42 protein-coding genes, 1 rRNA gene and 1 other annotated feature (1 of these 44 only partly in view) are annotated in these 50,907 nt (G+C 42.9%); of the genes, 13 read left to right on the top strand and 30 right to left on the bottom strand.

Annotated elements, in window-relative coordinates; all coding sequences use genetic code 11:
- The 8 genes from LQ216_RS15565 to sppA all read right to left on the bottom strand — a co-directional run.
- Positions 1-111: ribosomal RNA gene (locus LQ216_RS15565) — 16S ribosomal RNA — on the bottom strand; the annotation flags it as partial.
- A gap of 566 nt (positions 112-677) precedes the next feature.
- Positions 678-1,868 carry an acetate kinase gene (locus LQ216_RS15560; RefSeq protein ID WP_230130383.1) on the bottom strand — a complete coding sequence of 397 codons (1,191 nt, stop codon included), beginning with the start codon at positions 1,866-1,868 and terminating at the stop codon, positions 678-680.
- A 228-nt stretch (positions 1,869-2,096) separates the two neighbouring features.
- Positions 2,097-3,086, bottom strand: coding sequence for a class I SAM-dependent methyltransferase (locus LQ216_RS15555; RefSeq protein ID WP_230130382.1), 990 nt, complete (start codon positions 3,084-3,086; stop codon positions 2,097-2,099).
- Positions 3,087-3,255: 169 nt separating this feature from the next.
- Positions 3,256-3,756 (bottom strand): thiol peroxidase, encoded by a 501-nt coding sequence (gene tpx, locus LQ216_RS15550; RefSeq protein ID WP_230130381.1) that lies wholly within the window; start codon positions 3,754-3,756, stop codon positions 3,256-3,258.
- 139 nt (positions 3,757-3,895) lie between these two features.
- Complete coding sequence (ytfJ, locus tag LQ216_RS15545) at positions 3,896-4,366, bottom strand: GerW family sporulation protein (RefSeq protein ID WP_230130380.1); 471 nt, start codon at positions 4,364-4,366, stop codon at positions 3,896-3,898.
- Positions 4,367-4,545: 179 nt separating this feature from the next.
- Complete coding sequence (locus LQ216_RS15540) at positions 4,546-5,205, bottom strand: DUF2953 domain-containing protein (protein WP_230130379.1); 660 nt, start codon at positions 5,203-5,205, stop codon at positions 4,546-4,548.
- A gap of 84 nt (positions 5,206-5,289) precedes the next feature.
- The gene (locus LQ216_RS15535; RefSeq protein WP_230130378.1) at positions 5,290-5,868 is read right to left on the bottom strand and encodes an RDD family protein; all 579 of its coding nucleotides are present in this window, start codon (positions 5,866-5,868) and stop codon (positions 5,290-5,292) included.
- Between the two features lie 12 nt (positions 5,869-5,880).
- Positions 5,881-6,888 (bottom strand): signal peptide peptidase SppA, encoded by a 1,008-nt coding sequence (gene sppA, locus LQ216_RS15530; protein ID WP_230130377.1) that lies wholly within the window; start codon positions 6,886-6,888, stop codon positions 5,881-5,883.
- Positions 6,889-7,238: 350 nt separating this feature from the next.
- Here sppA and LQ216_RS15525 point away from each other — a divergent pair, with 350 nt between their 5' ends.
- Entirely contained in the window at positions 7,239-8,042 is an 804-nt protein-coding gene (locus tag LQ216_RS15525; RefSeq protein WP_230130376.1) for an NAD kinase, read from the top strand.
- 86 nt (positions 8,043-8,128) lie between these two features.
- Here the strand turns inward: LQ216_RS15525 and rarD are convergent, their stop codons facing one another.
- From rarD to LQ216_RS15495, 6 genes are all read right to left on the bottom strand, one after another.
- Positions 8,129-9,058 (bottom strand): EamA family transporter RarD, encoded by a 930-nt coding sequence (rarD, locus tag LQ216_RS15520; protein ID WP_230130375.1) that lies wholly within the window; start codon positions 9,056-9,058, stop codon positions 8,129-8,131.
- Between the two features lie 76 nt (positions 9,059-9,134).
- Positions 9,135-10,739 carry an amidohydrolase gene (locus LQ216_RS15515; RefSeq protein WP_230130374.1) on the bottom strand — a complete coding sequence of 535 codons (1,605 nt, stop codon included), beginning with the start codon at positions 10,737-10,739 and terminating at the stop codon, positions 9,135-9,137.
- 80 nt (positions 10,740-10,819) lie between these two features.
- The gene (locus tag LQ216_RS15510; RefSeq protein ID WP_230130373.1) at positions 10,820-11,638 is read right to left on the bottom strand and encodes an STAS domain-containing protein; all 819 of its coding nucleotides are present in this window, start codon (positions 11,636-11,638) and stop codon (positions 10,820-10,822) included.
- Positions 11,639-11,816: 178 nt separating this feature from the next.
- Positions 11,817-13,397 carry an acyl--CoA ligase gene (locus LQ216_RS15505; protein ID WP_230130372.1) on the bottom strand — a complete coding sequence of 527 codons (1,581 nt, stop codon included), beginning with the start codon at positions 13,395-13,397 and terminating at the stop codon, positions 11,817-11,819.
- Between the two features lie 326 nt (positions 13,398-13,723).
- Positions 13,724-14,932 (bottom strand): tRNA uracil 4-sulfurtransferase ThiI, encoded by a 1,209-nt coding sequence (gene thiI / locus LQ216_RS15500; protein ID WP_230130371.1) that lies wholly within the window; start codon positions 14,930-14,932, stop codon positions 13,724-13,726.
- Between the two features lie 6 nt (positions 14,933-14,938).
- Positions 14,939-16,078, bottom strand: a complete 1,140-nt coding sequence (locus LQ216_RS15495; RefSeq protein ID WP_230130370.1) for a cysteine desulfurase family protein — start codon at positions 16,076-16,078, stop codon at positions 14,939-14,941.
- 319 nt (positions 16,079-16,397) lie between these two features.
- Here LQ216_RS15495 and dhaK point away from each other — a divergent pair, with 319 nt between their 5' ends.
- The 3 genes from dhaK to dhaM are packed head-to-tail and all read left to right on the top strand — an operon-like array spanning position 16,398 to position 18,437.
- Entirely contained in the window at positions 16,398-17,393 is a 996-nt protein-coding gene (dhaK, locus tag LQ216_RS15490; RefSeq protein WP_230130369.1) for a dihydroxyacetone kinase subunit DhaK, read from the top strand.
- 28 nt (positions 17,394-17,421) lie between these two features.
- Complete coding sequence (gene dhaL / locus LQ216_RS15485; protein WP_117304342.1) at positions 17,422-18,051, top strand: dihydroxyacetone kinase subunit DhaL; 630 nt, start codon at positions 17,422-17,424, stop codon at positions 18,049-18,051.
- Positions 18,048-18,437 (top strand): dihydroxyacetone kinase phosphoryl donor subunit DhaM, encoded by a 390-nt coding sequence (dhaM, locus tag LQ216_RS15480; RefSeq protein ID WP_117304340.1) that lies wholly within the window; start codon positions 18,048-18,050, stop codon positions 18,435-18,437. The genes dhaL and dhaM overlap by 4 nt, the downstream gene beginning before the upstream one ends.
- 405 nt (positions 18,438-18,842) lie before the next feature.
- Here the strand turns inward: dhaM and ezrA are convergent, their stop codons facing one another.
- Positions 18,843-20,537, bottom strand: a complete 1,695-nt coding sequence (gene ezrA / locus LQ216_RS15475; RefSeq protein WP_230130368.1) for a septation ring formation regulator EzrA — start codon at positions 20,535-20,537, stop codon at positions 18,843-18,845.
- Positions 20,538-20,764: 227 nt separating this feature from the next.
- Between ezrA and hisJ the strand changes: the two genes are divergently transcribed.
- Positions 20,765-21,586, top strand: a complete 822-nt coding sequence (gene hisJ, locus LQ216_RS15470) for a histidinol-phosphatase HisJ (protein WP_230130367.1) — start codon at positions 20,765-20,767, stop codon at positions 21,584-21,586.
- 1 nt (position 21,587) lies between these two features.
- Here hisJ and refZ read toward each other — a convergent pair whose 3' ends face one another.
- Positions 21,588-22,244, bottom strand: coding sequence for a forespore capture DNA-binding protein RefZ (gene refZ / locus LQ216_RS15465; protein ID WP_230130366.1), 657 nt, complete (start codon positions 22,242-22,244; stop codon positions 21,588-21,590).
- A 152-nt stretch (positions 22,245-22,396) separates the two neighbouring features.
- On the opposite strand from refZ, the gene LQ216_RS15460 reads away from it, so the two are divergent.
- Entirely contained in the window at positions 22,397-22,876 is a 480-nt protein-coding gene (locus LQ216_RS15460) for a GAF domain-containing protein (protein WP_230130365.1), read from the top strand.
- A gap of 72 nt (positions 22,877-22,948) precedes the next feature.
- On the opposite strand, the gene LQ216_RS15455 is transcribed toward LQ216_RS15460, so the two are convergent.
- Positions 22,949-24,817 carry a diguanylate cyclase gene (locus LQ216_RS15455; RefSeq protein ID WP_230130364.1) on the bottom strand — a complete coding sequence of 623 codons (1,869 nt, stop codon included), beginning with the start codon at positions 24,815-24,817 and terminating at the stop codon, positions 22,949-22,951.
- Positions 24,818-25,385: 568 nt separating this feature from the next.
- On the opposite strand from LQ216_RS15455, the gene rpsD reads away from it, so the two are divergent.
- Positions 25,386-25,988: a 30S ribosomal protein S4 gene (gene rpsD, locus LQ216_RS15450; RefSeq protein WP_117304331.1), complete on the top strand. Its 603-nt coding sequence runs from the start codon at positions 25,386-25,388 to the stop codon at positions 25,986-25,988.
- Positions 25,989-26,154: 166 nt separating this feature from the next.
- Here the strand turns inward: rpsD and tyrS are convergent, their stop codons facing one another.
- A complete protein-coding gene (gene tyrS / locus LQ216_RS15445) occupies positions 26,155-27,411 on the bottom strand; it encodes a tyrosine--tRNA ligase (RefSeq protein ID WP_230130363.1) in 1,257 nt (418 codons plus the stop codon).
- A 66-nt stretch (positions 27,412-27,477) separates the two neighbouring features.
- Positions 27,478-27,694, bottom strand: a binding site (T-box leader).
- 146 nt (positions 27,695-27,840) lie between these two features.
- Here tyrS and LQ216_RS15440 point away from each other — a divergent pair.
- A complete protein-coding gene (locus LQ216_RS15440) occupies positions 27,841-30,723 on the top strand; it encodes a transglycosylase domain-containing protein (RefSeq protein ID WP_230130362.1) in 2,883 nt (960 codons plus the stop codon).
- Positions 30,724-30,884: 161 nt separating this feature from the next.
- On the opposite strand, the gene acsA is transcribed toward LQ216_RS15440, so the two are convergent.
- Entirely contained in the window at positions 30,885-32,606 is a 1,722-nt protein-coding gene (gene acsA / locus LQ216_RS15435; protein WP_230130361.1) for an acetate--CoA ligase, read from the bottom strand.
- 204 nt (positions 32,607-32,810) lie between these two features.
- Here acsA and LQ216_RS15430 point away from each other — a divergent pair, with 204 nt between their 5' ends.
- From LQ216_RS15430 to LQ216_RS15420, 3 genes are read left to right on the top strand one after another with little or no spacing between them, the layout of a single operon-like run.
- The gene (locus LQ216_RS15430; protein ID WP_230130360.1) at positions 32,811-33,443 is read left to right on the top strand and encodes a GNAT family N-acetyltransferase; all 633 of its coding nucleotides are present in this window, start codon (positions 32,811-32,813) and stop codon (positions 33,441-33,443) included.
- A 25-nt stretch (positions 33,444-33,468) separates the two neighbouring features.
- Positions 33,469-34,116: an acetoin utilization AcuB family protein gene (locus LQ216_RS15425; RefSeq protein WP_230130359.1), complete on the top strand. Its 648-nt coding sequence runs from the start codon at positions 33,469-33,471 to the stop codon at positions 34,114-34,116.
- Positions 34,113-35,300, top strand: a complete 1,188-nt coding sequence (locus LQ216_RS15420) for an acetoin utilization protein AcuC (RefSeq protein ID WP_230130358.1) — start codon at positions 34,113-34,115, stop codon at positions 35,298-35,300. The genes LQ216_RS15425 and LQ216_RS15420 overlap by 4 nt, the downstream gene beginning before the upstream one ends.
- A gap of 27 nt (positions 35,301-35,327) precedes the next feature.
- Here the strand turns inward: LQ216_RS15420 and ccpA are convergent, their stop codons facing one another.
- On the bottom strand, positions 35,328-36,329 hold the full coding sequence (ccpA, locus tag LQ216_RS15415; RefSeq protein WP_230130357.1) for a catabolite control protein A: 1,002 nt from the start codon (positions 36,327-36,329) through the stop codon (positions 35,328-35,330).
- A gap of 355 nt (positions 36,330-36,684) precedes the next feature.
- Positions 36,685-37,761, bottom strand: a complete 1,077-nt coding sequence (locus tag LQ216_RS15410) for a bifunctional 3-deoxy-7-phosphoheptulonate synthase/chorismate mutase (RefSeq protein WP_230130356.1) — start codon at positions 37,759-37,761, stop codon at positions 36,685-36,687.
- 248 nt (positions 37,762-38,009) lie between these two features.
- Here LQ216_RS15410 and LQ216_RS15405 point away from each other — a divergent pair, with 248 nt between their 5' ends.
- Positions 38,010-40,166, top strand: a complete 2,157-nt coding sequence (locus tag LQ216_RS15405; RefSeq protein ID WP_230130355.1) for a cell division protein FtsA — start codon at positions 38,010-38,012, stop codon at positions 40,164-40,166.
- 70 nt (positions 40,167-40,236) lie between these two features.
- Here LQ216_RS15405 and LQ216_RS15400 read toward each other — a convergent pair whose 3' ends face one another.
- From LQ216_RS15400 to LQ216_RS15375, 6 genes are all read right to left on the bottom strand, one after another.
- The gene (locus LQ216_RS15400) at positions 40,237-41,031 is read right to left on the bottom strand and encodes an ABC transporter ATP-binding protein (protein WP_230130386.1); all 795 of its coding nucleotides are present in this window, start codon (positions 41,029-41,031) and stop codon (positions 40,237-40,239) included.
- Positions 41,015-42,040, bottom strand: a complete 1,026-nt coding sequence (locus LQ216_RS15395) for an ABC transporter permease (RefSeq protein ID WP_230130354.1) — start codon at positions 42,038-42,040, stop codon at positions 41,015-41,017. The genes LQ216_RS15400 and LQ216_RS15395 overlap by 17 nt, the downstream gene beginning before the upstream one ends.
- Before the next feature lie 16 nt (positions 42,041-42,056).
- On the bottom strand, positions 42,057-43,070 hold the full coding sequence (locus LQ216_RS15390) for an ABC transporter substrate-binding protein (protein WP_230130353.1): 1,014 nt from the start codon (positions 43,068-43,070) through the stop codon (positions 42,057-42,059).
- 153 nt (positions 43,071-43,223) lie between these two features.
- Positions 43,224-43,550, bottom strand: coding sequence for a bacillithiol system redox-active protein YtxJ (gene ytxJ, locus LQ216_RS15385; protein WP_230130352.1), 327 nt, complete (start codon positions 43,548-43,550; stop codon positions 43,224-43,226).
- A gap of 110 nt (positions 43,551-43,660) precedes the next feature.
- On the bottom strand, positions 43,661-44,215 hold the full coding sequence (locus LQ216_RS15380) for a YtxH domain-containing protein (protein WP_230130351.1): 555 nt from the start codon (positions 44,213-44,215) through the stop codon (positions 43,661-43,663).
- 22 nt (positions 44,216-44,237) lie between these two features.
- On the bottom strand, positions 44,238-44,744 hold the full coding sequence (locus LQ216_RS15375) for a DUF948 domain-containing protein (RefSeq protein ID WP_230130350.1): 507 nt from the start codon (positions 44,742-44,744) through the stop codon (positions 44,238-44,240).
- 274 nt (positions 44,745-45,018) lie between these two features.
- On the opposite strand from LQ216_RS15375, the gene LQ216_RS15370 reads away from it, so the two are divergent.
- Complete coding sequence (locus tag LQ216_RS15370; RefSeq protein WP_230130349.1) at positions 45,019-46,134, top strand: aminopeptidase; 1,116 nt, start codon at positions 45,019-45,021, stop codon at positions 46,132-46,134.
- A 237-nt stretch (positions 46,135-46,371) separates the two neighbouring features.
- Here the strand turns inward: LQ216_RS15370 and murC are convergent, their stop codons facing one another.
- The 3 genes from murC to LQ216_RS15355 all read right to left on the bottom strand — a co-directional run.
- Positions 46,372-47,679 carry a UDP-N-acetylmuramate--L-alanine ligase gene (gene murC / locus LQ216_RS15365; protein ID WP_230130348.1) on the bottom strand — a complete coding sequence of 436 codons (1,308 nt, stop codon included), beginning with the start codon at positions 47,677-47,679 and terminating at the stop codon, positions 46,372-46,374.
- A 237-nt stretch (positions 47,680-47,916) separates the two neighbouring features.
- Entirely contained in the window at positions 47,917-49,014 is a 1,098-nt protein-coding gene (locus LQ216_RS15360) for a nicotinate phosphoribosyltransferase (protein WP_230130347.1), read from the bottom strand.
- A gap of 94 nt (positions 49,015-49,108) precedes the next feature.
- Positions 49,109-50,907, bottom strand: partial view of a DNA translocase FtsK gene (locus tag LQ216_RS15355; RefSeq protein WP_230130385.1) — the 3' portion only. It continues 451 nt past the right edge of the window; 1,799 of the gene's 2,250 nt are visible here — the last part of the coding sequence; its start codon lies off the right edge, out of view — the gene reads right to left on this strand; the stop codon is at positions 49,109-49,111.

The raw sequence follows: 50,907 nt of genomic DNA, 5'->3' as shown, positions 1-50,907 counted from the left end.
CACCCGTCCGCCGCTAATTTCAGAGAGCAAGCTCCCTGAAATTCGCTCGACTTGCATGTATTAGGCACGCCGCCAGCGTTCGTCCTGAGCCAGGATCAAACTCTCCGAAGAATGTTTGACTTGCTCATTTGCTTTTTGAAAGTGTGTGCTCACTTAAAAAATTAACGTTGGCGCTTTGTTTTGTTCAGTTTTCAAAGAGCAATTTCGTTGTCGTTTCTCTCAGAAGCGACTTTATTATCTTAACATAATTTAAACCGACTGTCAACTGTTGATTTTAAGTCGCTATGAATTTAGCAACTAATCTATCATACTCTCCAAAAGCGTAAAAGCCAATGGCTTAATCAGTCTACTTTCTTACTTACCATTTTTCCCGAAAGCAACTTTATTATATTAGCATAATTTAAATTAGCTGTCAACACTTTCGTGAAGGTTAAATTCACTTTAAATCACTGCGTTTTCAGCAACCTATCTATCATACTCCCAATCAAGGAAACAAGTCAATGATTTTCTACAACCAAATTAAACCAAGTTGTTTTATCACTTGCCGCTTTACAGCGACCTACTTATATTACTATCCATTTCAAATCCGGTCAATCTTTATTTCGTTTTATTCAAGATAAAAAAATCCCTCTTTAAGTGGAATTTTCCAGCCACCTAAAGAGAGAGCATAATCAGGATTATACATTAGCCAAACGCACAACATCCCGCGCAATCATTACTTCCTCGTTTGTCGGGATGACCATGACCTTAACAGGGGAGTGAGGATAGCTGATAAATGTTTCTTCCCCTCTTGTTTTATTACGCGCAGGATCCCAGTATACTCCCATGAACTCCAGGCCGCGCAATACCCTGGCACGAATCATCTCACTGTTTTCTCCGATACCTGCTGTAAAAATAATCGCGTCTACCCCGCTCATGCGCGCGGCATAGGAACCGATGTATTTATGGATTCTGCTTGCGAATACTTCCAGAGCCAATTCTGCACGCTCATTTCCCTTGTCAGCTTCGATTTGGATATCGCGAAGATCACTCGAGAAACCAGAAACGGCAAGCATTCCGCTTTTTTTGTTCAAGACGTCCAGCACTTCATCAGCTGTTTTTCCGGTTTTCTCCATGATAAATGGAATTAACGCGGGATCAATATTGCCTGAACGCGTACCCATCGTTACACCTGCTAGCGGAGTGAATCCCATCGAGGTATCTATCGATTTCCCGCCTTCGATTGCTGCGATACTTGCGCCGTTTCCTAGATGGCAGGAAAGCAGGCGAAGTTGCTCAAGCGGCCGGCCAAGCATTTCTGCGGCTCTTTGTGAGACGTATTTATGGGAAGTACCGTGGAAGCCATACTTTCTAATGCCATACTTTTCGTAGTATTCATAAGGCAGGCTATATAAATAAGAAGAACCTGGCATGGTTTGATGGAATGCCGTGTCAAAAACAGCCACTGCAGGAATATCTCCGAGAGTTTGTTTGAACGCCTTGATCCCTGTTATGTTGGCTGGGTTGTGCAAGGGTGCCAAATCGGACAATTCTTCAATATTGGCAAGAACCTCATCCGTAATGACCGCTGAATCATTGAATATTTCTCCGCCATGAACGACGCGGTGGCCAATCCCGTCAATTTCATCATATGACTTAATGATTTGATGGTTAAGCAGTTTTTCCAATAATAATTTAACGGCTACTTCATGATTGGGAATATCCAGTGTTTCCGTGATTTTTTCCTCATTGACCGTAATCGTAAAAACGGCGTCATTTAGTCCGATTCTTTCAACGAGTCCTTTTGTGATTACATCCTCTTTCGGCATTTCAAATAATTGAAACTTTAAAGAGGAACTGCCTGCATTGATGGCAATGATTTTTGACATAATTCCGCTCCTTTGGTTATCATACGATGTATTATAAATGGTTTCTAGCTGTAATAGTATGGATAAGTCGTGACAATTTTTAATTTAATCATTGAATATTCCAGATTACAAGAACAAGGTTTACTTGATTACGCTTACACGATATATAAAGTTAATTCTTACTTTTTAGAAAACAGTTTAATAAAAGCTAACGCCCCGGAAAGGTCATTAGCTTTTCAACATGGTAAATTAGTACTTTTCCTCTTTGAACCAATCATCGATCTTGCTCATGACCGATTTCGTCGCATTCATATCCGACATCTTAGGAAGCTCAACCAACAATGCGTTTTTCGGCGGTGTTACACCCTCTTGTCTCTTTTGAAGTATTAAGATACTTTTTGCCGCTGCTTCGCTTTTGAACATCGATAGGGGAAGCTGTACCATTCCTTGAATATGAGTTGATTTCTTCAAATACTCGTTAAGCTTTGGCGCTTCTTCTGATAAAAATAACCCGTTTGGGATAATAAAGAATAAATAACCGCCATCCCGCACATGCTTTACGCTCTGCTCGATAAATAAATGATGCGCATAGGAGTGACCACTTTCAGCTGCCAGCTCAAAGTCAGCCGCCCTGACATCGTTTGGGTAATATCCGACAGGCAAATCACTGACCGCAATATCGGATGGATCGATAAACAATGGTTCAAGGCTATCCTGATTGAAGAACTGTACAGAATGCTCCTGCAGGTTGGCACCAGCATATGCAAGTCTTATTAACGTTTCATCAATATCCACACCATTTGAAGAAATCCGTTTGTCAGATAAGTGATTAAGGATGGTGAATAATAGATTCCCCGTTCCTACAGCTGGATCGATGATCGATAACTCTTGTTTATTATTTGTAAATTTCCCGATTAAATAACTTACAAACATTCCCACTGCATCCGGGGTCATTTGATGATTATTTTGGATGTTTTCCTGCATCCCTTTTAATATAGCTAATTGGTATGCTTTGCGGATATCTTCATTTGAATACTTCTTGATGGAAAAGTCCTGGTATTGTTTGGACAATCTTTTTTTAGAGAGCTCGCTTACCTCTTCCTGGATCACATGACCATGGAAAAAATTTTCACCTGTTTCACCGAGTGCGTCCAGGTACGTGCATGCCAGCTCTTCTTGAAGTATTTGTGCTGTTTCGTCAAATTTATGGAATAACTCTTCAACTGGGGTTAAATTCACTCGAAATTCCTCCTGTGTGTTTCTTTAAACCATTTTAAAGGTCAGACGACCAAGAGACAAGTCGAAGGTCTTCGAGGGAGACGATTAAGAAGGATGATAAAATGGCCCGGCTGCCCCTGCAGTTCCCTAAAAAGGAAGCTCAGCGTACGAGACAGCCAGACCGTGATCATCAGTTTGCAGCTTTTGCAGCTTCGATTGCTGCTTCATAGTTTGGGTGGGTCGTGCCTTCGCTAACGTATTCTGCGTAGACTACCTTATCACTACTATCTAAGACGAACACAGCCCGGGCCAATAAACGGAGTTCTTTCATCACGACTCCGTACGCTTCCCCGAAAGACAGGTCCCGGTGATCGGAAAGGACCTGGACATTGTCAAGGCCACTGGCCGCACACCAGCGTTTTTGTGCAAAAGGAAGGTCAACGGAGATCGTTAACACTTGGACATTCCCTGCTTTTGAAGCATCTTCATTGAAACGTCTTGTTTGCGCATCGCATACCCCTGTATCAACGGATGGTACGACACTGATGATTCTCACACTGCCCTTACTGTCGGCTAATGTTACCTCGGTGAGATCGTTAGCCAGAACCGTGAAGTCAGGTGCTTGGTCGCCGACTTTTACTTCACTGCCAACTAACGTTACCGGGTTGTTTTTAAATGTTACGGATGCCATTGATTTGTCCTCCCTTTATCCAATGAATATGTACAGTGTTAATAATAGGGTTAAAGGCATTTTTTTGCAATTATTTTACTTAATGAAAAAAGGGGCCCGGGCCCCTGTGCTCTGCTTTTGAGAAATCACTCGTCTTCCGTCAAAAATCAAAATCCTGATCATTGCTGCTTTTCTCTGAATTCTGCCGATTCGTTGACTGATTCTGATTTCCCTTTTTTGACTGATTCTGGCTCCCTTTCTTGGAGAGCATGCTCTGAATTTTATCAACAAGGGATGGTGCGGTGTCCATCATTTTCTCGAGTAAATGGGTTCCCTGATCCAGGTGGAGCATCTTAACACCTTGTGAACCTACTATCAAGAACGCGATCGGGGTAATTGATACGCCACCGCCGCTTCCTCCACCAAAAGGCTGTTTCGACTGTGCCCCCCCGTTGGCAAGGGTAAATTCACTACCACCGGCCGCAAAACCAAAGCCTACTTTAGAAACGGTTAAAATGACGCTGCCATCAGGAGTTTCGACAGGGTCTCCGATGATCGTATTAACATCGACCATTTCCTTTAGATTTTCCATTGCTGCAGACATTAAGCCTTGAATTGGATGATCTGACATCTGCACTTCCTCCAGTCTAAATCGATTGATTTTTAGAATCACTGTAAGTCTATATGAGTTAATTTATGAATGTAGAGCTGTCTGCCAATATATTTTTGGCCCATTCATGTAACACTTCTGTGTCACATGCCAAGCTGAAAGGTTGCTCCACCCGCATAGGCCTGGGAGAGAGCGAGCTTTCACCCAGGCCTATGCGGGTGGAGCTTTCTAAATTTTGTTTTCTCTTCATTCCAATAGCGAAGTAGTTTAATTGCTGCCAATATAGCTTCTCCGATTCGAATCTGTAATATGCAAGTTAGCGACGTATTAAAAACCATTCGTCCAAAATCGGGGGTTACCGCATAGGAAGGGAGCTTAGTGAAATGCAGATAACTGCTTAACAGCCCGAAGACAGAGCCTTTCAATCCAAGATACCCTCCTGCCAGCATGGCTGTATATACGGCATCTCCAGTTCCAGTAACACTATGCCAATCAATTTTTTTCACTTTTACCCTGCCTAAGAAATCCCTGACAACTCGATAGAAGCCGGTAACATGTTCAATAAGCTCGTTTTGGTTATCAAAGCTGCTTATTAAATCTCTCCACGATACTTGATTTGTCCTTTCTGAATCATCGTCTTCATCGGAATCCACTGCTGTTTCCACAGGGGAATCTTCCTCCGACTTGCTTACCGGAATCGTGATTGTATAATGCAAGATCCCAAACCATGCCCGGAACTTTATATAGAACTCATCTGCATCCTGCTGGTGGCGAAAGTGGATTTTTATTTTTACCTTTGTAAAAAAAACCAGCAACAACAGTGCCAGAATCAATACCAGTATTGCCAATAACCATTCCACCTTCTCACACCCCTTTAACCCGCTATTATCGGCTTTATAAAAAAAAATAAACCTGCCAGCTAAAAATTCTGGCGGGTTTATCCTTTATCTGCGATCCAAAATCACAGTAGTATCCGCGAAAATGTCATGAAGGCCTTGTTTCTTCGGCAAGAAGCCGACAATGATATAGCCCACGAAAGTGGTCTTTGAAATGAATCTCCCGATAAATTCCCTGAATAAGATTGTTCCCCATGACAGCTTGCCTTCCTTTAAGCTTACCACTTTTAGGCCAAAGATCATTTTGCCCAAGGTTTGCCTAAAATACTTTGTCATTAAGGTAAAGTAGAGATAGAAGACAATGGCGGTAAAAATAGCTTCCGGCGAGAACCAGCCACTATCTGAAAGATCCAATGCCTTAAAAATCGGATGCACGACAATGCGGTTGATGCTTCCGATAATGACGATATCTGCTAGATAAGCCCAAAAACGCATCCAAAAACCTGCATATGGCAACTCTGGTTCTTGTACTTTTATTACAGGTTCAGTTTGGACAGGTGTATGATCAGCCTTTACAGCAATTGATGCGGAATCTTTGTTTTCCCCGAATTGATCTCGTACAGCATTTTCCTGTTCTAATGTATCATTGATTTCTAATCGTTCATCTGAATCGTTTCTCTCATTCATTTGCCCATCCTCCTATTCTGCATACAAATACATAAGGCGAGGAGAATTTGGTTGTGAAAGCAATTTAAGCAGACCTGCCGTTTCCATATCTTTTCCGATGAGCTTTTGAGCGCCCATAGTGAACAAGGAGCCTAAGCCGGCTTCATCCGTATAACGGACAACCTGCGCATCCGGTATGTCTAATTCTTTTTTCATGGCGTCCGTAACATCTGCTAAATGTCCGAAATCATCAACAAGGTTCGCTTCCTTTGCCTGGCGTCCATCATATATCCTGCCGTCGGCGAGCTTTCTGACCTCGGCTTCAGGCATACCGCGTCCGTCGGCAATGATTTTTACGAATTGATCATAAGAATTATCGATCATCGATTGGAGAATCTTACGTTCTTCCTCTGTCATTTCGCGGTTAGGGCTCATAATATCCTTATACGGTCCGCTTTTAATCGTGACAAACTCCACACCGTATTTTTCTGCAAGCTTCTCATAGTTGTAACCTTGCATAATGACTCCAAGAGAGCCAGTCAGCGTTTCCGGGCTTGCATAAATTTTATCTGCAGGTGCAGAAATATAATATCCGCCCGATGCGGCCATTGATCCCATCGAAACATAGACCGGTTTTTTCGTATCTTTTTTAATCTCATTGATTTTATCGTAAATTTCCGCGCTTTCCACTACACCGCCGCCCGGAGTATTGACTTGCAAGACGATTCCTTTAATGTCTTCATCTTCCTTAGCCATTTGAAGCTTCTCCATAAATGCGCGGTGATTATAGGTTCCAGTACTCATTAGCGGAGTCGTTTCACCGGTATCCTGGATCACCCCATCTACATTAAACACGGCGATTTGATTAAACTCATCATCACCTTCGACAACCTCTTCGATAAATTCTTGATCCATCGCAAACATCTCATTAAAAATATCTTCCGTGTCAGCGGTAAAAAGCGATACGGCAATACTAATACCAACCGATACAACAAATAGTGCAGCCGCAATCCCAAGCGCGGCCCAACGTTTTCCATTCATAGCAGTTCCCCCTCAATAGTCTAGCTGTAACATACGTTCCTTTTTAAAATGCTCTGTTATAAAGTATTGTTGATAAATATTATTTTTGGTTCATTCGTGTGAAACCAGGGTTTCACACGCCTTTCAGCTTTTGCTGAAAGGTAGCTCCCCATCCATGAATTGATGCGAGAAAGCAGCTTTCCCCAATCGTTTCATGGATGGGGAGCAAAATGAACCAAAAATCAACAGAGATATTTAACATAGCTTTTTTAAAAATGTTCCATATAATGATAAACTAATTACACATTCCTATATTGTAGCAAATTATTTATTTTTGGGAAACACACTAAATGACTGGATGGTGACAGACGATGCCCAATCGGAGGAACATTTACTTTTTCCACACAAATGAGCCAGAGCTAATTGAAAAATCCCAACATTTATACGAGCTGGCCGAACGGTATTCATTTAATATTACGCAGGATTACAGAGACGCAAACATTGTTGTCAGCATTGGTGATGACGGAACATTTCTCCAAGCTATCAGGAATACCGGCTTCAGGGATGATTGTTTATATGCCGGCATTTCAACTACAGGAAATTTAAATATGTATTGCGATTTTCATCTCGATGATACGAGTAAAATGATTGTTTCAGCTACAAAGGAAGAAATTGAAGTACGAAGATACCCAACCATCGAAATCAAACTGGACGGAGAGCAGCCTCCCTTTTATGCATTAAATGAACTTAGCCTGCGATCCTCAATCATTAAGACATTGGTTTTAGACCTATTCATTGATGATTTGCATTTTGAAACATTTCGCGGAGACGGAATTATCATTGCGACACCTACAGGAAGCACAGCCTACAATAAGTCCGTCAACGGGGCGATCGTTGATCCTACCCTGCCTTGTTTCCAGGTAAGCGAACTTGCTTCACTGAACAACAATACATACCGCACCCTCGGCTCATCATTCATTCTCGGCCCGAATCGCAAGCTCACCATCGAATTGGATCAGGACGGGAGTAACCATCCGATAATCGGGATGGATAATGAAGCGTTGAGCATTGCACATGTCCAGAAGATTGAAGTAAAACTTAGCGAAAAATTAATTAAAACCGTCAAACTTAAAGACAATTCATTCTGGGAAAAGGTTAGAAGGACATTTTTATAAGAGGGGCAATGCCTCTCTTATTTTGTTTAATGCGCTTTAGTATTTCAAAAAGAGAAACAGCCCAAGCCATTTCTCAGAATTTGATGCTAGGCACCGATTTTCATTCTACTTTTCATTTTTTGTGCTCCTGAAACGCCCCATTTAGTCATCGATAAAGAATAGATCGTCAAGGCTCCCCAAATAAACAGGAAGGCAAGCAGGTGCATTTTCGTAAAGCTCTCATTATAAACGAAAACACCCAAAATCAAGGACAGGGTAGGAGCAATGTACTGTAGGAATCCAAGCATTGATAACGGGACCTTTTGGGCACCTTTCGCAAAATAAAGAAGCGGAAGTGCGGTTGCTATACCGCCACCCATCAGCAAAAGGGATGTATCGGCAGAAACAAAAAATTGAGATTCGGACGTAACCATTAAGTACCCCCAGTAGCCTATTGCAATGGGTGTAACCATCATCGTTTCAAGCGTTAGTCCGATAGAAGCTTCAGCATTGATCATTTTTTTAGCTAGTCCATATAAACCAAAGGTGATTGCAAGAATCAAAGAAACCCATGGAATTTCCCCGAAATGGATCCCAAGAATTAAAACACCGATCGCGGCTAGTGCAAAGGAAAGGATTTGTGCACCGTTCAGCTTTTCTTTTAAAACAAGCATCCCTAACAGAACGCTGACGAGGGGATTAATATAATAGCCAAGGCTCGTTTGAAGAATATGCCCCGAATTTACCGCCCAGATGAAAATACCCCAATTCGCGCTCACAAGCAGCGAAGCAATCAACAGAGCAAAAAGCTTTTTGGGGTGATGGCTAATCTCTTTCACATAAGAAACAAATAAATTCCACTTTTTTGTCGCAAGCAATAGACCAACCATAAAGACGAAAGACCATAACACCCGGTGGGCCAGAATTTCATCGGCAGCGACATCCTGCAGCAGTTTCCAATAAATCGGAATAATCCCCCAGATTATATATGACAGCGCCGCATAAAAAGCGCCTTCTTTTTCATTTGAAAGCTTCATCCTTCTCCCCCTTTATTTCTATACTCGAAATAAGTTCTATTATAAGGGTGGTCCAGCAGGATTTCTATAGTTTTTTTTAACAACCCTTCTTGTAGACAATTTGATCACCGATGACTGTCATCACCGCATTTGCAGTCAGAAGGGCATCCGTATCTTCCGTAAAGATATCTTTGTCGAGAACAGTAAAATCCGCATCAAAGCTTTTTTTAATCTTGCCTCTTTCGTTCTCACAGCCGATGGCGAGGGCACTTCCTGATGTATATAAAGACACAGCTTCATGCATCGTTAAACACTGCTTCTCCCCATATATAATTCGATTGGGATCATTAGGCTTCCTCCTTGTGACGGCAGCGTGAATGCCCAATAATGGATTTGCCCATTCAATCGGTGCATCTGAGCCGCCGGCACACGGAATGCCCATCTCCAAATACGTTTTCCACGCGAAAGAGAATTCCAGCAGTTCTTTCCCTACTTTGCCTTCAACCCATGGAAAATCAGAAGGGACAAACCCCGGCTGTATATCAAAAATGACCGGAAGAAACCTTGAACGCTCCAATAGATCCTTCCTCATGATTTGGGCATGAATCAACCGGTCTCTCAGCCCCTTTTCAGGAGGGAATTTTTCGATTGCATTCAGCACATATTCAAAAGCCAAGTCGCCAATCGCATGGACGGCTACCGGCATATGATAGCTTCTGGCTTTTTTAACAAGATCGTATAATTCTTCCTCGGTAAATATCGCGACACCCTGCGTTCTCGGATTGTCCGCATACGGCTCGCTTAAGAGCGCGGTGGAGCCTCCCAAGGAACCGTCCGCAAAAATCTTCATTCCGTCGAATGCAATAAAAGGTGTTCCCCGTCCATATGAATAACCCCGTTTTTGCATATCACCCACTACTTCATGATGGACCAGTAAGTTAGCCCGAAATCTTATCCCTTCGTTTTCTATGACGGAAACGAAAGCGTCGTAGGTAGATTGGAAGCCATTATAATAATTCAAGTCCTCTGTGTGGCAGCCTGTTAATCCGAGGCTGTGGAGATCTTTAATCGCGGTACGGAGGGCGGCTTCGACATAAGCCTGGGTGATCCCGGGAAGATTTGCCGTGATCAGATCCATCGCCGGTTCTTCCTTAAACAGACCATTTAACCTTCCATTCTCATAGCGGCCAATCACACCTCCGGCCGGTTCCTCAATTCGTGAAGTAAGGCCAGATTCGAGTAAAGTCCTTGAATTGACCACCATCGCATGACGACAAATCCTTTTCAATATGAGCGGGTGATCTTGCGAGATGGCATCCAGTTCATCAAGCAAAATCGACTCAGGACTGACCCATTCATTTTCATTCCATCCTTCTGCGACAACCCATTCTCCCTTAGGGGTCTCTTTGCATTTTTTCTCAACCGCACTAAGAACTTCCTCCCGGCTTTTCATAGCTGATAGATCAAGTCTCATTAACCGCTCTCCATGGCCAACCAGATGCATATGACTGTCAACAAGCCCAGGTATCATCGTATTGCCGTCCAAGTCCACTTCTTTAGTTATTCCGGAATGGTATGTATCCCTAAGATATTTCGGTGAGCCTGTATCCACGATTTTTCCATTTTCCGTAAAAACGGCCTGTACGGTTTTATTTTCCAGTTCCAATGTATAAATAAGGCCATTATGCCAAATCGTCCCCATTTTTGCACCTCTAATTCACATAATAAAGCAATTAAATATAAACAAAAGGGATAGCCGCTACCATCCCTTTTGTTTACTTACTATTTATCCATACTTCCTATCGCCTGCTTGACATTAGCATATGTATCGATATGGGAAAAATCAATTCCTCTGCTTACAACAGTCTGGGCTAGTTCAGGCCGGAGACCGGTAATAATCACCTGGATTCCAAGTAAACGGAAAACATTATGGATATTGAAAATATGGTTAGCTACTTCTGCGTCAATCGTAGCCAGTCCGGAGAAATCAATGATAATACAATCGATCTTGAGCTGCGCTACCTTCGCAACAGCCTTTTCCACTATATATTCAGCTCTTTCAAGTCCAAATGAGCCAATAAATGGCAAAACCGCGATTCCGGCTTGAATCGGTACGATGGGAGCAGATAATTCATTTACTTCTTCCTGTGCCTGCTTGATGATTTTATCTGTAAATCGCTCAAATGCAAGGATCGTTTCATGGATGCTGATATCAAGCACATAATTAATCCGTTTATTGATTAGAAGGAGTTCCTCTACGGATAGTCCATGCTCCATGCCGATTTCGGCAAATTTATCAATAAAAACCTGCCTTGTTACCGGATAACGGATGATAATACCGGATATTTTCCCCTTCAGCAGAGCTTCACGTTCTCCATTAAGTATACTCCATTCGATAAGGCCATCAGGAACCTCGTTTTCATTGGATAGGATCGAGTTGCCTAGAAAGCCTAAGTATTCAATATAGGCATCCTGGGCTTCATGGATTTCCTCAAGCGAAATTTCAAAATCAGACCTGTCGATAATTTCTTCGACAATATCATTAGCAAGTGACTTTGCATTGTTTCTTAAATATTCAGCTACATTTTCAATCAAGTTCACTGTTTTATGCCTCCGCTTTGTATATATTCTTCATCCTTGACAATCCTCTTCTTCTACTATATCCAAAAAGTCCGTCAGTCACAAATGAACAGAATTTGAGCGGTTCAGCAGGCGGAATGTGTGTTGTACTATAAAGAAAACAGGACCAAAAAAGGCAAGCGCTGTTTCCTGTTTATTGTTATAAAACCCGATCTTCCTTCTTGCGCAGTTCGACCCTGCGGATTTTTCCTGAAGTCGTTTTCGGCAATTCTTCGATAAACTCAATCTTCCTGGGATATTTATAAGCCGCAGTCAATCCTTTCACATGATCCTGCAAATCCTTGGCCAAGGAAGGATTTGCAGCAGGATCCACACCATCTTGTAAGACAATAAATGCCTTGACGATATGTCCCCGGACCTTGTCAGGACTGGCCACTACGGCACATTCTTTCACGGAAGGGTGCTTTACAAGCGCATCCTCGACTTCAAACGGTCCAATTGTATATCCGGAGCTGATGATAATATCATCACCCCGCCCCTCAAACCAGAAGTAACCATCCTCATCTTTTTTCGCTTTATCTCCGGTTATGTAATAATCACCCCTGTATTGCATTGCTGTACGTTCTGGGTCTTTATAATAGTTTTTAAAAAGTGCAGGTGTGTCAGTATGGACCGCGATATCGCCCACCTCTCCTGCGCTGCACAGCTCACCGTATTCATTAATGATTTCCACTCGATTGCCCGGTGTCGGTTTGCCCATAGAGCCCGGCTTAATTTCCATCCCTTTCACGACACCAACAAGCAGCGTATTTTCCGTTTGTCCATATCCGTCGCGGACGTCGATATTAAAATACTTTCTGAACGTATCAATCACTTCTCTGTTTAAAGGTTCGCCCGCTGACACTGCACTATGGAGATGAGGAAGGCTATACTCAGCTAAATTGTCGGTTTTCGACATCAATCTATATTCTGTAGGTGTACAGCATAAAACATTTACCTGATAGCTGCTTAGAAGCTCTAAATATTTCTGTGGTTCAAACCTGCCATGGTATACCAAACCCGTCGCGCCCGAGCCTAAAACGGATAAAAACGGGCTCCATATCCACTTTTGCCATCCAGGACCGGCCGTTGCCCAAACTACATCGCCTTCATTGATGCCGAGCCAGTGTGAGGCAGCGGTCTTCAGGTGGGCGAACGCCCAGCCATGGGTATGAACGACCCCCTTTGGATTTCCGGTCGTTCCTGACGTATAAGATAGAAAGGCCATGTCATCGCTTTTTGTTTCAGCAAGCTCAAGATCCGCTGATGCTTGTTTCATTTCAGCATCAAGAGACAGCCAACCATCGACTTCTTTCCCAACAGAGAATTTTATTAATTCTTCTGCTTCATTTACTTCACTGAATTGGTCAGCGTATAGGTGGTAACTGATAATTCCTTTTACTTCACCATGTATGATTCGGTACTGAATCTCTTTAGCGCGGAGCATTTCAGAACTAGGAATGACAACCATTCCCATCTTTAAGGCGGCGATATACACCTGATAGGCATCAATCAATCGGGGAATGATTACAAGTACCGTATCCCCCTTTCGGAGACCGGCTTTTAACAATGCGTTTCCAATCTTATTTGCGTTTTTCATTAATTCAGCGTATGTAATTTCCTGTGTAGTTCCGGCTTCATTTTCCCATTTGAGGGCAAGCTTTTCCTGATCCCTTGCAAAGCGTTCTATTTCACTTACAAGATTGTAATCTGTTGGAGCCACCAGGTCTTCACGCTTCATAATAAATCCCCCTCTTAATCTTAATGATCAGTTTCCATACGGTTAATTATACAGAATTGTCTCAAAACTTAAATATAAAAGTGTGGTTCTTAAGAGAAAATAAATCATTATAATAGGCTCTGTTAAACGATAATGTTGTTTTTGGGAAGGGAATCTGCGAGACTCCTGCGGAAAAACGGGCTGGCAAGACCCCGCAGCGAGGTACGAGTGAGGAGGCTTGCCAGTTCGTCCGCGGAAAGCGAGTAGATTCCATGACCATCTGAAAATCAACAATGGAATTTAACAGAGCCTTATAATAAAGAAAACTCGTCGATTGACGAGCCTTTTTAAAACAGATTATCAAGCCCTTCACCATTATTCAGGCTTCCGGGTTCGATGGTTAATGTTTCAATTTTATGAACAGCCTCATCAATGAGCGTGTCAAAATCGACAAAGCTTTCGTAAAAGTTTACTTTTTCGCGGCGAGGCTTTGTTTTCGGGCTTGCCGGAGTAAACACCGTACAGCAATCTTCATAGGGACGATTGGATATTTCGAGTGTATCGTACCCCTTTGCCAGCTCTATAATTTCCGTTTTGTCCATCGTAATTAACGGACGCAGAATAGGCGTGTTGGTGACTTCATTGATGGCATACATGCTGGTCAACGTTTGGCTTGCCACCTGGCCAAGGCTTTCTCCCGTAATAATCGCCATCGCCTCTTGTTTTTCCCGAATTTTATCGGTGATTCGTAACATCATTCGTCGGGTAGTCGTCATTGTGTAATTCTCCGGAATTTGTTTTTGAATCAGCAATTGCACATCGGTAAACGGAACAATATGCAGTTTCACGCTCCCGCTCACCTCAGCAAGCTTTTCTGCCAGGTCTACCGCTTTTTGCCTGGAACGTTCACTCGTGAATGGCGGGCTGTAGAAATGAACGCACTCAATTTCAAGGCCGCGCTTCATCGACAGAAACCCCGCTACGGGGCTGTCGATGCCACCGGATAGCATTAACATCGCTTTTCCGCTCGAACCAAGAGGCAAACCACCTGCCCCGGGAATGACTTCTCCCGTTAAGTACACGGCTTCCCTTCTTACTTCTACCCGAAGATTGAAATCAGGATTTTTCACGTCCACTGTTAATCCGTTTGTATTTCTCAACAGATGTCCGCCAAGCATATGGTTTAGCTCATCCGTATTATAAGGAAAATCCTTATCCGACCTCTTCGTCGAAATCTTAAACGTGGAAACATTCTCTGAAAGCTGTTCAAAGTAGTAAAGCGCCGCCTTTTTTATTTCTTCGACGTCTTTATCGACTTTTAAGGCGGGACTTAAAGATTGAATTCCATAAATGCCTTTCAATCGTTTGATAATTTCCTGATGATCTTCCCCGTTCAACAAAATATACATTCTTTCCCGGCTCGATGACAGCTTAGCATCGCTAAACTCCTTTAGTGCCCATATGATATTTGCTTTCATTTTGTCTATAAAACCTTTGCGATTCCGTTTTTTAGTGGAAATCTCACCATAACGGATGATAATATGATCGAATTTCATCTGATGCTACCTCATTATCATTCTTAATTTATTTACAGTTTCACGAATTAGTTCAAGCGCTTTTTTCGCTTCTTCTTGATTGTTTTGATACGACAAGCTGATTCGAATCGTACTTTTTGCCCTCGCAAGGTTTGCGAACATCGCCATTACCGTCTTGCTGGGTGTATTTTTCTTGGAGGAACAAGCGCTTGTAGTAGAAACGAATAAATCCGCTTCCTCAAGTGAGTGAATGAACACTTCCGATTTCAATCCCGGAACGGAAAAATTAAGAATATGCGGAGCGCCGTCAAGCGGGCTGTTTATTTCAATTCCTTCCATTTCTTGAAGACCATTCCATAATATCTTTCGCATCGTTGTCAATTTATCGATATCGGTTTGTTGTTTCTCTTTCGTGATTCGCAGCGCTTTGGCGAGAGCAACCGCGCCGGCGACATTTTCCGTCCCGCTTCTGATCTTGGACTCCTGGCTTCCACCCGAAAATAACGGGGTAACATTCACCCCGTCACGGATGTATAAAGCTCCCGTGCCTTTCAACCCGTGAAATTTATGTCCTGAAATGGTGCATAAATCTATGCCAGTCTGGTTTATTTCAAGCGGAACCTTTCCGATTCCTTGGACATGGTCGACATGGAACAGGATGTCAGGATAGCTGGAAAGTACTTTTCCAATTTGTTCAATCGGCTGGATCGATCCTGTTTCATTGTTCACATGCATAACTGAAACTAAAATCGTCTCTTTTCTAATCGCCTTCAACAGATCGTCCAAATGAATTTGCCCGGTTTGGTTTACGGGAAGATACGTTATATCAAAGCCTGAGTCCTCTAAATGACTAAATGCGTCGTAAACGGATGCATGCTCAGTAGCCGTTGTAATAATATGTTTGCCTTTTCCGGAATTGGCGAGCGCCGCTCCTTTAATGGCAAGGTTATTCCCCTCAGTCCCTCCTGAAGTAAAATAAACCTCGGGGCTTCTAACGCCAAGGAGCTCTGCGATTTGGCTCCGGGCTTGCGAGAGCAGTTTTTCTGCCTGGGCGCCAATGCCATGAAGCGATGAAGGATTTCCAAAAAATTCACTTGAGACTTTAATGAAGGAGTCAAGGACCTCCGGATATGGTTTTGTTGTCGCACTGTTATCAAAATAAATCATGGACCTCACCCTCCATGTTTTCTATCATTTAAGTAAATTCTAATGTTAACATACTTTGATTAGATGTGAAAACATCCATATATCGGGAAAATAAAATAATTGCAGAATCAGTAAGATCAAGGATCTAACAGGATATGAGCGGCAATTCCTGTTAGATGCCCTCACCATGTTGCTGGTTCGGTTTCATGAAATAGAGGGAATGACCTGAGTTTTGACAGGATTTCAGGCGGCCTTTTCAGTGCCTAAAGTTCATAAGCATTGATATAATAATAGATACATATATTTCAACTAGCGTTTTATAAAAAAGGAGGATGCGAGTATGAAAAAAATCATTAACAATCCGGAAGCTGTTGTGGAAGATATGATCAGAGGGATGGTTGCCGCGCATGGAGACCAGCTGAAACAAGTTCCGGACTCGACGGTTCTGGCAAGGAAACAATCTCCGGTTCAGGGAAATGTCGGTATTGTCAGCGGCGGCGGCAGCGGCCATGAACCCGCACACGCAGGATATGTCGGCAAAGGGATGCTTGATGCGGCCGTCTGCGGGTCCGTTTTTACTTCGCCAACCCCTGATCAGGTTTTGGAAGCGATTAAAGCGGTTGACGGCGGCGCAGGAGTGCTGCTGATTATCAAGAATTATACAGGGGATGTCATGAACTTTGAAATGGCTGCAGAATTAGCAGAAATGGAAGGGCTTACAGTAGATAAGGTTGTCGTCAATGATGATGTCGCTGTGAAGGACAGTACCTATACAACGGGCAGGCGCGGCATTGCCGGTACAGTTTTTGTCCACAAGATTGCCGGAGCCAAAGCCGAATCGGGCGCCTCATTGGCAGAAGTCAAAGCCGTTGCCGAAAAAGCGGTAGCCAATGTGCGCTCCATGGGAATGGCGCTTACTCCATGCACCGTCCCTGCTGCCGGCAAACCGGGCTTTGTCATTGGCGAAAACGAAATGGAAATCGGGCTGGGGATCCATGGGGAGCCAGGCATTGTGCGGACAGACATCCGTACAGCCGATGAAATCGCCGCAGAATTGACGGGGAGAATTTTAAATGACGGAGTCCATCAGCCGGGGGATGAGGTCACGGTCATGATCAACGGGCTTGGATCCACACCGATGATGGAATTATACATTCTGAACGCGAAAGTGAATGATATTTTACGAGAAAAAGGTATTTCCGTCTACAAGACACTGGTAGGAGAATATATGACAGCCATCGATATGGCGGGCTGTTCCGTTTCACTATTAAAACTGGATAGCGAGCTGAAAGAATTGCTGGATGCACCTTCCGAAGCACTTGCTTTACGGGTGTAAAAAATAGACAGAGAAAAGGATGAATGGGATGGGACTAACGGCAGAGCATATGAAAATGTGGCTGGAAAAGACAAATGACTACATTCAAACCAATCGGGATTATCTTACGGACCTGGACCAGGCGATTGGTGACGGAGACCATGGCATCAACATGTCACGCGGTTTTAATGAAGCGGTAAGGACAATATCATCCAATCAGTATAAAACGGCTTCTGATTTATTAAAAGAATGGGGCATGACGCTTTTATCCAAAGTAGGCGGAGCATCTGGCCCTCTCTTCGGGTCTGCCCTTCTAAAAATGTCGATAGCGATAAAGGATCGTGAGGAAGTTGATTATGCATCGCTAAGGGCTGCCATTGAAGAAGGGCTTAATGGGATCCTACTAAGAGGAAAAGCTGAGGAACACCAAAAAACAATGGTCGACGTATGGTATCCTGTCGTTCGGCTATTAAAAGAAAACGAGTCTTTTAATCCCCAGACTTTTAGGGAAACCGCCAAAACATCCATGGAGGATACGAAAGATACGCAGGCAATCAAAGGCCGTGCCGCCTATTTAAATGAACGTTCCATCGGCCATATCGATCCCGGGTCTGCATCCAGCTACTATCTATTTCGGGCATTGGCGGAAGTAGTCGAAGAAGGCAGGATATCTTTATGAGCAATGTGGGCATTGTTTTCATTTCCCATAGCGAAAAGATGGCGGAAGGCTTAAAAGACCTGGTTTTGCAAGCAGTCGGAAACATACCTGTTGAGGCAGCAGGCGGGACAGACGAAGGGGAGATTGGAACAAGCCTGGAAAAAATCCAAGAGGCGATCCAACGGGTTCATTCTGACAAAGGGGTACTTGTCCTGTTTGATTTAGGCAGTTCTGTAATGAATGCGGAAATTGCAATCGAACTATCCGGACTTGAGCATATCAAAATAGCCGATGCCCCATTAGTCGAAGGCGGGTACGTGGCAGCGGTAGAATCGAGTCTGGGCAAATCTCTCGATGAAGTCCTGCATGCTGCTGAACATATACGGGGGAAATTAAAGCGCGCCTGATCAGCGCAAGTCTTAAAAAAAGCAAGCGGAGGAAAATGAGCTGTTTCTCTCCGCTTGCTTTTGCATTTGTGCCATTTTTTTATGAAGCTTTGTTCATAACCTGATTAATTCTTTTTGTTCACCTCAATCATTTTATGTATCCATTTTAAAATAGATTTTAGGGACGTTCCATAGTAAACGTTTAAAAGCCTGTTGATTGGAGTGGAAGGCGCGAAGACTCCTGCGGGAGCAGCGGGACAGGTGAGACCCCGCAGGAGCATGCGACGAGGAGGCTCACCGCCCGCCCCTAAGGTGCGCGAAGCGCCTGGAACGGAAATCAACAGACCCCATTAACAGGCCAAATAAAAAAATAACTGCATACAAACTCGATGATTTCATCGAGTTTGCCTGCAGTCTGATCCGGCTTTATGAAAAGACTTCCCCAAGATCAGCTTCTATTTTCTTTAAGCTTCCCGGGTCTACCTTTTCGATGGCAGAAGCCGCGGTTTCAAGTGCTCCCTCATACTCATAATTCCTGAATTTTTCTTCTGCTTCCATCAGGCCATCTGCAACTGTAGGATATTGACTGCGATACCTGTTTCCGTATTGGATAACCTTTTCGGCAAGATACATATTTTCAATCAGGTCCCTTGTATGATTAAACAATCCATTTACCGTAGAGACCGCCTTTTCCAAATATATTTGCACGGATGCCATATCCAAAGGCTTTTCCTCAAATTTGTTCTGAACATCGTCCAAGCTTTCACCGGCTTCTAGCACGGATGCTTTGTATTCTTCAGGGAGCCCCGGTATATTGCTTTTTGCGACTAGTTTACTTGTATCAGACATTTTCCGTTTGAGCTCTTTTAAAGTGTCCCGCGCTTCTAATTCATCCTTGCGCAAAGCTTGGAGCTTGCCGGAAAAATGCTTTTGTTCCTCTTTTAAGTCTTTGATTTGTGCTTCAACTTCCTGCATTTCTTCGCTTAGGGTAGAATGCGCGTCGCCATTTTCTTCAATCTTCGTTCGTAGCAGGCTATAACGCTTGGAGATTTGTGAAATTTGTTTTTCCAGCTTTCGCTGTGCTTCCAATTCGTTCTCCGTTAAATGATAGCTATGCTGGACAACGGCTGTTTCAGCTTTAACCTTGTCATGTTCGTATTCAAGACCTATGATGCCTTCATTTAGCAATTCTTCATTTTTTTGAATGTATTGCTTGGAATAGACTTCCTTTTCCAGCAGTTCATACAATACGTTTACACTGTCGGCGATGTCCCTTAATCCTTGTTCAACTTCGGCGATTTCCGCTTTTTCAAGATGTTCCGTATATAATCCCAGTTCACTTTCAAGCCTGGCTGTTTCCTTTTCAAACTGGATATGGTCCAGGAAGTAGCCTTGTCCGACCATTTCCTTGTAGCCTTCCTTAAGCTCCGCTATCTGCACAGGTAAGGATGATTGACTTTCGACTAACAGCTGTGGGATCATTTCAATCTTCACTTCAATGTCGGCTAATTTGGCTTTGATCAATAGAACCAACTCTCTAGCATTTAAATAGTTCCCATTTTCCGTCGCTTCTTCATATTGCTGAAAAATGCCCAATACTTCGTCCAGCAGCATCTCCAACCTTGCGGCCGCTTTCCCGTATGTATGGTGGTGTGCAAGTAAAGATTTTTTGGCAGAACGATACGATTCTTTCAATTCTTCAATTTCAATCCTGTTTTTTTCTTCACTTCCAACAAGCTCGTTCAATTCAGACAGGATATTTTGAACCGATTCTTCCACTGCCTTTAAGACGGAAACGATTTCCCGCTGTACTTCCTTGGATTTGGCAAAGCGATACTTATCTACATATTCTTCGGCATCGAATAAAAGCTCTTCGATATCAGGCATATGGGTCGTAATAATCGCATCCCATTCCTTCCGCCATTTTTCGAACATCTCTTCCGTTTCACCGGTCATATTAAGTTGCTTGACCTTGGATAATTCTTCAAGTACCGGACGGTTCATGATGTCGATCTTCCATGACTCGATGCGGTCGATCTCTTTAAAGTACTTTTTCTTAAAAAAATAACCCCATATAATAAAAACTAAAATACTTATAATAATACCAAGTATGTATTCCATCATAAGCCCCCTGTTTAAGCCGAAACATAAGAACGATAGTCCTTTTATTGATAAATAACGATATAAATATCCATTTCAATGCTTTTATGATACCATGTTAACAATAATTTTTGACTAGAAAATTCAATTTTTTTGTAGAAAAATGGATTTTTCTTCATGAACTGCTAAGATAACTTATTTGGGAAGCAGCGGAATGCAGTTTCATGGAACAGGGGGAGGTTTTTTGTGTGAAATACGACGGCCATGTTCACAGCCCGTTTTGTCCGCACGGTTCACAGGATTTATTTGAGGAATATATCGAGAGGGCCATCCAATTAGGGGTGGAAGAAATATCTTTTACCGAGCATGCTCCTTTGCCTGAAGGATTTATTGATCCTACCCCTGAAAAAGACAGCGGCATGGATCCTGGCCATTTGCATGCATACATAGAACAGCTGAATTCCTTAAAGGCAGCCTACAGAAATAAAATAAAAATCAATATTGGGCTAGAGGTCGATTACATTGAAGGCTTTGAAGAACAAACAAAGAAATTCCTCGATGAAACAGGTCCAATGCTAGACGACAGCATCCTTTCGGTTCACTTTATTAAACATGAAGATACATGGCACTGCCTCGATTTCAGCGCGGACATGTTTGGCGATATTGCGGATGAGCTCGGCTCGGTCGAAGGTGTTTATGAACGTTACTATTCTTCCGTGGAACAATCCTTGCACGCCAATCTCGGGATTCATAAGCCCGCAAGAATCGGCCATATCACCCTCGTTCATAAATTCCAAAAGCAATATCTGATTGATGAGAATTTTGACGAGCGGGTTTTTGGGTTGCTAGACGTGATCCGCAAAAAAAATTACGCACTTGATTACAATGGAGCAGGACTGGTAAAACCGTTTTGCGGTGAGCCTTATCCGCCCGAGAGATTCGTCCGCCGGGCGGCAGAGTTGGGCATACCTCTCGTTTACGGATCAGATGCTCATCAGGCAAAGGGCTTAGGACAAGGGTATGAAGCGTTAATACACACCGCTTTATTGACGTCACCAACCAATTACTAAACTAGAGTAATAAAAGCTGTTGGCTATCTTGCTGCTTTATAGGATTTACTGGATATAACAGGGTTGCCTGAAGAAAATGACATACTTCCTCAGCATATTTTTCCGTATAATACGTTTCCTGCGGAAAGATATGGAGAACTTCCCTCGCATATTGTGAATGAACGAGAGGAGCTGTAAGCAAGCCTTTTAGCTGCAAAATATACAAGGGCACTGAGATTTCCATAAAATCTTTTTGTTCGATTCCGTTTTCTAAAATTAGCTGAAAGAAATATTTCTCCTTCATTAAATAAGTGGAAAGGATCTCTCTATTGAGACTTGAATCCAGTGAGAATTCACCATAAATAAAGCTGGACGCCAGGAAGTTCTTTCTCTGAAAGCTGAGGATATCTAAAACCATATCCAATAAACATTCTACAGGACCTTTTTTCTTCAAGTCGGCAGCGTTCTTATCTAATATGCTGATATATTCTTCAAAATAGGATATATAACAATATTCTAGCAATCCCTGTTTATTTTTGAAATAATAAGCGATATTAGCCGTGTTGACCTGGGCCTTGCCCGCAATATCTCTGATGGTAGTGGCATGGTAACCTTTCAGGTGAAACAAATAAAGAGCTGCGTCCAAAATAGATTGTTTTGTTTGAGTCTGGCGATTCATACATATCCCCTCGCTTTCTGGAAAACAAGTTTCTTTTGATTTTATTCTTTTTTTCTCGTGAATAACCTTTTATAATTGCTCGACAAGTTCTTTAGTCCTAGCCTAGATTGCGGGGATATTTGTAAATATATACAGAAACAAGGTGAGCATTGATGTTCGATGTCGAATTATTTAGAGGAAGCAAGGAAGAAAAGTACCAGCTTTTGTTTAAACAACTGGCTGCGCTTGTGGAAGATGAAACAAACATGATCGCTAATTTAAGCAACGCATCTGCTCTTCTTAATCATTTTTTGGAAGACGTGAACTGGGTCGGTTTTTATTTAGCGGAGGATGACGGACTCGTTCTTGGTCCATTTCAAGGCTTGCCGGCCTGTATAAGAATACCTTTTGGAAAAGGTGTGTGCGGTACGTCTGCGGCCGAGCGGAGAACACTGCGCGTCGAGGATGTCCATCAATTCCCGGGACATATCGCCTGTGATGCCGCTTCACAATCTGAGATCGTTGTACCGGTGCTAAAAGGTGGTAACTTAATTGGCGTCTTGGACATTGACAGTCCTATTAAGAACCGTTTTGATGAGACGGATCAAAAGATGCTTGAAGAATTCACAGAGATTCTTGCCAAGCATCTCTAAATGTTTTGTAACAAATTAGGGGCCCCCGGACCCATTCAGAATAATTGAATGGGTCCGGGGGCCCCTCTAATTTTAACTTTCTTGCACAAGAACTTTGTTTTTTCCACTATTTTTGGCGAGATACAGGGCTTCGTCAGCGCGCTTGAACAATTCCTTCACATTATCGGCTCGGTCGTTTTTCCAGTAGGAGACCCCACAGGAAATCGTGACTTTCGGACTTGACAGTTCACTGACTTTCTCTAACAGTCGCTCGGCAATACATACACCCAACTGTAACGGGACTCTCGGCAAATAAATGGCCAGTTCCTCCCCGCCCCATCTCGCTCCAATATCGGATTCACGAATATTGCAATCTATTAACCTCGCGACCTGGATCAATATTTCATCACCAACCTGATGGCCATACGTATCATTCACTTTTTTGAAATCATCGATGTCAATCAGGATAAACGTTCCCTCTTCATCATGCTCCATAGACTCGTAAATCTTTTTATCTAGATAGTTGCGAGAATATAATTTTGTCAGGTGATCTGTAATGACCATCTTCTCAAGCTCTTCCCGAAGCATAGAATTCGTCAGCGCCAGGCTCGAATGGTGGATGAGTGATTGGAGCAACTTAAACATTTCAAAGGAAAAATAGTAAGGCTTCTCATGCAAAACGACAGCTAAACCCTTTAATATGTTGTTTTCTACCATCGGGACTGCCATTAATGAGCGGTATTTCATATTCAAGTCCATATTTTGAATGTGTAAATCTCCGATAAACAAGGATTCCTTATCGATATCCATTTTTTCTTTCGTATAAGAGAGGTACGGCTCCGATTCCTCTGTTTGAAAAAACTTCGTGCTTCCCTCCAATAGCTTTGCCTCGCCATTAGGCAGAAGAAAAACAAAGCCCACTTCCTGCGCGCGGAATGATTTAATGATCTGTTTTTTCATATAAGTCATTGTTTCGTTTAATCGGAGGTTTGAATTTAATCGATGTGATGTTTCATTGATAAGCTGCAAATTAGATATGAGCCTTTTGGATTGCTGGTATAGTTGTGCATTTTCGAGAGCGCTCCCCGCTGTATTTGCGAGCAATCTAATAAATTCCACTTCAGTTTCAGGAAAAACAAGTGAATTAGGAGCTACAACTTGTAAAACACCATAAATTCCTTGCCTGCCTTTGAGAGGTGCATACAGCACTGAGTTTCTCTCTGCCAATGAATCTTCAAATTGGACGACACCCGTCACATATGCTTGCATGGCGGCATCATTTTCGCTTCCATATTCCAAATCTTTTATAGGCAGGCTTTCATGATTATTATTGTCATGTGAAAGCATCAAATAATAGCTGAAGGATGGATAGACTTCCTGCAATGTGTCAATGATTTCTTTTAACACATCGTCCATGCTCATCGACGAGTGAAATTTCTCTGTAACTCTGTATAATTGCTTGTATTTTTTTTCCTCAAGGATCACTTTATTAATATTGAAGGCATTTTCCAAAAGCTTCGTACATTCTTCCATCAGTACTTTTCCTGTTTTCGGACCGATCCCCTCCAAAGAGCCGGAAAATTGTTCCTTTATAGCTACCAGTCCTGTTACTCTTTCTTTCTCTATTAAAGGAAGAATTAACTGATAATCCTTAAACTCGGGAAGTGGATAGTCGTTATAATAGAACCTTTTTCCGGCTACCTGTCCAAGGTTCAGGACTATTTTTTCAGTATGGTACTCCAGCCCATTCAAGCCGGAATCAGTGGAAGCCTCTATGAATAAATGCTCTTTCCAATCATCACACTTAAACAAAGTCACTTCCTTTACCGGAAGAGACTGTTTAATTTGGGAGAGCATTGTATGGACAAACCGGTCATATTGAACGTTTCTGTTTACCAAGTCCATGTGATTGAAAAAAATGGTTCTTAAATCATAAAGCATTTGAGTTTTTAGCTGTTCCATCTCTATCATCCCTATAATTTACTGCGTTATTTTTTTCTGGCTAAGCATAAAAATTGTTATAGTTCATTATAAACCTTGTCCAACAAAATTTCACCTTAATTGTAAATTTCTTCTTATTATTTAGTCTAATATCCTTATTTTTGATGATTCTTTATGAATCTTTCTATCTAGCCCATAGATATGTCCTTGACTAAGAAGCACGGAAATTATATAATATTCTTTGTGTAAAATATTGCAGCCTATTGTGTTGGCCTTTATGTTTTCATTTTGTTCCTCCATCTAAATCATAATCAGATTTTATATCTTTTAACTTAGATTATTGTCTAGCTGCAGCGCCCAGCCCTTCGAGGTCATAAGTCAAATTCCTCCAGAAGGCAAAGAACGCCTTCCTACAGAATTCGTCTTATGCTTGTCAGGGCTGAACAGGGCGCTTACGCTTTTCATTAGAGGTGTATCACGTAACCCTCAGCTGCTAGGGCGAAGGTACATGAAAACAAAATGATCATGATTGTTATTGCACAACGGTTTTTATTTTACCCAAATAAAAACATTCAAGGAGGAGTCATTCATGTCTCGTTATACTGGCCCAAGCTGGAAATTATCCCGTCGTCTTGGAATTTCCTTAACCGGAACTGGTAAAGAATTAGAAAAGCGTCCTTACGCTCCTGGACAACATGGTCCAAACCAACGTAGAAAGATTTCCGAATACGGAACACAATTACAGGAGAAGCAAAAGCTTCGTCATATGTATGGTGTGAACGAACGCCAATTCCGTACTTTATTCGATAGAGCCGGAAAATTAAAAGGGGTACACGGTGAAAACTTCATGGTACTTCTTGAATCCCGTCTTGATAATGTTGTATACCGTCTTGGTTTAGCACGTACACGCCGCCAAGCACGTCAGCTTGTTAACCACGGTCACATCACTGTTAATGGAAGCCGCGTTGACATTCCATCTTTCAGAGTGGCTGCCGGCCAAACAATCGGCGTTCGTGAAAAATCACGCAACCTTGACATCGTTAAAGAAGCAATCTCAGTGAGCAACTTCGTTCCTGACTTCTTAACTTTTGATGCTGACAAATTAGAAGGTACTTTCACTCGTTTACCAGAACGCTCTGAATTGCCTGCTGAAATCAACGAAGCTCTAATCGTTGAATTCTATTCTCGTTAATAGCTGAACCCTCATCTTTGGATGAGGGTTTTTGTTTTAAACGAAAGTTTAGGTCATTTAAACGAAAACGCCCGCGATTCAAACGGAAACTCCCTTCATTTAAACGAAAGTCCCTGTCATTCAAACGAAACCATAAATCAAGCCGGCCCGCGGGCCGGCTTTCTTATTACTTAATTAATGTATATTTCTTCTTCCCACGGCGGATCAGACTGAACTGGCCTTCGATCATATCCTTCTGGGCTAACTCATATGCAAGGTCTGTCACTTTGTCACCATTAATCGAGATGGCACCGTTTTGAATATCCTCGCGCGCCTGGCGTTTGGATGGTGAAATGTTTGCTTCAACGAGAATATCAACAAGGCTCGCCGCTTCTTTACTGCTGCGTTCAAAGCTCGGGACATCCTTGAAGCCGAGCTTAATTTCTTCAGCTGTCAGATTCTTCACATCTCCGCTAAATAATGCTGCGGAAATTTTGATCGCCTGCTGCAATGCTTCCTCGCCATGGATTAAGCGGGTCATTTCTTCAGCAAGTGCTTTTTGTGCTTTTCTTAGGTGCGGCTCAGTTTCAACAGCCTGGGCTAAAGAATCAATCTCTTCATGTGAAAGGAACGTGAAGAACTTCAGGTATTTCACGACATCTGCATCGGCTGTATTAATCCAGAATTGGTAAAACTCGTATGGTGTTGTTTTTTCAGGATCCAGCCAGACCGCTCCGCCTGCCGTCTTCCCGAACTTCGTGCCGTCCGCCTTCGTCACAAGCGGGATCGTCAAGCCAAATGCCTTCGCACCCTCGTCATTCATTTTCCTGATCAGTTCAAGACCTGTTGTGATATTGCCCCATTGGTCGCTTCCGCCAATCTGCAGTTTACAATCCAGATTTTGATATAAATGATTGAAATCCATTGCCTGAACGATCGTGTATGTGAATTCGGTAAAAGAAATACCTGTTTCTAGGCGGGAAGCTATTGTATCTTTGGCAAGCATGTAATTGATGCCAATGTATTTTCCATAATCACGCAAGAAGGTAATCATGTCGATAGCGCCGATCCAGTCATAGTTGTTGACCATTGCCGCTCCATTTTCCCCTTCAAAATCAAAGATGCTCTCCAACTGCCCCTTAAGACCATTCACATTGTGCTGAACGACTTCCATTGTTTGAAGTTTACGTTCTTCGCTTTTTCCACTCGGATCCCCAATCAGCCCTGTCGCTCCCCCTACCAGCACAATCGGACGGTGACCGTGCTGTTGAAAACGGCGAAGTGTCAGGAATGGCAATAAATGTCCAATATGCATACTATCGGCAGTTGGATCCATCCCGCAATAAAGAGAAATTTTTTCATTCTCTAATAGACCTTTCAGCCCTTCTTCATCTGATTGCTGATAAATAATCCCTCTCCATTCGAGATCGTTCAACAATTCCATTTGTCTTCCTCCTTATGATCGTGATTATTATTTTAAAGCAAATAAAAAACGCCCCTTCATAAATTATGAAGGGACGAATGAATTCGCGGTACCACCCAACTTGAGGACACATCAAACACGCCCTCCGCTTAAAACGATAACGGTCGCTGCCGTTTGCCGCTACTAAGTTCACAGCAAATGCTCGAGGAGGTAATTCGCTTCTCTATATATACCGGTTTCCACCTGCCACCGGCTCTCTAAAAACAGTGATAGAGTCACTACTGAATCCTGTCATAGCCTTTTAAATAAAGTTTTCATTAATATTGATTTTTATCATACATTAAAATGATTGTCAATATTCCTCTGAGATTTTGGGAAAATGTTGAAAATTAGCATCTTGCATTGAGTATATATGCTATAATGATATGTGATTTTTAGGGGGATGACACTATGAAAAATTTTCTAAATCAATTGCCATCTAAATGGAGGAAATTCACCGAATTTCTTCAAAACAAAAAGACGAGAAAATATTCTCGGATTACATATGGGGTAGTTTGGAATTTACTGCTTTTGTTCATTATATTAACGGTGCTTGGCTTCTCTTTCGCTGGAGGTGTCGGTGCGGGTTATTTTGCAGCCATGGTTAAGGATGAGCCTGTTCGGACAGAGACTGAGCTAAAAAAAGACATTTACAACTACGAGGAAACCTCTGAAATATACTTTGCGAATAATGTATACCTCGGCAAGCTTCAAACCGATTTAGAGCGTGAGGAGGTTGCGTTAGATCAGGTATCACAGCATCTTCGCAATGCGGTAATCGCAACAGAGGACGAATATTTTTATGAGCATGACGGCGTCGTTCCTAAAGCAATCATGCGGGCGTTGTATCAGGAAATGACAAACTCCGCCGTCCAGTCTGGTGGAAGTACGCTGACACAGCAATTGATCAAAAATCAAGTACTTACCAATGAAGTTTCTTTTGAAAGGAAAGCAAAAGAGATTCTGCTTGCTCTTCGCGTTGAAAAATTCTTGGAAAAAGATGAAATTATGCAAACGTATCTTAATGTGTCCACTTTCGGAAGAAATTCATCCGGACAAAACATTGCAGGTGTTCAGTCAGCTGCAGAAGGAATTTTTGGCAAGGATGCAAAAGACCTGAACATTCCGCAATCTGCGTTCATTGCCGGGCTGCCACAAAGCCCTTTCGGCTACACGCCTTATACACCGCAAGGGACGATTAAGGAAAATTTAGAGCCCGGTCAAAACCGGATGAAAACGGTCCTGAAACGGATGCGTGACGGTAACTATATTACCGAGAAAGAATATCAGGACGCTTTGAAATATGATTTAACGAAAGATTTTATCGGCAAGAAGCCTTCTCCAATCGAGGATTACCCATGGGTCACTTATGAAATCGAAAAAAGATCCATTGAAATTCTTTCAAAGATCCTCGCCAAGGAAGACGGCTACGAAGAAAGCGAACTAAAGAAAGATAAAGATTTAAAAGAGCAATATGTAACACTCGCTAACCGTAACCTGCGTCAGAACGGTTATAAAATCCATTCAACCATCGACAAAAAGATCTACGATCAAATGGAGAAGGTTGCTAAGAACTATCAATACTATGGAAGCGCGAGACCTGAAGAGGTAACAGATCCAGAAACGAATAAGACGAAAACGGTTATGGAGCCGGTCGAAACAGGCGCTGTGTTAATCGAAAACAAGACCGGAAAAGTCATCAGCTTCGTCGGCGGACGGGATCATGACCGGGAACAGACGAACCACGCTACCGTTGCCACTCGCCCAAATGGTTCAACGATGAAGCCGCTTCTTGTTTATGGACCGGGGATTGAACTTGGGAAACTCGCGCCTGGTTCTGTAAAAGTAAATGTGCCGGTTAGGATGAATCCTCGTTCTTCAAACCCCTATCCGAACAATTATGGCGGGGGGTATACGGGATTAAGTACAGCCAGGGAGGCTCTTGCAAAATCTTATAACGTACCGGCTGCATTATTTTATAAGGATATTATGAATCAAAAACCTACTAAATATCTTGAAAAAATGGGCTTCACAAGTCTCCATCCAGTCGACCATACGAATCTCTCCCTTTCCCTTGGCGGAATGGAGGACGGAGTAACGGTAGAAGAAAACGTTAACGCCTATGCCACCTTCGCGAACAGCGGGAAATTCGTTGATGCCTATATGATCGATAAAATTGAAACGAAAGACGGAAAGGTCATTTACCAGCATAAGGCTAAACCGGTTGATGTCTTTACACCACAGGCTTCATACCTAACGATAGACATGATGAGGGATGTCGTCTCAAGCGGAACTGCCGCTTCCCTAAGGGGCCGTCTTGCATTCTCAGCCGATTGGGCCGGCAAGACCGGAACCACACAGGAGTACAAAGATGCCTGGTTTGTCGCTTCCAATCCAAATGTAACATTCGGTACGTGGATTGGCTATGATACTCCTAAATCGCTTGAACAGAATTATCGTGGAGTGTCTTACAGCAAAAGGAATATTAACTTGTGGGCGCAATTAATGAATGCAGCCTATAAGGTGCAGCCTGAATTGGTCGCTCCGCAGAAAAGATTTGAAATGCCGGGTGGAATTGTTAGACGTTCCTTCTGTGCAGTTTCAGGTTTATTGCCATCAGATGCCTGTTCAAAAGCTGGGATGGTACAAACAGATCTATTTATCGCAAAATTTGTTCCGGGCCAAACGGATAATAGCTTCTCAGGCTTCGGCAGATTCGTTCAAATCGGAAGCAAAAGATACGCGGCGCTTCCTTCCACTCCAAGTGAATTTACGAGCGGTGGTTTCACTGTAAGTCTTAGTAACTTCGAGCAGATTGGCGGGAACTATGTGATCGATCCCGGGTCGATATTCCACGGCTTTAAAAAGGGCAGCGGAAGTACGTTATCGTCCAATGCCGTGCTGAACGACAACGGAAAAGCGCCTAGTCCACTTTCCGCCAGTATAAAAGGAAATACAATCGTTTGGGGCAAACACCCGGAAGGCGATGTCATTGGATATAGGGTTTATAATAACGGCAGAAAAGTAGCCAGCATCAATGCGGGCGGCAAGTTGTCGTTTAGCGGTGGAGGCGGTTCTTATTATGTAACCGCGGTTGACATTGCCGGAAAAGAGTCGGCTCCATCCAACATCGTTTCAAAGGATGGGAAACAAGTCTCAGCAGATAAACCTAAAACAGAAAAGCCTAAAGAAAACAAACCAAAGCCTGCTGTTCCTAAACCTGTGGAGGAACCTAAACCAGAACCAGAGGCACCTCCTGCAGATCCTGCAGTCCCTGAAAATCCAGATGCATAATAAAGAAAACTCGTCGATTGACGAGCCGTAAGGCGGAGATTAGACGAAGTTGCACTTATGCAGAAAGGAAAGTTTATACTTTCTTTTCTGCAAAAAAAATGACGTGCCCATTTGCACGTCATTTTTTTTGATTTAAAGTTAGTCTATTGAAAGAGTGCAGCTTAGTCCTCCATGGTCGATAGGTCACCTGTTGGCAGGTCAAGCTCCCACGCTTTTAAGACACGGCGCATGATTTTACCACTGCGCGTTTTCGGAAGCTTGTCGCGGAATTCGATTTCACGAGGAGCCGCATGTGCAGCGAGGCCCTTCTTAACAAACTGGCGAATTTCTTCAATAAGCTCATCACTTGGATCATACCCGTCGCGAAGGGCGATGAATGCTTTGATGATTTCGCCACGAATCGGGTCTGGCTTTCCGATTACGCCAGCTTCAGCAATAGCGGGATGTTCAACCAGCTTGCTTTCTACTTCAAACGGGCCAACACGCTCCCCTGATGTCATAATGACATCATCAACTCGGCCTTGGAACCAGAAATAGCCATCTTCATCCATGTAAGCCGAATCGCCTGAAACGTACCAATCGCCAGGCATGAAATAAGATTCATACTTTTGCGGGTTATTCCAGATTTGGCTCATCATCGATGGCCAGCCTTTTTTAATCGCAAGGTTCCCCATTCTGTGCGGTGGCAGCTCATTCCCTTGATCATCGACAATAGCCGCTTCAACACCGGGAATTGGTTTGCCCATCGAACCCGGTCTAATTTCCATTGCGGGATAGTTACAAATAACCTGGGCGCCAGTTTCAGTCATCCACCATGTGTCATGGATCCGCTTCTGGAAGACTTTCATGCCCCAGCGCACTACCTCAGGATTCAATGGTTCCCCAACGCTCAGGACATGACGGAGGGAACTTAAATCAAAATTCTTCACAATCTCGTCCCCCGCTCCCATAAGCATGCGGAAAGCAGTCGGTGCACTATACCAAACCGTGACGCCAAAGTCTTCAATGGTTTGATACCACGATTCCGGTTTAAAACGGCCGCCCACAATTACATTGGACGTTCCCGTAAGCCATGGACCGAAAATACCATAAGATGTACCAGTCACCCATCCTGGGTCCGCCGTACACCAATATACGTCGTCATCGCGTAAATCCAGCACCCATTTAGCTGTTTGATAATGTTGGATCATGGCATTATGCACATGAAGGACACCTTTAGGCTTTCCTGTTGAACCGGAAGTGTAGTGAAGAATTAACCCATCGTTCCGGTCGACCCACTCAACAGCTAACTGTTTATCAGCCTCTTTCAATCTTTTGTTGAAATCATAATAAAGGGTTCCATCTTCTTCAATGTTTTCGCCGACAAGGAAAATATGCTTTAAAGCGGGAAGATCTTTGACCGGAACTCTCGATAACAAATCAGGAGTGGTTATTAACACTTTTGCTTCGCTGTCTTCGAGCCTGTCTTTGACGGCGCCTTCCATGAATGCTTCGAAAAGCGGACCGACAATTGCACCAAGCTTAATGACCCCCAAGAGGGCGAAATAAAGCTCCGGGGACCGAGGCATGAAAATAAAGACACGATCACCTTTTTCCACATCGCCAAAAGTTTTCAGAACATTTCCTGCCTTGTTTGAATAGTCCTTCATATCCTTGAAGGTATACTTTTCGTCCCGTTGTCCATCCTTGTAATACAAGGCCACCTTGTTTTTCTTATGCGATTCTGCATGGCGGTCGATTGCTTCATACGCGAGATTCACTTTTCCTGTTTCAGACCAGGAAAATTCTTTTTCGGTTTCTGACCAGTCAAATTGCTTGTACGTTTTTTCGTAATTCTGCAGGTTGAATTCTCCCATAACTACTGGTAGCGCTTCCACTTTCATATTCCATATCCCCCTTTGATCGACATTACACTATCTATTATATTATAGAAGTAATTTTTTCTCAATTTTTTAAATATTTAATTTTATATTAAGATAGCAATTTATTAGAAATAGATTAAACAAGAATGTACATAAAAGTTTTGGTTTTTCCACCCTGCTTTTTATGTATAATGAAAAGGACTACTTTACATAGGTGGTGAAGATATGGATCATAAAAAAACGTATAATGCCAAGGAATTGAAAACGGCACACGGTCCACTAATTATTGAAGGACCGGTTTCATCCGAAAAAATGAAAATGTATGAATTTCACGATGATTTAGTAGCTTTCCGCACCCCTGCCCAGCAGCATAAGGCTTTAATTGAAATTGCCGACCTTCCCGAAGGACGGATCATTATAGCTAGGCATAAAGATACAATCGTTGGTTATGTAACCTATTTGTACCCGGATCCATTAGAGAGATGGTCGGAGATCGAAATGGAAGATTTAATTGAACTGGGCGCGATTGAGGTAATCCCTGAATTCCGCGGGGCAAAGGTTGGAAAAAATCTTCTGATTGTTTCCATGATGGATGATGCCATGGAGGATTTCATTGTCATTACTACTGAATATTATTGGCATTGGGACCTTAAAGGGACAGGGTTGAATGTTTGGGATTATCGCAAAGTCATGGAAAAAATGATGAGTGCGGGCGGACTCGTTTATTACGCCACAGACGATCCGGAAATCAGTTCCCACCCCGCAAATTGCCTTATGGCCCGCATTGGGAAAAGAGTCCCTCCGGAATCCGTACAAAAGTTCGACCAACTGCGATTTATGAATCGCTTTATGTATTAAACCGGAAACAAAGGAGGCTTATAGGATGAAAGTTGAAGAAATCATGATAAAAGACATGATCACTCTTAGGGAAACCGATACAATACATGAGGCCGTCATAATAATAAAGGAAAAGCAAATCCGGCATATTCCGATTGTGAATGATCAATTCCAACTTATTGGTTTAGTCAGTGACAAAGATATTCGCGTGGCGGCACCCTCTATTTTCCGTACAGAAGAATTCAAAGAAGATTTGCAAAAGCCGCTTGGCACGATTATGAAAACCGATCTCATCACTGGTCATCCTCTGGACTTCGTAGAGGAAGTTGGCGCTGTATTTTATGAAAATCGTATAAGCTGTCTCCCGATTGTAAAAGAAAATAGATTAGTAGGGATGTTAACCGGAACTGATTTATTGCATTGCTATGTAGAACTGACTGGAGCACTTCAGCCGGGCTCCCAGATTGAAGTAAAGGTTCCGAATAAGGCAGGAATGCTTCACGAGATTTCGTCGATTATCAAAAAAAGAAATGCCAATATCCAAAGTGTGCTCCTATACCCATACAAAAACGATGAAGCGTATAAAGTCCTTGTAATTCGTATCCAAACAATGAATCCATTTATGGTGGTGGAGGATTTAAAAAATGAAGGCTACACAATTTTGTGGCCAAGTTTACCGGGGATCCCTTCATGAAGAAAAATGCAGTGTTTGTCTACTCCGATGCACTTTTAACTTATAAGTTCAGTGACAAACATCCCTTTAACCAGAAAAGGCTGCAATTAACGCTTGATTTATTAAAAAAACACCATGCAATCACTAACGAGGATATTGTTGAACCAAGAATAGCTACGGATGAAGAGCTGGAGCTCATTCATGACCCAGGGTATGTAAACGCTATCAAGCTTGCCGGGCAAGGTAAGCTCTCAGAGGAAAAGGGAGCAAATTTCGGAATCGGCACGGAGGATACACCTATCTTTTCGATGATGCATGAAGCAAGTGCACTGCTTGTCGGGGGTACCTTGACTGCGGTCGACCAAGTGATGACTGGTCAGACAAAGCATGCATTGAACCTGGGAGGCGGGCTTCACCATGGTTTCAGAGGGAAGGCCTCAGGCTTCTGCATCTATAATGATAGCTCAGTTGCCATCAAATATATGCAGGAAAAATATAATGCAAGAGTGCTCTATGTTGATACCGATGCCCATCATGGGGACGGGGTGCAATGGTCCTTTTACGATGACCCCAATGTTTGTACGTTATCGATTCATGAAACTGGGAGATATTTATTTCCCGGAACCGGCAACATCAATGAGCGGGGTCAGGGAAAAGGCTATGGCTATTCATTCAACATACCTGTCGATGCCTTTACGGAGGACGATTCCTGGCTGGAAGCATACACCGCCGCATTCCGGGAAGTAGCCGAGTTTTTCAAACCGGATGTCATTCTGACACAAAACGGGGCAGATGCCCATTATTATGATCCGTTGACCCATCTTTCCTCAACCATGAAGATATACAAGGAAATACCAAAGCTTGCTCATGAAATGGCCCACGAGTACTGTGACGGCCGCTGGGTAGCTGTAGGCGGCGGGGGATATGACATCTGGCGTGTCGTTCCGAGGGCATGGTCTTTGATCTGGTTGGAAATGACGGAGAACAGAAAGAACACCGGGGCCCTACCGCCGGATTGGATTGAACAATGGCAAACAGAGTCTCCAGTAACACTCCCTATGGAATGGGAAGACCACGCGGGCATCTATCAGCCAATCCCGCGCAAGCCTGAAATTATGGAAAAAAACAAGCAAACGCTTGAAAAAGCGCTCTATCCCATTAGATCTAATCGGAAGACTTCGACATCAAATGGAAGCTTTAAATGAATCAAAAAACGTCCCGAGGGACGTTTTTTATTTGGTGGATTGACGTTTTTCTATCCGATGTGGAAGGACAACCTTTTCCTGCTCATCCGCCATTTCCTTATTCATCAATTTCGTTAATAATCTCATGGCTACAGCACCGATATCATAAAGGGGCTGGACAATGGTTGTGATTTGCGGGCGAACCATCAGCGTCAAGCGGGTGTTATCAAAGCTGATTACCTCAAAGTCATCCGGAACTTGATTACCCTTATCCTGAGCTGCGTGAACGATTCCGAGTGCCATCTCATCCGCACCAACAATAATCGCTGTCGGTTTTTCGGATGCTTCAATAAGCCTATCAAATGATTCAATGCCTGAATCATATGTATAATCCCCATCCACCACATAAGATTCGTCGAAAGGTAAATTCGCGCTCTTCAATCCTCTTTTATAGCCTGCTAATTTTTTTGCATTAATAGGCTCAGACAGGTTTCCGCTGACAAAAGCAATCTTTCGGTGTCCCTTTTCAGCGAAGAAAGTTACAGAATCAAAAGCTGCCGCCTCATAATCAATATTCACAGAAGGAACCTGACCGGTGTCTTCCACAGATCCCGCAAGCACAATTGGAACAGGAGATTTTTGAAATTCCTCAACATGCTCATTGGTTATATTGGAACCCATAAATACAATGCCGTCCACTTGCTTGCCAAGCATCGTATTTAATAAATGAAATTCTTTTTCTTGATTTTCGTCTGAGTTACTTAAAATAATATTATATTTATACATCGTAGCGATATCTTCAATCCCCCTGGCCAATTCAGCGTAGAAAATGCTGGAGATATCAGGGATGATTACACCGACAGTCGTCGTTTTTTTGCTTGCCAATCCTCTTGCTACTGCATTCGGACGGTAACCCAAGCGGTCAATGACATCCAATACCTTTTTTCTGGTGGCCGGTTTAACATTCGGATTCCCGTTAACAACTCGCGATACCGTGGCCATTGAGACGCTAGCTTCACGGGCCACGTCATAAATCGTTATATTATTCATTTTTACCACTCCTTCATTTCCTGTATTTTTCCCTGAATATAAATTGTTTATTTTGGTTCTTTTCAATCTCTATCTGCTATAGGGCATTAAAAAAGCAAGAATAACAATATGGAATGTTCACGGTTGAACAATAATAGATAGATTATCGGAACAAATAAATGATTTACGATGAGAAAACACACTTTTATGTATATAATCATACGACAGCAACCCATTTACTGCAAATGTATCTGTCTTACTTTTTGGCGAAAATTGTAGAATTTGTACTATATGGTGATCTATACCAAGAAAAACAGCCCTAGCAATCGCTACATAAGGGCTGTTTTTCGTTCGAACTATTTAAAAATGGTATCGGTCAAACCGTTACCCAGTTCTGCTTTTGGATTTCACGGTAGAACTCCTCAAATTGGTCAAAGTCCATTTGCTGGGCCGAATCTGATAAGGCCACAGAAGGATCGGGATGAACCTCAGCCATAACACCGTCGGCCCCGATGGCCAAAGCAGCTTTTGCGGCTGGAAGAAGCAAATCACGTCTACCAGTAGAATGGGTGACATCGACCATGACCGGCAAGTGCGTTTCCTGTTTCAGAATCGGTACCGCTGATATATCAAGCGTATTGCGTGTCGCCCGCTCATATGTCCTGATTCCTCTTTCACAAAGAATAATATTGCCATTTCCTTGAGCCATGATATATTCTGCTGCGTTGATGAACTCATCAATTGTCGCAGCCATACCGCGCTTTAGAAGCACTGGTTTATTCACGGCTCCCGCCGCTTTCAGCAATTCAAAGTTTTGCATGTTTCTTGCGCCGATTTGGATGACATCAATATAATCAACAGCTGTTTCAATGTCATTCGGGCTAACGATTTCACTGATGACTGCCAGTCCGTACTCATCCGCAACGCGCTTTAAGATTTTCAAACCCTCTACGCCCAGCCCTTGGAAATCATAAGGCGAAGTACGTGGCTTATAAGCGCCTCCGCGCAATAATTTAAGACCTTTACTCTTTACTACTTCCGCAACCTTTGCAACCTGTTCATAAGACTCGACCGCACACGGTCCAAATACAAAGCTTGGTATACCATTGCCAATCAACTCACCTTTAAGATTGATTATCGTATCTTCTGGCTTTTTCTTTCTTGAAACCAATAAGGCTTTTTTATGATCGTCCTTCTGAAGGTCCAGACCGAGCTTAAAGATTTCTTTGAAGATATGTTTAAGGGAAGCCTGGTCAAGCGGTCCGTTATTATTGGACTCAATCAAATCGAGCATCTTTCTTTCACGAACCGGATCATAACGGTTCACACCTTGTTTTTCTTTAACGCGGCCGATTTCCTGTACCAGTTCTGCACGCTTATTAATAAGCTCTAGTAATTCAAGATTAACGTCATCCAGTTTACCACGCAGTGTTTCAAGTTCTGTGTTGCTCATCATAATCCTTCCTTTCGCCTTTTAAGATACGTCCGGTTCGACAATCATCAGTCCTGTTCTAACTGAACGAGTGATGACAATCTCGCAATTGCTTCCGGCTGCTTTAATGAATAGAGAAAATATGATACATTCTTATATAATTAGAGATTATTATATATGATATAAAGTAGTATGTCACTATTTTTTTCTTTAATAATTAAACGCTTTTAAGCGCTAAAGTATACTTTCATAAAGAGAAGGTGTTTTCATTGCAGGAAAAGATATTCGCACTTGATATTGGTACTCGCTCCGTAGTTGGCATCATTCTGGAAAAGCAGGATTTACATTTTCATGTCAAAGATATCCTGACAAAGGAGCATACTGAACGGGCCATGCTCGACGGACAGATCCATGATGTAGTCGCCGTCTCAAAGGTCATTCAAGAAGTAAAAGCTGAACTCGAGAAAAAGCATGGCCTTTTACATAAAGTTTCTGTTGCTGCGGCAGGGCGGGCGCTTAAAACAGAGCGGGCAACAATTACAAGCGATATCAAAGGGAAGCCAATGATGAGTCGTGAGGATATCCTTCATTTAGAATTAAGTGCTGTTCAGCAGGCACAGGCCCTCGTCGCGGAAAAAAATACCGCGCATGCTTTGTCCCATTATTATTGTGTCGGTTATTCCGTTTTATATTATCGCCTTGACGGACAAGAAATCGGCAATTTAATCGATCAAAGAGGCGATGAGGCTTCAGTCGAGATCATTGCGACTTTTCTGCCAAAGGTAGTCGTTGAATCGCTTGTCGCCGCCTTAAAGCGGGCCAATCTGGAAATGCAGGCTTTGACCCTCGAGCCGATTGCCGCGATAAATGTCCTCATTCCCCAATCGATGAGAAGATTGAATGTGGCCCTGGTGGATATCGGGGCGGGCACTTCAGACATTGCGCTTACTGATTCTGGAACCGTTATCGCCTATGGTATGGTTCCCGTTGCTGGAGACGAAATAACGGAAGCGATCAGCGACCAGCTTTTGCTTGATTTCCCTCTTGCGGAAAAAGCAAAGCGACAGCTGACCGAGCAAGAGGAAGTCACAGTGACAGATATTCTTGGGTTTGAAACATCCTTACCGAGACAAGAAGTCATAGCACAAATTTCCCCTGCCCTTGATCGCCTTGCTGAGGCAATATGTACCGAAATATTGTCATTGAACAGCGACAAGTCACCAAAAGCGGTAATGCTCGTTGGCGGCGGGAGTTTAACGCCTGAGCTTCCTGCCATTCTAGCCGATAAGCTGGCTCTTCCTGCAAACCGGGTCGGAATCAGGGACTTGGATGCGATACAGAACCTATCTTTAGCTGATACGCTGACGAAAGGGCCCGAGCTTGTGACACCAATCGGGATAGCGATTGCCGCCCACCAAAATCCGATTCAATATATGAGCGTCATGGTCAATGGCCAGGCTGTCAGATTATTCGATATGAAACGAATGACAGTAGGCGATTGTTTACTTACCGCGGGAATCAAGTTAAACAAATTATATGGAAAACCCGGTATGGCGATGATGGTCAACCTGAACGGGCAAATCGTTACCATCCCGGGCGTGCATGGAAAAAAACCGTTCCTGCTTTTAAACGGAGTGGAAGCGTCATTGGATGACGAAGTAAAAAATGATGACGAGATAACCGTCGAGAAAGGAATGGACGGCTTTTCATCTTCTGTACGCGTTTATGATCTAATCGATCATGTACCGAAAAAAGTCATGACGATAAACGGTAAGAAGTATACGCTAGAAGCTCAAATTATGAGCAACGGCGCTGTCATAAGCGGTAATGATCTTGTGAAAGACAGGGATGAGATCATTTGCCGCCTTCCGCAAACCATCAAGGAGGCTCTTTCATTGCTTTCCTTGGAGTATCTGCTTATCCATGTCAAGCCATTTGTAATAAGGATAAATGAGAATGACAAACAGATTAGCCATTTTTCCGGAAAGATTGAGAGAAATGGACGGCAGGCACAGCCGGGGAGCCCGTTTGAAGATCGAGATGAAATCAACGTAATAGCTGCTTCAATCCCAAGTATTGCTAATTTGGCAAACGCCATCAACGTACAAATGAATCACTCCATCCCTGTCACTTTCAATGGAGAAAGAATCATATTATCGAAGAGTCTGACTGAATTTTATCACGACGGGGAGCTCTTGGCAGAAGAAGATTTGATTAAGAACGGCGCTGTTTTAAAGTGCGTCCAGCGTAAAATAGAACCGTTTCTTTTTCAAGATATTTTCAGGTTTGTAGAAATCGATATGCCCAATACGTCAAATGGCCGGTTTTCCCTTTTGAATAATAATCAAGAAACTGGATTTGATCAACCGGTTTCCGCCGGTGACGAATTAAAAATCGTTTGGGCGACGATGCCGCATCGTTTGTAATTTATATTTGTCCGGACTGGTGATACCAATAAAGGGCCCTCTCTTTGTGATGAAGAGAAGGCCCTTTTTATTATGTCAATAGCGCCCGGTCGTTTGCCAAGCGTGTTCCGCGGATGCTTTGGAACTCTTGCATCAAGTTTTCAATTGTTAATGTTTTTTTCTTTTCCTCGTCAGCTTCTAAAATGATTTGCCCTTTATCCATCATGATCAGCCTGTTTCCTAAATCCAAAGCTTGCTGCATATTATGGGTAACCATGATCGTAGTTAATTGATACCTTTCCACGATCTCTTTCGTCAATGAAGTAATCAGCTCGGCACGTGATGGATCTAGGGCTGCTGTATGCTCATCCAATAAGAGGATGGAAGGCTCCGTGAAGGTTGCCATCAGCAAAGAAAGCGCCTGTCTTTCTCCCCCCGACAGAAGGCCAACTTTAGCTGAAAGCCTGTTTTCAAGGCCGAGATGAAGTGTTTCTAGAACTTCCTTAAAGAATTCTTTTCTTTTTTTCGTTACTCCGCTTTTTAAGGTTCTTCTTTTATTGCGGGAATAAGCCATCGCTAAATTTTCCTCAATCGTCATTGTCGGAGAAGTTCCGGCCATCGGATCCTGGAAAACTCTCCCGATCAATTTGGCGCGCTTGTATTCTGGGAGATAGGTGACATTTTTTGTTTCAATTTTCACTTCCCCTAAATCCGGCTGCAGCATTCCTGAGACAAGGTTCATCAGTGTCGATTTTCCCGCCCCATTACTGCCAATCACTGTTACGAAGTCCCCTTGTTTCAGATGAAGATTAATATGATCCAAGGCTATCTTTTCGTCAGATGTGCCTTCATTAAAAACCTTATGAATATTACTCAGCTGTAGCACTTGTGTCACCATTCCCTTCTGCAGGAACACGCAATGATTTTCTGTGTTCAGCCTGTCTGCGGGCTTTTCGTTTCCGTTCTTTATATCCGTCCCTAATCTTTGGAAGAACGAGGGCGAGTATCACAATGAAAGCCGTAATCATTTTTACATCGCCAGGCTCAAAGAATTCAACCCTGAGTGCAAGCGTCACAACTATTCGATAGATAATCGCGCCGCCGATTACTGCCAAAGTAGCCCGGGCGATTGTTTTTACCCCAAACAGGGCTTCTCCGATGATCACGGACGCAAGACCAATGACGATCATCCCGATCCCCATCCCGACATCTGCGAATCCGCCTTGCTGCGCAATCAATGAACCAGAAAGCGCGACCAATGCATTCGACAAACCGAGTCCTAATACAATCATGATATTCGTATTGGCAGAAAAGCTTCGGATCATTCTTTGGTTGTCTCCTGTTGCCCGAAGCGCCAAGCCAATTTCTGTCCGGAGAAAAAGATCGGTTAAAATTTTTATGATAAAAGTAATCACAAGCATGAAAAGCAAAATGCTCCATGTCTGCGGCAGGCTATCCCCTAGTCCGATTGCCGCTAGAGCATTATTTAGTGCCGTATCGATACCGATGTTGCTCCAGGCATCTCTGATATGTGTAAAAACGGAATTTGTATTGAGCAAAGGAACATTCGATCTCCCCTCCATAATTCTAAGGTTAATAGAATAAAGGGCGATCATCATTAATATTCCAGATAATAATGAATTAATTTTACCAACCGTATGCAGAAGCCCTGTCAAGCACCCGGCAAGGAAGCCGGTTAACATCGCAACGACTGTTGCCGTAAATGGATTGACCCCGTTTACAATTAAAATGGCTGCTGTAGCTGCCCCGGTGACAAAGCTGCCGTCAACCGTCAAATCAGGAAAATCCAGAATTCTGAAAGATAAATAAACGCCAAGTGCCATAATGGCATAGATGATTCCCGATTCAAATGCAGAAAACAAAGCTGTGAACATCGTAAATCATCCTTCCTTATTCTCCTTCATAAATTTCGCCGATTTTCTCCCACTCCGGCTTGATCTTCACTCCCTGTGTCTCTGCAGCCTTTTTATTGATCATCAACTTCAAGTCTTTTGGAAGTTCAACCGGTATGTCAGAAGGTTTCTTTTCGCCTTTCAAGATAGCCGCTGCCATTACACCGGTTTGATAGCCAATATCGGCGTAACTAAACCCGCTCGCTGCAACTGCCCCTTTTTTCATGGAATCCAATTCACCGACAAACAACGGAATCTTTTTGCTGTTTGCAACTGAAATAACAGATTCAAGGGCAGAAACAACTGTGTTATCTGTCGGGATGTAAATGGCGTCAACTCTTCCTACTAATGATTCAGTTGCCTGTTTGACTTCTGCAGTTGTAGAAATGGATGTCTTTATAAGCTTGGCGCCATTTTTCTTTGCCAGCTCTTCCACCTGCTCCACCTGAACCACTGAGTTTTGTTCACCTGAATTGTAAACAACTCCGATCTTCTTGGCGCCGATTTCTTTTGTAATGAAATCAATTGTTTTGCCCGTTGCATCGGGATGATTATCAGTCGTGCCTGTAATATTGCTTCCCGGTTTGTCCAGTGCTTCAACCAAACCTGCCCCAACCGGGTCTGTTACGGATGTGAAGAGGATCGGAATCTCTTTGGTAGCATTTAATGCGCTTACTGCGCTTGGCGTAGCATTCGTGAATATTAGGTCAACCTTATCGCCTACAAAGTTATTCGCAATCGGCTGGGTGTTATTCTGGTCACCCGAAGCGTTTTTGAAATCAAATTTCACATTTTCGCCTTCTTTAAATCCATTGTCTGCAAGACCCTTCTTAAATCCTTCAGTCGCTGCATCCAACGAGGCGTGCGGAGCAAATTGAGTCATCCCAATCGTATACTGCTTTTTCTCGTCTGCTTTATTTCCATTGTCACCGTTTGAAGCGTCACTGCTGCAACCCGCTAAAGCGAGAAGGCCTGCAAGGATTAATGGTACTGCACTTATTCTCTTTTTCACTAGAAAATCCCCCTTGTTTTTAGGTACCGCAAAAAATGTTATATTCTAAAAATTTAATATATAATGTATGAAAAATCAACCATTCTTTTTTTATCATTCTTTAAATCAAAAAAAAAAGCCTCTCCCTGATTGGGAAAGGCTATTCATAATACTCTATGATTTTAGTGCGTTTGATAAAGATTCGTTCGTGATTTTCCAATGGGAAGCATTCCAAACAGGTTCACCGTTTTTAAATAAAATTGCTTGCGGCGTTTCATGTTTTATATTGAAGGTGTCCGCTACATAATTGGAAAGCGGGCGGGCTTCTTGCACTGCAAGATAAGCAGTGTTAAGGTCAGCATGCTCTTCAAGGAAGCCTTCATACTCTTCAAAAGCAGCACCGCTTACAGGGCATGTCAGGCTATGCTTGATAAGTAAAAAGCTATCCTGCTTTGCCAGTTCCTCAAATTGTTCTTGTGTTTCAATTTTCCTTGCAGTCATTTTTCTTTCTCCTTTCATCGGTTACACATAAAAGCGATGAAGTCATCTTACCACTTCATCGCCCTCTATGCCAAAAATCCGGCTTGTCCGTATTCGTTTTGGAACATATATTAATTGTAGCGGTTTTCGGTTTCTTCAAACGCCTTTTTTGTTTCATCCAGCTTCAACTTGGCCGCATTGCTGCCTGGTGTCGTGGCGGAAGAAGAAGTTGCATCAGCGGTAGATGTGCCGTTAGAAGCAGCTTTTAAATCAGTTGTCGGGGCCTTTGAAGTGGAATAGTCGCTTACGCTTCCACCACTGTCTTTAGAAGAAGATTCTCCGTTGTTTCCTTTCATGTCTTTTACTTTATTCATCAAGTCCGCTGATTTGTTTGTTACCATTTCGGTTACATTGTTCGTTTTTTGCTTGGCAGTCTCAGCAAAACTGCCCCCTCTTTCCATAGCTGTTTGTCTAAATTGCTCCGTTTTATCTGATAGATTTTTTGCTTGAACATTTAAGTCATTGCGTAAATCCTTGCCGGATTTAGGGGCCATGAAAAGAGCAGTGGCCGCTCCTACTACCCCGCCGATCAATGCTCCCATAATGAAATCCTTGGTGCTTGTTTGGTCTTCCTGGTAAGGCCTTTGGTAATCTCTTGTGTATTCCGGATAATCTTTTTGAGTCATGAGTAATTGCTCCTTTCAGATTTTAATGCGATCTTAGAAATCTCTTTTTTGCTAAATTATCTGTTTCTTCTACTCTCGTTTCTGTGAGGGATGTAGTCTGAACAGCAGGCAGGTTCGTTTTTTTTCGTGCTTTCCATTTATCACGGATTTCCATTGCCACATTGCTCCATTGAACAATTTGAGAAATCTTTTCCTGATTGTTATCAATACCCGTCTGTACTTTATCAGACACCTTTTGGATCGATGAATTAAAGTTTTGAATCGATGTTCCCACATTCTTTACCGCGTAAACGACTGAATTCAGGTTTTCTGATTTCTTTTGCAGATCCTCTGCAAGTGCGTTCGTTTTATGAAGGAGAGACGCTGTTTCAACCGTTACCCCTTGCATTTGCCTTTCAAGGCCATCCAATGTGTGTGCTACGCTATCAAGCGTAGCCTGAAGAGATTTTAATGTCCTTGATAGGAATATAACCAAAACTAAAAAAGCAATCGCTGCTATGGCAGCACTCAAATATAATATGACTTCCATAAAGCACCTCCAATGATTGTTTCAGTACATCGTACCGTTTATGTTGTAATGTTTAAATACCACGTTCCCTTTTATTATAAACGTATTTATTTTTTCAATATAGTCCCTAAAATTCCTGCCTTTCATAAAATCTTTGCTTCTCATTCATTTATTATTTCTAATAGACACTATTTTAACCGATAAATGCTATTATTTTTAGCATTGAAAAGTGAAATTAATCATTTTTCCGGTTAGAATATATAAGAAATTAACATTTACATATGGAGGAATGATTATGAAGGACCCTAGAATAGAGAGGCTTGCGAAGAACTTAATCAATTATTCGGTCAAACTTCAAAAAGGGGAAAAGGTTTTAATTGAAAATTTCGGCCTTCAGCGCGAGCTTGTCACAGCACTGGTGAATGAGGCCTATGCCGCCGGCGGTTATCCTTTTGTTAATTTGAAGGATCAACAGGTAGACCGTGCGTTACTGTTGGGCGCCCAGGAAGTGCAATTTAATATGATGGCCGATTTCGAAGCTGAAGTGATGAGCAAAATGGATGCTTATATCGGGCTTCGCTCTGGTGATAACATTAATGAGCATGCCGATGTTTCTTCTGACAAGATGGCGATCCATGGAAACACCGTTTTTAAGAAGGTGCATAGGGAAATTCGTGTACCAAAAACAAAATGGGTCGTTCTCCGCTATCCGACTTCCTCCATGGCCCAGCTGGCAAAAATGAGCACTGAAGCGTTTGAGGATTTCTATTTTGATGTATGTAACCTCGATTACGGAAACATGAGCGATGCGATGGATAGCCTGGTTGAATTGATGGACAACACAGACAAAGTCCGCCTGGCAGGTCCCGGGACCGACTTAACCTTCTCCATTAAGGGCATTAAAGCCATCAAATGTGCCGGCGAGTTAAATATTCCTGACGGCGAAGTGTACACAGCTCCTGTGAAGGATTCCGTAAACGGCGTTATTACGTACAATACTCCTTCTCCTTACCAAGGCTTTACTTTTGAAAATGTGAAATTGACTTTCAAGGATGGAAAAATTATTGAAGCAACAGCAAATGACACAGAGCGTATCAACAAAATCTTTGACACAGATGAAGGAGCGCGTTTTATCGGTGAATTTGCGATCGGCGTGAACCCGTACATTCTCCATCCGATGCAGGATATCCTGTTTGATGAGAAAATCGACGGCAGTTTCCACTTTACGCCGGGACAATGCTATGATGATGCTTACAATGGAAACCAATCCAATATTCACTGGGATATGGTCAATATTCAACGGCCTGAGTACGGCGGCGGTGAAATTTATTTCGATGACGTATTAATCCGCAAAGATGGCCGTTTCGTTCTGCCTGAATTGGAAAAATTAAATCCCGAAAATTTGAAATAAGAATAATTCCGATTTCGGGCATATACTCTGGATTTCGATCATATATTGCGAAATTCGGTGATATATCTGATTTCGGTGATATGTCCAGTTTCGGTGATATATTCTGAGTTTCGGTGATATATCCTAGATTTCGTTGATATATTGTGAATTTCGGTGATATGTCCTACCTTCAGTAAATGAATATTGAATATTCAGAAGCAAAAAGCGGAAATCCATCAAACTGGATTTCCGCTTTTCTTATTGTACCTGCTGAATTAACTTTTCATAAGCTTCCTGGAATTTTTGAATATCCCCGGCACCCATAAATAAAATCACGGCATTAGAATGCTTTAATAACGGAGCGGTATCTTCTTCACTAAGGATTTCCCCACCTGGAATTTTCTCTCGTAAATCCTCAATCGTAAGCTTGCCTTGATTTTCACGGGCGGAGCCAAATATTTCGCAAAGATATACCTTATCCGCTAAATTAAGCGCTTCGGCAAATTCCCCTAGGAATGCTTGGGTGCGAGTGAAAGTATGCGGCTGAAACACAGCTACGATTTCCCGCTCCGGATATTTTTGCCTCGCTGAATCTATCGTTGCTCTAATCTCGGTATGGTGATGTGCATAGTCATCAATTATAATTTGGCTTCCCGCTGCTTTTTCAGTAAAACGGCGTTTTACTCCACTGAATGTTAAAAGCTGAGCTTTGACCGCTTCTGTATCCAAGTTCTCATATTTACACAAGGCAATAACTGCAAGTGCATTCAGTACACTGTGATTGCCATATGTCGGGATCGTGAATGTTTCATAATACGTATTCCTGACAAAAACATCGAAGGTCGTTCCTTTTTCAGAAGTTGTTATGTTTCTTGCTTGAAAGTCATTTCCCTCGGCAAATCCATAGAAAATCACCGGTACCTTTGCCTGGATACGCTGAAGCTGTTCGTCGTCCCCACAGGCAATGATTCCTTTGTTCACTTGCAGCGCCATCTCCTGAAACGCCTGAAAAACGTCTTCAATATTCGCATAATAATCAGGATGATCAAAATCAATGTTTGTCATTATAGCGTAATCCGGTACATAAGAAAGGAAATGCCGGCGATACTCACATGCTTCAAATACAAAATATTCCGCATCCTCTACACCTTTACCCGTGCCATCTCCAATTAGGAAGGACGTCGGCTTTGGCCCGCTCATGACATGCGAAAGCAAACCGGTCGTTGACGTCTTGCCATGCGCTCCGGTTACGGCTACGCTTATGAAACTCTTCAGGAAATCACCAAGGAAACGGTGATAACGGATTACAGGTAAGCCAAGTTCCATCGCTCTTGTGATCTCAGGGTGTGTATCAGGAAAAGCGTTCCCGGCGATGATTGTCATACCCGGCTGTATATTTTCTTCACTGAATGGAAGGATTTTAATTCCGGCCGTTTCTAAAGCAATCTGTGTAAAAAAATTTTTTTCATAATCGGAACCCTGAACATCTAGATTCATATCATGAAGCACCTGTGCCAGTGCACTCATGCCCGAACCTTTGATTCCAACAAAATGGTAAGCAGTCATAAATAGAACCTCCACCAGTCGTCTATCTGTATGACAGTATATGACGTTTTCTGTTATTTGCCTATCAATGGACAGAGCGTAAGGCTCCATTTACCCATAATGATGGCTTAATTCTTTGCTGTTTCATTTAGGTTTTCTACTTCAGTCAATGAAGCCAATTATATCACTTTTTCCGCATGTCGACTATGTAAGGTGCATGCCAATAATTAAAAACTTTGGAAATTCCCTGTTCGACATCTATTCCACTCTTTCAAGTCTTGGATTCGGGCGGTATCTGCGCCCCTCTTTTGCCTGATGTTTACCATTCAAAAGCACATTATCGCCAGTGAAGCTCACGGTAATTTTCAAGAGACTGCTGCCAATTCCGTACAAATCGACGGGAACACCAGCTTGCTCAAATTCCTCGATCCTCTCTTTGGTAAAACCTCCGCTTACAAGGATGCGTACATGTTGAAAGCCTTCCTCATCAAGCGCCTTACGCAACGCAAATACCAGCTCTGCGTTCACTCCTCTTGGATCAAAAGTACCAAGCAGATGTTGATTCCTAACAAAATATTTATCGATCATTGTTTTCGATGTATCTATCCGGACCCCGCGCAAAGTATCACCAAAGGCTCTGGCTAGCTTCAATGAATCGGTAATCACGTCATTGTTATAATCAACAAGCGCGATCAATTCATCTTCTGGGTATTTTTTATGATAAGCTTCAGAAGCTGCGACAATATCGCCATTAAATAGCTGAATAAGCGCATGCGGCATCGTCCCCATACCCTTTTTGCCCCACCATTCGCTCATGGCATGAGTAGCCTGGGCAGTGGCTCCGCCAATATAGGCGGCATAGCCGTCTCCGGCCTGCTGTGTAAAATGGTCATCGCGATCACCCATGAAAATCACAGGTTTTTGTGTTCCTGAATGAGCTGCGGCCTTTACAACATTATATACATTTGTGGCTACGGAAGTTCTGCGGGCGAGAATGCCATCAATGATCCCTTCTAGATAGCCGAATTCCTGATAAGGTCCCGTAATCGTAAGGACCGTTTCAAACGGACTGATTTGATCGCCGTCTTGTAAAGAGTGAATTTCAAGCGAATCAGGATGGTCCGCGAATGTCTTGATCAATGCAATCACTTCATCTGTTCCGCACAGTACGGCATGTTTTCTTTGAAAGAATTGCATCGTTACGGTATGATCGGGACAAAAATCTTCAGCGATTTCTTTCGTTTTTAGAAAATAAACGGCCGAAAACCATCCCTCCTTCACTCTTTCATCAAATTTAAAAGTATGATTCGTTAACCTCTTGATTTCACCCTTCAATTTCAACTCGATTTCCTTCATCCAAAGTGCTCCCCTAATTCCTATTCAAAGCCCTTAGCTTAGTTACCATTTATGATATCCAAAATTATAAATGATCGCGGCCCGATTGATGACGTTAGTTTTCGCCATTCGTCTCAAGGATATATTCAAGTTCCTCTTCAGATATTAACACATCGCGAGGTTTGCTGCCTCTTGATTCAGAAAGAATTCCTTGGCGTTCCATCACTTCAATCAATCTTGCGGCTCTGTTATAGCCTACATGAAACCTTCTTTGAAGGCTGGAAGCAGATGCGCCGTTCTGATTGACCGCGAATTCGCAGGCCTCATAAAATAATTCATCCGTCTCTTCAGAAACCTGGGCCTTGTTCAACAGTTCTTCCTGTGCAAATAAATAATTCGGCGCTTGTTCGTTTTTCACATGCCTCACGACTTGATCGATTTCTCCATCACTAACATATGTGCCTTGCAAGCGAACCGATTTCGAAGATCCATTTTCCGCGAACAGCATATCTCCTTTACCGAGCAGCTTTTCGGCGCCCCCGCTATCAATGATTGTACGGGAATCCACCTGTGAGGAAACGGAGAAAGCAATCCGTGTAGGAATGTTCGCTTTAATTAATCCTGTAATAACATCCACAGAAGGCCGCTGTGTGGCAACGATCAGATGAATACCGCATGCGCGAGCTTTCTGGGCAATCCGGCTGATCGCTTCCTCTACATCCGCAGGTGACATCATCATTAAATCAGCAAGCTCATCGATGATCACAACGATATAAGGCAGCTTATCAGCGTATTGCCCGGATTTTTCAGCCATTTCATTAAAACGACTGATATCGCGGACACCAGTATGGGCAAATAGCTCATAACGGCGCTCCATCTCTTCAACCGCCCATTTCAATGCCGCAGTAGCAGCCTTAACATCGGTGATGACCGGGCTTACAAGATGAGGAATGTTATTATAAGGCGCTAGCTCGACCACCTTTGGATCAATCAGCAGAAGCTTCAATTCCTGAGGTGTAGCTTTATACAACAAACTGATAAGCATCGTGTTAATACATACACTCTTACCCGAGCCTGTCGCGCCAGCGATTAACCCATGCGGCATTTTATTTAAATCAGTGACGATTGGCTCTCCGGAAATATCCAGTCCAAGCGCAACAGCCAGAGGTGATGTGTTTTTTCTGAACGCTTCACTTTCAAGCACCTCTCGTAAAAATACCGGTTTGCTTTTACGATTCGGAATTTCAATCCCGATTGTGTGTTTTCCTGGAATGGGTGCTTCCATCCGGATATCCTGCGCAGCGAGGCTAAGCTTAATATCATCTGATAAATTCGTAATCTTGTTGACCTTAACTCCCGGTTCCGGCTGTACTTCAAAACGCGTCACCGCAGGTCCCTGCGTTACATTTACTACTTTCGCCCTGACATTGAAGTTTTTCAGCGTGTCATTTAATAATTGCGACTGATTATTCAACCACTCCCGATCACTTTGGGCATAGGCCGGTGGTGTCAGCAAATTAATGGATGGGAAAGCATAATAAGGTGCCTCTTTTGCATCGTCATCTTTACTTTTCATAGCAAGTGCTTCTTCTTGTCTTTTATTCGTTTCATGCTCTAAACGGTTTTTTTTTACAAGTCCTCCACTTTGCTTCCAAACATCTTTATCTTGCTTTGTCATCATCACATTGAATGGGAGATGTTTTTTTCGCGGACGTCCTGTCTCCAGCTCTTCTTCGACCTTCTTTTCGGGATTTGTGGAAACAGCTTTTCCTTCGAATGCATGAAGTCGATTTTCACTTGAATCATTATATCTATCATGCTCTAACTCTGCAGTTTCACTATGTAGATTTGTGCCCAAGTCCGGTTCAGTTGTGGACACCCAGCTGTTATCAGGTTCAGCAACATCCTCTGATA

It is taken from the genome of Bacillus sp. CECT 9360, from assembly GCF_918741275.1.
In the GTDB taxonomy this organism is placed as follows: Bacteria; Bacillota; Bacilli; order Bacillales; family DSM-1321; genus Peribacillus.
This window is presented reverse-complemented; position numbering and strand designations above follow the sequence as displayed.

Excerpts from the sequence above, each read along its gene's own strand:
- LQ216_RS15560 (WP_230130383.1), bottom strand. The coding sequence starts at position 1,868 with ATGTCAAAAATCATTGCCATCAATGCAGGCAGTTCCTCTTTAAAGTTT.
- tpx (WP_230130381.1), bottom strand. The coding sequence starts at position 3,756 with ATGGCATCCGTAACATTTAAAAACAACCCGGTAACGTTAGTTGGCAGT.
- ytfJ (WP_230130380.1), bottom strand. The coding sequence starts at position 4,366 with ATGTCAGATCATCCAATTCAAGGCTTAATGTCTGCAGCAATGGAAAAT.
- LQ216_RS15535 (WP_230130378.1), bottom strand. The coding sequence starts at position 5,868 with ATGAATGAGAGAAACGATTCAGATGAACGATTAGAAATCAATGATACA.
- sppA (WP_230130377.1), bottom strand. The coding sequence starts at position 6,888 with ATGAATGGAAAACGTTGGGCCGCGCTTGGGATTGCGGCTGCACTATTT.
- LQ216_RS15525 (WP_230130376.1), top strand. The coding sequence starts at position 7,239 with ATGCCCAATCGGAGGAACATTTACTTTTTCCACACAAATGAGCCAGAG.
- rarD (WP_230130375.1), bottom strand. The coding sequence starts at position 9,058 with ATGAAGCTTTCAAATGAAAAAGAAGGCGCTTTTTATGCGGCGCTGTCA.
- LQ216_RS15515 (WP_230130374.1), bottom strand. The coding sequence starts at position 10,739 with ATGGGGACGATTTGGCATAATGGCCTTATTTATACATTGGAACTGGAA.
- LQ216_RS15505 (WP_230130372.1), bottom strand. The coding sequence starts at position 13,397 with ATGAAGCGTGAAGACCTGGTGGCTCCAACAGATTACAATCTTGTAAGT.
- thiI (WP_230130371.1), bottom strand. The coding sequence starts at position 14,932 with ATGAAATTCGATCATATTATCATCCGTTATGGTGAGATTTCCACTAAA.
- LQ216_RS15495 (WP_230130370.1), bottom strand. The coding sequence starts at position 16,078 with ATGATTTATTTTGATAACAGTGCGACAACAAAACCATATCCGGAGGTC.
- dhaK (WP_230130369.1), top strand. The coding sequence starts at position 16,398 with ATGAAAAAAATCATTAACAATCCGGAAGCTGTTGTGGAAGATATGATC.
- dhaL (WP_117304342.1), top strand. The coding sequence starts at position 17,422 with ATGGGACTAACGGCAGAGCATATGAAAATGTGGCTGGAAAAGACAAAT.
- dhaM (WP_117304340.1), top strand. The coding sequence starts at position 18,048 with ATGAGCAATGTGGGCATTGTTTTCATTTCCCATAGCGAAAAGATGGCG.
- ezrA (WP_230130368.1), bottom strand. The coding sequence starts at position 20,537 with ATGGAATACATACTTGGTATTATTATAAGTATTTTAGTTTTTATTATA.
- refZ (WP_230130366.1), bottom strand. The coding sequence starts at position 22,244 with ATGAATCGCCAGACTCAAACAAAACAATCTATTTTGGACGCAGCTCTT.
- LQ216_RS15460 (WP_230130365.1), top strand. The coding sequence starts at position 22,397 with ATGTTCGATGTCGAATTATTTAGAGGAAGCAAGGAAGAAAAGTACCAG.
- LQ216_RS15455 (WP_230130364.1), bottom strand. The coding sequence starts at position 24,817 with ATGGAACAGCTAAAAACTCAAATGCTTTATGATTTAAGAACCATTTTT.
- rpsD (WP_117304331.1), top strand. The coding sequence starts at position 25,386 with ATGTCTCGTTATACTGGCCCAAGCTGGAAATTATCCCGTCGTCTTGGA.
- tyrS (WP_230130363.1), bottom strand. The coding sequence starts at position 27,411 with ATGGAATTGTTGAACGATCTCGAATGGAGAGGGATTATTTATCAGCAA.
- LQ216_RS15440 (WP_230130362.1), top strand. The coding sequence starts at position 27,841 with ATGAAAAATTTTCTAAATCAATTGCCATCTAAATGGAGGAAATTCACC.
- acsA (WP_230130361.1), bottom strand. The coding sequence starts at position 32,606 with ATGAAAGTGGAAGCGCTACCAGTAGTTATGGGAGAATTCAACCTGCAG.
- LQ216_RS15430 (WP_230130360.1), top strand. The coding sequence starts at position 32,811 with ATGGATCATAAAAAAACGTATAATGCCAAGGAATTGAAAACGGCACAC.
- LQ216_RS15425 (WP_230130359.1), top strand. The coding sequence starts at position 33,469 with ATGAAAGTTGAAGAAATCATGATAAAAGACATGATCACTCTTAGGGAA.
- LQ216_RS15420 (WP_230130358.1), top strand. The coding sequence starts at position 34,113 with ATGAAGAAAAATGCAGTGTTTGTCTACTCCGATGCACTTTTAACTTAT.
- ccpA (WP_230130357.1), bottom strand. The coding sequence starts at position 36,329 with ATGAATAATATAACGATTTATGACGTGGCCCGTGAAGCTAGCGTCTCA.
- LQ216_RS15410 (WP_230130356.1), bottom strand. The coding sequence starts at position 37,761 with ATGAGCAACACAGAACTTGAAACACTGCGTGGTAAACTGGATGACGTT.
- LQ216_RS15395 (WP_230130354.1), bottom strand. The coding sequence starts at position 42,040 with ATGTTCACAGCTTTGTTTTCTGCATTTGAATCGGGAATCATCTATGCC.
- ytxJ (WP_230130352.1), bottom strand. The coding sequence starts at position 43,550 with ATGACTGCAAGGAAAATTGAAACACAAGAACAATTTGAGGAACTGGCA.
- LQ216_RS15380 (WP_230130351.1), bottom strand. The coding sequence starts at position 44,215 with ATGACTCAAAAAGATTATCCGGAATACACAAGAGATTACCAAAGGCCT.
- LQ216_RS15375 (WP_230130350.1), bottom strand. The coding sequence starts at position 44,744 with ATGGAAGTCATATTATATTTGAGTGCTGCCATAGCAGCGATTGCTTTT.
- LQ216_RS15370 (WP_230130349.1), top strand. The coding sequence starts at position 45,019 with ATGAAGGACCCTAGAATAGAGAGGCTTGCGAAGAACTTAATCAATTAT.
- murC (WP_230130348.1), bottom strand. The coding sequence starts at position 47,679 with ATGACTGCTTACCATTTTGTTGGAATCAAAGGTTCGGGCATGAGTGCA.
- LQ216_RS15360 (WP_230130347.1), bottom strand. The coding sequence starts at position 49,014 with ATGAAGGAAATCGAGTTGAAATTGAAGGGTGAAATCAAGAGGTTAACG.